We start from the raw sequence: 49,896 nt of genomic DNA on the forward strand, positions 1-49,896 counted from the left end.
AGATGGCGTTCGACATATCGAAAAGCGAGTGCATGTCATCTTCCCCACGAGAGGCGGACCGCATGAGCCGCGCCACCGACGACCTGCACGACCCGTCCCCGCCCCCCGCCCGCAGACTCCTGCTGAAGGGTGCCCTCGCCGCGGGCGCCCTGGCCGCCGCGACACCCGCCGTGGCCGACGCCGCCGCACGCCCGAAGGCAGCCCCGTACGTGAACCCGCTCGTCCCCCACCGCGCCGACCCGCACATCACCCGGCACACCGACGGCTCCTACTACTTCACCGCCACCGTCCCCGAGTACGACCGGATCGTCCTGCGCCGCTCCCGCACCCTGGGCGGACTCGGCCGGGCCGCCGAGTCCGTGATCTGGCGGGCGCACCCCACCGGGGACATGGGCGCCCACATCTGGGCGCCGGAGCTGCACCGCGTCGCAGGCAAGTGGTACGTCTACTTCGCCGCCGCGCCCGCCGAGGACGTGTGGGCGATCCGCATCTGGGTGCTGGAGAACGCCCACCGCGACCCCTTCAAGGGCACCTGGGTGGAGAAGGGGCAGATCAGGACCGCGTGGGAGACCTTCTCCCTGGACGCCACCACCTTCGCCCACCGCGGCACCCGCTACCTCGCCTGGGCCCAGCACGAACCCGGCATGGACAACAACACCGCCGTCTGGCTCTCCGAGATGGCGAACCCCTGGACCCTGACCGGCCCCCAAGTGCGGCTGACCACACCCGAGTACGACTGGGAGCGCGTCGGCTTCGCCGTCAACGAGGGACCGTACGTCCTGCACCGCAACGGCCGGCTGTTCATGACGTACTCGGCCAGCGCCACCGACCACCACTACTGCGTGGGCCTGCTGACCGCCGACGAGGACAGCGACCTCATGGACCCGGCGAGCTGGGCCAAGTCGCCCGTCCCCGTCTTCACCAGCGACGACACCACCCGGCAGTACGGGCCCGGCCACAACTGCTTCACCGTCGCCGAGGACGGCCGCACCGACGTCCTCGTCTACCACGCCCGCCAGTACAAGGAGATCACCGGCGACCCGCTCGACGACCCCAACCGGCACACCCGGATCCAGAAGCTCGGCTGGAAGCCGGACGGCATCCCCGACTTCGGCGTCCCCGTGGCCGACACCGTGATGGGTGAGGGGGCGTGAGATGAGACGCGCGTACGCCGTACTGCTCACCCTCTGTCTCGCGCTCGCCGGCGCCCTGGCCACCGCGGGACCCGCGCAGGCCGCCCCGCAGACGATCGCCAACGGCATCCAGTTCACCGACCGTTCGGGCAGCCCCGTGCACGCCCACGGCGGCGGCGTCCTCAAGGTCGGCGCCTACTACTACTGGTTCGGCGAGCACCGCAACGCCGACAACACCTTCCGCTCCGTGGACGCCTACCGCTCCACCGACCTGAAGAACTGGGAGTTCCGGAACCACGTCCTCACCGAGGACAGCCACCCCGAGCTCGCCACCGCCAACATCGAGCGGCCCAAGGTCATGTACAACGCGGCCACCGGCCGGTTCGTGATGTGGATGCACAAGGAGAACGGCACCGACTACGGCGAGGCCCGCGCCGCCGTCGCCGTCTCCGGCACCGTGGACGGCGACTACACCTGGCGGGGCAGCTTCCGGCCGCTGGGACAGCACATGTCCCGCGACATCACCGTCTTCACCGACACCGACGGCACCGGCTACATGGTCTCCGCCGCCCGCGAGAACTACGACCTGCACATCTACCGGCTCACCGCCGACCACACCGGCATCGCGAGCCTGGTCGCCAACCCCTGGCCCGGCGGCCACCGCGAGGCACCCGCCCTGTTCAAGCGGAACGGCGTCTACTTCATGCTGACCTCGGGCGCCACCGGCTGGAGTCCCAACCAGCAGCGGTACGCCACCGCCACCAGCCTCTCCGGCCCCTGGTCCGCGATGCGCGACGTCGGCGACTCGACCGCCTTCGGCTCCCAGACCGCGTACGTCCTGCCGGTGCAGGGCACCTCCGGCACCTCCTACCTCTACCTGGGCGACCGCTGGGGCAACTCCTTCGGCGGGACCGTCAACGACTCCCGGTACGTGTGGCTGCCGCTGACCTTCCCGTCGTCCACGTCGATGTCGATGTCCTGGTCGCCCGAGATCACCGTCGACACGGCCACCGGGACGGTCGCCGGCACCGACGCCACGTACCACACGCTGATCGCCCGGCACAGCGGCAGGTGCGCCGACGTGACCGGCCAGTCGCTCTGGCGGGGCGCCCAGGTCAAGCAGTACGGCTGCAACGGCGGCGGCAACCAGAAGTACTGGTTCAAGTCCGTCGGCGGCGGCTACCACCAGCTGGTGGTCCGCAACAGCGGCCTGTGCGTGCGGGAGAACGCGAGCACGGTCACGCAGGAGGACTGCGACGCCTCCGCCACCGGCCAGCAGTGGTCCGTCACCACCACCGGCTCCTACGTCACCCTCAGGTCCCGCGCCACCGGCGAGTGCCTGGACGTGAACGGCGCGTCCACCGCCGACTCGGCCGCGATCATCACGTACACCTGCAACGGAGGGACCAACCAGCAGTGGACACGCGGGACATGAGACGGGGCCGCACGCGCGCCCGGGCCGCCGTGGCGGCGGCCGTGGCACTGGGCATCGGCCTGCCGGCCGCACCGGCCCAGGCACAGACCCTGCGGCACCAGGGGCGTCCGCCCGCCCTCGGCATCGAGAACTGCACGGCCACCGCCTGCCACTTCGACCTGCCGCCCGGCACCTACGACGTACGGGTCACCCTCGGCGGCGACCTGGCGTCCCGCACCGCCATCGGCGGCGAGACCCGGCGCGCCCTGCTCCCGGAGACCGCCGCGGCGGCCGGGGAACGCGTCGTGCGGAGCTTCACCGTGAACGTCCGCACACCCGAGGGCGAACCCCTCGGCGCCGCGGGCACACCCGGACTCGACCTCACCGTCGGCGGAACCGCGCCCGCGCTCGCCGGCATCCGGGTCACCCCGGCCCGGCACGTCCGGCAGATCCTCCTGGTCGGCGACTCCACGGTCTGCGACCAGCCCGGCGACCCGTACTCCGGCTGGGGCCAGCGACTGCCCCAGTACCTGCGCGAGGGGCTGTCCGTGGCCAACTACGCGGACTCCGGGGAGAGCACGGTCAGCTACCTCGGGAACCCGCTCCTGTGGGACGCCGTCCGGCCACTGATCCGGCGCGGCGACCTCGTCCTGATCCAGCTCGCCCACAACGACAAGACCACCGACGGGGCGACCTACCGGGCCAACCTCGAATCCCTGGTGGCGGGCGTGCGGGAGCGGGGCGGCGAGCCGGTCCTCGTCACCCCGGTCGTACGGCGCTGGTTCAACGCCGACGGCACCCTGAACAACGGCACGGCCCTGCTGGTCAACGGGCTCGGCGTCGACCACCCGGCCGTCATCCGCTCCGTCGCCGCCGACCGGGACGTCCCGCTGATCGACCTCACGGCGCGGACCAAGGCACTGGTGGAGTCCCTCGGCGTGGAGGGCTCCAAGGCGCTGTACCTCTACGACGAGAAACGGGACAACACGCACACCTCCGTGCACGGCGCCACCGTGTACGCGGACCTGGTCCGCGAAGAACTGTCGCGCCTGCGTCTGGTGCCCAGGGGCACAATCAGGGTGGGATGAGACCCCTGGGGCGCTCCGACCGGAACCGGGGCGCCCCAGGCCCACCGCCCCCGCACGCCCGGACAGTTCGGCCGGCGCCGAAGCGTTCCGCTCCTAGCGTGGCCGCATGAACGAGAACACGCAGACCACCACCCCCTCCGCGGCCGTCACCGGCATGGTCGACCACGTCCTCGCACTGGCCGCCGGCTGGACCCGCTGGAACGGCGAACCCACCCACGTCGACGGACGCGACTACACCCCGCACAAGGCGATCCGCCGCGTCGCCGACCACCTCATCGACCACCTCGCGGAGCTGGAGGCCCGGCTCGCCGGCGAGGAGCCGCAGCCCGACCACTGGCACGCCTCCCTGATCACCACCGAGGCCGACCTCGCCCCCTTCACCCCGCAGGACCTCGACGAGGCCCGCAGCCGCCTCACCCGGCTGGCGAGGATCTGGGCCAACCGCCTCGACGCGCTCACCGACGAACAGCTCGACGACTCGCCCGGCGAGGGCTGGAGCTTCCGCGAACTCGCCCGCCACCTCACCGAGTCCGTCTACTACGCCGACGCCGTCGGAGACCTGTCGTGAACGCCTTCGCCGGCCACGGCGTCCGGCGTCGGGGCGGGCCTGGCACCGGAGGGCGCGGCACCGTCGTACGAGGAGATCCGGTCGCTGGGCCGCGGTGAGAGCGACGGCGCGGCTTTCCCGGGGTGACCCCGGCACGCACCCCGACGGTCAACCGGTCGCGTCCCGGGGCCAGTTGACCAGAGCGATGTGCAAGGCGTCGACCGCCCTGTCCCAGGACGCCCGGACGTCCCGGGGGTCGCCGAAGGCGCCGGCGGACTCCAGGGCGCAGTAGCCGTGGAAGGCGCTGCGCAGCAGGCGCACGGCGTCGGTGAGGTCGGGTTCGTCCAGGCCGTACGCCCGGAGCAGGCCGTGGACGACCTCGGAGGTGCGGCGCATCGCGGGGGAGCCGGAGGCCAGGGACGGGTCCAGGGGGAGCTGGGTGGCCGTGTAACGGCCGGGGTGGGCCAGGGCGTACTCCCGGTAGGCGTTCGCGAAGGCGGCCAGCGCCTCCTTGCCGGTCCGTCCGTCGACCGCCGCCGCGATCCGGTCGGTCATCTCCCCGCCCGCCAGCAGCGCCATCCGGACGCGCAGGTCCCGCAGTCCGCGCACGTGCGCGTAGAGGCTCGCGTCCTTCACGCCGAAACGCCGGGCCAGCGCGGACAGGGTGACGTTCTCGTAGCCGGCCTCGTCGGCGAGGTCGGCGGCGGCCGCGACGAGACGGCCGGTGGTGAGTCCGGCGCGGGGAATGGAGGCCTCCGAAGCAAACCCGACAGGAAGCGCCCAGCCTAGCGAGCAGATGTGAGCGAGCCGCCGTGTCCGGGGCATGCGGCGCTCATCTGCAAGTTGTTCAACGTTCATGCGCCTCCTTGATCCTCCACACGCGGCGTCGTCGCGCCGCGGTATCGAGGAGGCACTTCATGGGTCACGGGCACGCACACGGGCACCATCACCACCATCACGGACACGACCACCAGCACGAGACGACGGCCCCGCTGCCCGCCGCCTTCGACACCTCCGTGCCCGACGAGGCGCTGAACCCCGAGCAGAAGTCCCGCCGTACGCTGCTGCGCCGGGCCGGGCTGCTCGGCGCGGGCCTGGCGGCCGGCACCGTGCTGTCCGCCGGCGCCGGCGCGGCCACGCCCGCGTACGCGGCGGGTGACAGCGGCCGCGGCAAGAGCAGGAGCAAGGGCTTCCTGTGGCTGGCGGGCGACCACCACATCCACACCCAGTACAGCAGCGACGGCAAGTACCGGGTCACCGACCAGGTCCGCCAGGGCGCCCGGCACGGCATGGACTGGCTGGTCATCACCGACCACGGCGGCAGCACCCACGCCAGGATCGGCGTGGACAAGGTCAACCCGGACATCCTCGAGGCCCGCGACGCCTACGAGGACACCCTCGTCTTCCAGGGCCTGGAGTGGAACATCCCGGCCGCCGAGCACGGCACCGTCTTCGTCCACCCCGGCAAGAACGAGGTCTCCGTCCTCAAGCAGTTCGAGACCGACTACGACGGCGGCGTCAAGGGCGCCACCTCCTCCACCCCGGCCAACGAGGCGCTCGCCGTCGCCGGGCTGAACTTCCTCGCCGACCAGGTCAGACGGCGCAAGGTCAAGGACGCCCTGATGCTGGCCAACCACCCCGCGCGCAAGGGCATCGACTCCCCGCACGAGATCCGCGCCTGGCGCGACGCCACCGGCACCGGCGACCGGCGGATCGCCGTCGGCTTCGAGGGCGCCCCCGGCCACCAGGCGGGCGGTCTGCCCGCGCCCCTCGGCCCGGGCGGGGCCCGCGGCATCTACGACGGCGGCCCGAGCGCCAACTCCTTCGCCGGTTACCCGCTGGAGAGCTACCGCACCTGGGGCGGCTTCGACTGGATGACCGCCACCGTCGGCGGCCTGTGGGACAGCCTCCTCGCCGAGGGCCGCCCCTGGTGGATCACCGCCAACTCCGACTCCCACCAGGTGTACGGCGACACCGGCGCCCGCGGCGGCGGCGACTTCAACGCCAACGGCCGCTACGACGACCCGGTCTACGCCGGAGGGATCGACCTCACCGAGAACGACTTCTGGCCCGGCCAGTACAGCCGTACCCACGTCGGCGCCGACGGCTTCTCCTACGCCGCCGTCATGGACGGCATCCGCGCCGGCCGCATCTGGGTCGACCACGGCCAGCTCATCAGCGGCCTCGACGTCCGCGTCTCCGGCGGCGGCCGCTGGGCCACCCTCGGCGGCGCCCTGCACGTCCGCAAGGGCACCAAGGTCACGCTGACCGCCGACATCGCCCTCGCCGGCGGCAACAACTGGGCCGGGTTCACCCCGAAGCTCGCCCGTGTCGACGTCATCCAGGGCGACGTGACCGGCCCGGTCGCCGACAAGGACACCTTCACCGCGCCCACGGCGAAGGTCGCCCGGTCGTACGAGATCGACAAGTCGGCCGGCACCGTCCGCGTCACCTTCGACCTCGGCCGCGTCGACCGCCCGGTGTACGTCCGGCTGCGCGGCACCGACGGCAACCGGTCCGCCGTCGGCGCCATGGGCGCCAAGGTCGACCCGGCGGGCCCCGCCCTCGACGTCGTCGGCGACGCCGACCCGTGGCGCGACCTGTGGTTCTACTCCAACCCGGTGTGGGTCCTGCCGTCGTGACGCGGTACGCCCTCACCGTGGACGCGGGCATCGGGGAGCTGCTCGACGCCGACCGCCTGCTGCACCGGATGGCAGCCGAACTCGACCTCCCCGAGGACACGTTCGGCTGCACCCACCTGGTGCGCGACGACCGCCCGCGCGTCGCCGTGTCCCTGTCCCTGCCCTCGCGGCCGCTCCCGGACACCCTCCGGGAGCGGCTCGCGGGGTACGGCACCGTCCTTCCGGGCCTGCCCGACGAGGTGGGGCGCGCGGTGCTCTACCCGGGTGTCTCCGCCCTCACCGGCACGATGACGGTCGGGGAGCTCGTCGAACGCTCCGCGATCGCCCGCGTGACGGTCCTGGGCACGCCCGGGCCGCCCGGCCCGGACACGCGCGTCGTGACCCGCGACCACGTGCGGCCGCAGTGGCAGCGGGACGAACTCGTCCTCGCCGCCACCCCGGCCCTGGGCGGCACCCTCGTACCGTTCGAGGTCCCGAACCCCACGCCCTGCTGCGCGGACCACTGAGCCCCGTCAGTCGCGCGGCGGGGAGAACACGAAGGAGAACTCGGCGGGCTCGGGCCACAGGTGGTACCGGGGGAGCGGACCCGGACCGCAGGACTGGGAGCCGATGCCGTGCAGCCGGTGGTCGAGGTGGACCCAGACCGTGTCCCCGGGGACGAGGTCGGTGCGGTGCCGGGCGGCGTCCAGGTGTTCGGTGGTCCAGGGCCGGGCCGTGAACCAGAACTCCGGTTCGCCGTCGACCCGCAGACCGCCGATCTCCGCCCAGCGCACGTCGGCGCGGGCGCCGTTCTCCTGCGGGCGGACGTAGGGCGTCTGGAGCTCCCCGACGCTCGCGTCCCACAGCAGGTCCCTCGACGCCGCCCTGGTGTCCGGATACGACTCGTTCCCGCCGCCGAACCAGAAGACGGCGTCCTCGGGGGTGACCCCGGGGAGGCCGAAGCGGATGCCGAGCCGAGGCAGCGGCACCCGCCACTCGCCCTCCGGCACCACCGAGACGGTCAGCCGCACCCGCGTGCCGTCGGAGGTCCAGCGGTACGCCGCCCGCAGGCCCGCCTCCCGGCCGGCGGGCGCCACCCGGGTCCGTACGGTCAGCGCGTCACCGTCCGTCTCGACCGCGTCCAGCCGGTGCCGCATCCGGTGCAGGCCCAGCTCGCGCCAGAGCGGCCCGTACCGGGTGTCCGTCTGCCAGGCCGCCCCGTCGTCGTTGTCGGTCGTCGCCCGCCACACGTCCAGCCGCAGACCGCTCACCGGCACGCCGAGGAGGGTGCGGGGCGCGCCGGTGCGGGCGTCGAAGACCGCCGGTCCCAGGGTGATCCGGCCGCCGTCGACGGCGGGGCGCACGCCGGTCGCCGCCGGCGGCGGGGTACGACGGGTCACCGTCCCCTGCGCCCAGGCCACTTCGTGACCCCGGCCGGCCCACGGCGTGTCCTCGGCGAGGAGCGCCTGCACCGTCCACTGCACCTCCTCGCCCCCGCCGTCCGGCGCCCCGGGCAGCTCGACCTCCGCCGACTCCCCGGGGGCCAGCGGCGGCACGGTGAGCCGGTGCGCTCCCGTCGGCACGCCGTCCACCTGGTGGGAGAACACGAACTCCAGGTGGGCCAGGTCCGCGAAGTCGTACCGGTTGGTCACCCGTACGGTGCCCTCCGCGGCGCCCGCCTCGATCCGGACCGGCTCGATCACCTTCTTGTACTCGGCCAGGCCCGGCGACGGCGTGCGGTCCGGGAAGAGCAGCCCGTCGCAGACGAAGTTGGCGTCGTGCAGCTCCTCCCCGAAGTCACCGCCGTAGGCGTAACCCAGCTCCGGGTGCTCGACGCCGTGGTCGATCCACTCCCAGACGAAGCCGCCCTGGAGCCGGTCGTACCGCTCGAACAGCTCCTGGTACTCGGTGAGTCCGCCGGGGCCGTTGCCCATGGCGTGCGCGTACTCGCAGAGGATCAGCGGCAGTTCGCGCCCGCGGCGGGTGCCGCCGTCCAGGCCCCGCGCGATCCGCTCGACCTCCTCGTGCGACGGGTACATCCGCGAGTACACGTCCGTGTCCCGGCAGCCGGGGTCACCCTCGTAGTGCACCGGGCGGGACGGGTCCCGGCCGTGGATCCAGTCGGCCATCGCGGTGAGTCCGCGTCCGGTGCCGGCCTCGTTGCCGAGGGACCACATGACCACCGAGGGGTGGTTCTTGTCCCGCTCCACCATGCGCGCGGCCCGGTCCAGCAGGGCCGGGGTCCAGCGCTCGTCGTCGACGGGGTTGTCCCGCCAGTCCTGTTCGACGAAGCCGTGGGTCTCCAGGTCGCACTCGTCGATCACCCACAGCCCGTACACGTCACACAGGTCGAGGAAGGCCGGGTGCGGCGGGTAGTGGGAGGTGCGGACCGCGTTGACGTTGTGCCGCTTCATCAGCAGCACGTCCTCGCGCATGGTGTCGAGGTCCAGCGCGCGGCCCTCGCGGGGGTGCCACTCGTGCCGGTTGACGCCCTTGAACAGCAGGGGGGTTCCGTTCACCTTGATCAGGCCGTCCTCGACGGCGACCGTGCGGAAGCCGATGCGCAGCGGGACGCGCTCGCCCGCCGTGGCCAGCACCCCCTCGTACAGCCGGGGCGTCTCCGCCGTCCACGGCTCGACCGGGAGCGTCACCGGTTCGCCGGCCGCCACGTCGATTCCCAGTTCCTCGACGGTCACGCGCCCTTCGACGTCGGAGTCGACGCGCAGGGTGCCCGTACCGGTGACGTGGTCGTAGGAGGCGTGCACGAAGAAGTCGCCCACGCCGCCCGCCGGGCGGTGCAGCAGGGTCACGTCACGGAAGATGCCGGGCAGCCACCACTGGTCCTGGTCCTCCAGGTACGACCCCGCCGACCACTGGTGGACCCGGACCGCGAGGACGTTCCCGGACGGCTTCAACAGGTGCCCGACCGCGAACTCGTGCGGCAGCCGGGAGCCCTTGAACTCCCCGATGTCCGTGCCGTTCAGCCAGACCCGGGCACAGGACTCCACCCCGTCGAAGCGGAGCACGGCCCCGCCCTCGCCCGGCCAGTCCCCGGGGAGGTCGAAGACGCGCAGGTGGTCGCCGGTCGGATTCTCGGTGGGGACGTGCGGCGGGTCGACGGGGAAGGGGTAGAGGTGGTTGGTGTAGACCGGCGCGCCGTGGCCCTGGAGCACCCAGTGGCCGGGCACGGTCACCTCCGGCCAGCTCCCGGCGTCGTACCCGGGCGCGGCGAAGGAGTCGTCCTCGGCGTCGGCGGTCGCGGACACCCGCAGGCGCCAGCCGCCGTTCAGGGAGAGGGAGGCCGCGTCGGAGGACGCGTACCGGGCGCGCGGGGGCAGTGTCCCGCGGCCGGGGGAGACGTCCTCGACATAGCCGGTCGTGGGGGTGCGCGATGACATGGGTCTCCTGGATCGGTGTCTCGGGTGCGGCTGACGGCGGGAGGGTGTTCAGGGACTCGTGGTGCGCGGGGCGTCACCCTTCGGCGAAGGGCGGGACGAAGCCTGTCCGGAGCGTCGCGGCTCGTTCGTGAGGGCGAACGGGACGGGGGTCACCGGCGGTCGCCGGCGGTACGGTTCCCGGCGCGCCCGCCGGCCGACCGCAGCACCCCCTCCAGCGCGAACGTCGCCGCTCCCAGGCACACCGGATCGGTCGGGATCGGGGAGAGGACGATCCGGGCGGCGGCCAGCGGGCGGCGCAGCGCGTGCCGGGCGACGGCCGTACGCACCTCGTCGAGCAGCGGCTCGCCGAACGCGGCCGCGACCCAACTGCTGAGCACGATCACCTCCGGGTTGAGGAGGTTGACCAGACCGGCGATTCCGGCGCCGAGGTGGCGGGCGGTGTGCCCGAGCACCTCCACCGCCACCGGATCGCCCGCGCTCACCCCCCGGGCGAGCGCGTCGATGGTGGCCGTCTGGTCGTCGGCCCGCAGCAGCGGGCTGTCCGGGCTCAGCTCCCGCAGGCTGCGCATGATCCCGGGCGCGCCGGTGTACGTCTCCACACAGCCGCGGTTGCCGCAGTGGCAGGGGCGGCCGTCCAGGACGAGGGTGGTGTGCCCCCACTCACCGGCGCTGTCGCTCACCCCCCGGTGCACCCCGCCGCCCAGCACCAGCCCGGCCCCCACCCCGGTCCCGAGGTTCACCACCACCGCGTCCCCGCACCCGCGCGCCGCCCCGCACCACAGCTCGGCCACCGCGCAGGCCCGCAACGGGTTGTCCAGGTACAGGGGGTGGGCGATGTGCTCCGCGAGCAGGTCGAGCAGGGGCACGTCGTGCCAGTCCCAGTTCGGCGCGTACGCGGAGGTCCCGGTCTCCCGGTCCACCTGACCCGGCACGCTCACCCCGACCCCGAGCACCCGCGCGCCCTCCACCCCGGCCCGCGCCACCACCGACCTCACCGCCGCGGCCACCTGCCCCACGACCTGCTCGGGCCGGCTCTCGCCGGGGCGCATGTCCTCCTCGGCGCGGGCCAGCACGTTCAGCGCGAGGTCGAACAGCTCGACCCGGACGTAGGTCTCGGCGAGATCCACGCCGATCAGCGCGCCCCCCGGCGCGTCGACGGCCACCAGGCCCCGGGGACGGCCGCCGGCCGAGTCCTCGAAACCCACCTCGGTGATCATGCCGAGGCCGAGCAGTTCCCCGACCAGCGTGGCGACGGTGGCGAGGCTCAGGCCCGTGGCGGCCGCCAGCTCCTGCCGGGAGGTGGGTGACGCGGCGATGATCTGGCGCAGCACCTGGTAGCGGTTGGCCGTACGGATGTCCCGCGACGTGCGCTTCACCGTCAGCTGCCCCCATCCCTGCCGGGCCGGGCCGACCGGGCACCGGCGCGCGGCAAGGCTATGGCGCGGACGGACCTTTCGACAAGGGGTTCGGAAAGGGGTTCGACGAAGTCCCGGCCGGGGCCGGGATCAGGAGCCGAGCACGTCCCGCACGAAGGCGTTGGTGAACACGCGCCGCGGGTCGAGGTCGTCGACGACGCCGCGGAAGTCGTCCATCCGCGGGTAGCGGGCGCGCAGCCCCGCCGCCGGGGTGGTGAACACCTTCCCCCAGTGCGGGCGCGGGTCGAACGGCGCCAGCGCCTCCTCCAGCCGCCGCACCACCGGCAGCACCGTCCGGGTGTCCTCGATCCAGGTGAAGTGGAGGGCCACCGTGTCCCGGCCGTAGGAGGGGCTCAGCCACTGGTCGTCGGCGGCGACGGTCCGCACCTCGCACGTCTGGAGCACCGGGGCGACCGTCTCCCGGATCCCGTCCAGCGCGTGCAGCGCGGCGACCGCCGACTCCCGCGGCAGCAGGTACTCCGACTGGAGTTCCGCACCGCTGCTCGGCGTGAACTCCGCGCGGAAGTGCGGCAGCCGCTCGTGCCAGGGCCCGGCCACGCCGAACTGCTCGGTGCAGTTCACCGCCGGCATGCCCGGCACCGGGTGCATCTTCTCCGTCGCCGGAGCCGCCCAGGGGAAGTCCGGCAGCGGCTGGTCGGTGCGCCGCTTCAGCCACACCTGCCGGAAGCCCGGCGCCCGCCAGTCGGTGAACAGGCTCACGCTGTACGCCGCCGACATCACCTTCTCGAACGTGGCGGAGTCCAGCCCCTCCAGGGGCATCTCGGTGAACACGTGCTGCTCCACCTCGAAGGCCGGCTCCAGGTCCAGGGTGAGCGCGGTGACGACACCGAGCGCGCCCAGCGAGGTGACCGCACCGCCGAACCGCTCGTCGCCGCGCGCCACGGTCACCGTCGAGCCGTCCGCCGTGACCAGTTCCACCGCGCGCACGGACGAGGCCAGCGGCCCGTTGCCGACGCCGGAGCCGTGGGTGCCGGTGGCGACCGACCCGGCCACCGAGATGTGCGGCAGCGACGCCATGTTCGCCAGCGCCAGCCCGTGCCGGTGCACCTCGCGGGCCAGCTCGGCGTAGCGCACGCCGCCCCCGACCCGTACCGTCCGGGCCGCCCGGTCCACGTCGATCTCGGCGGGCAGCGCGTCCAGGGAGAGCAGGACGCCGTCCGCGCCGGGCTCGGCGATCTCGTTGAAGGAGTGCCCGCTGCCGAGGGTCCGTACCCGGGAGCTCTCCGCGACCAGCGCGCGCAGCGCCTCCAGGGTGCGCGGGCGGTGCAGCTCCTTGGCGGCGTACGTGATGTTGCCCGCCCAGTTGGTCACGCTCTCGGTCATTCCTCGTCCTTCCTGACGCCGGGGACCGAAAAGGTCCCCGCCGGAACCTACCTCGCGCGTGGACCGCGCCCTGTGGGGGGACCCGGCCCCCCGGATGTCCGAGCGGGGGCATACCGTGAGGAGTCGTACGTCCGCACCGGGAGGAGAACAACGGGATGGGCAGCCGTACCGCGCTGGTCGAGGATCTGATGGAGCGGTTCCCGCACGTGCCGCGCGAAGCCGTCTTCAAGGAGGACCTGCTGCGCGGCGGTGTGGCCTTCGACCCGTCCGCGCTCAGTGACAACGAGGGCGGTGAGGTCAAACCGAAGTCGTACTTCATCTTCTCCTTCGACCACGGCACCCTGCCCGAGCTGGGCGAGGCGGCGCTGCGCCGCCCGCCGGAGGAGATCATCCTCACCGGCGGCCCGTACGACCTGCGCCGCACGGTCGTCTCGGTCCGCGTGAACCCGGCCTCCCCCTACCGCGTCGCCGCCGACGAGCACGGCGTGCTCGGCCTCTACCTCGACGGCAGGCGGATCTCGGACGTCGGCGTGCCGCCCATGCCCGAGTACTACCGGCACAAGCTTTCCAACGGGAAGTCGGTCATGGAGGTCGCCCCCACCATCCAGTGGGGCTACCTGATCTACCTGACCGTCTTCCGGGTCTGCCAGTACTTCGGCGCCAAGGAGGAGTGCCAGTACTGCGACATCAATCACAACTGGCGCCAGCACAAGGCGGCCGGCCGGCCCTACACCGGGGTGAAGGACGTCGAGGAGGTCCTTGAGGCCCTCGAGATCATCGACCGGTACGACACGGCGAAGGCGTCCACCGCCTACACCCTCACCGGCGGCGCCATCACCAAGACCGTCTCCGGACGTGACGAGGCCGACTTCTACGGCCACTACGCCAAGGCCATCGAGGAGCGCTTCCCCGGCCGCTGGATCGGCAAGGTCGTCGCCCAGGCGCTGCCCAGGGACGACGTGCAGCGCTTCAAGGACTACGGCGTGCAGATCTACCACCCCAACTACGAGGTGTGGGACGAGTACCTGTTCAAGATGTACTGCCCCGGCAAGGAGCGCTACGTCGGCCGCGACGAGTGGCACAAGCGCATCCTCGACTCCGCGGAGATCTTCGGCGCGCGCAACGTGATCCCGAACTTCGTGGCCGGCGTGGAGATGGCCGAGCCCTTCGGCTTCAAGACGGTCGACGAGGCCATCGCCTCCACCACCGAGGGCCTGCGCTTCTTCATGTCGCACGGCATCACGCCCCGCTTCACCACATGGTGCCCGGAGCCCACCACCCCGCTCGGCAAGGCCAACCCGCAGGGTGCCCCGCTGGAGTACCACATCCGTCTCCTCCAGGCGTACCGGCAGACCATGGAGGACTTCGGCCTCTCCTCGCCCCCCGGCTACGGCCCGCCCGGACCCGGCAACGCGGTGTTCTCCGTCAGCTCCTTCATGGACAGCCTCCCGGCGCGGGAGTCCGCCGAGACGGTCTGAGACACCGCGCGCAGGAGATCGGGAAGGCCGGAACCGAGACGTTCCGGCCTTCCGTGCGTAGGGTCCCCGCGAGGGGTGGTCGCACCGCCACGCAAAGTGAGGGAAGCGCTTGTCAGTTGTGGCGGGAACGTGAAAAGCTCTGCCACTGCCGCGAGGTTTCCCCAACTCCACTGCCCCTATGGCGAGTTGACCTCGTTCGTGATGCGGGAGTCCCATGCCCGACCTGCCGAGCCCCCAGGACGCCGCCGAGGCGGCGCTGTTCTCCGAGTGCTGGGACGCGGCGCTCTCCTACGCCGACCTGTGCACGGCCGGGTCCGCCGCCGCGGCGGAACTGGCCCGCGAGGCCTTCGCACAGGGCATACGGGAGCTGCGCGCGACCGAGTCGGGCGGCGTCCGCGGCCGCCGACCCTCCCGGCTGCCCCGGATACCCCTGCTGCTGACGGCGGTCCGCGACACGGCGGCCGCCTGGGAAGAGGCGGGCCGGGGCCACAGGCTCGACCCCGACCTGCGGCTGTGGCTCCACTCCGGCCAGGCCGCCCGCTACACCGGCCCGCCACTGGAACGCCCGGTCGCCCTGCGCGGACTGCGCGATCTGCAGCCGGCGGACGCCGAACTGCTCTGGCTGGCCGAGGCGGAGTCCCTGCCGCTGCCCCTGGTGGCCCGCCGGCTCGGCCTCGACCCCGCCACCGCCGCCGATGAACTCGCCCAGGTCGGACGCCTGTTCCGGGACCGCTGCCACCGCAACCACCTCGACTCGCCCCTGGACGCCGAGTGCCGCAGCTACGCCAGGCTCCTCGACGCCGTCACCCGCTCGCCCGCCGCGGACACCCCCGACGACCTCTCCCGGCACCTCGCCACCTGTGTGCCGTGCGCCGAGGCAGCCGCCTGTCTGCGGCTGCACGGCGGGGGACTGCCCGGCGCGCTGACCGGCGGGGTGATCGGCTGGGGCGGCCTCGCCTACCTGGAACGCCGCCGCCGCGCCGCCGAGGCGCGGCTCGGGGCCGGACGCCCCGACCGGGCCGACACGGACGCCGACGGCCCGGCGGACGGCACGGGCAGGACGCGCGTCGCCCGGCACGGCCTGCTGGTCGCCGCCCTCCTGGTCTCCCTCCTCGCGCTCGCGGTCTCCCTGATGCCGTTCGGCGACACGGCCGACGAGGGCGCCGCACGCCCCGACACCGACCGGCAACCGGTGGCCGACCCCGAACCCTCCCCGACCTCCACGCCCACGGTCCCCCCGGACACCGCGTCCCCGAAGCCCTCCCCGGACCGGAAGGACCCCGACCCCGAACCGCAGGGCACCTCCTCCGCCACCGCCACCACCGCCACCGCCGACGGCGAACCGGCCGCCTGCCGGGCCGACTACGACCTGGTCAACGAGTGGCCCGACGGCTTCCAGGCCACCGTCACCGTCACCACCCGGGACCCCCTCGACTCCTGGCGCGTCGGCTTCACCCTCCCCGACGGCCAGCGGATCACCCAGATGTGGGACGCCTCGCTCGACCAGGACGGCCCTCACGTCACCGCCACCGCCACCGGCTACAACAGGTCGGTCGCCGCCGGCGGGGAACTCTCCTTCGGCTTCCTCGCCTCCCACGACGGCACGAACCACCCGCCGTCCGGATTCACGCTCGACGGCCACGCCTGCGCGACCGTGTGACGCGGGAGCCCGGAAAACAAATTGACGGGCCGGGGAGCCGACGGGCTACTGTGACCACGGAACACACGGTGGCCGTGCGCCGCCGTACCGGGACCGTTCGTGGAGTGAGGAGGTGTCGACCGATGGCTGTCATTGCGCTGGGCGCTGCCCGCATTCAGGAATCCATCACGTCCACCTCCGTGGCCACCGGCTGACCTCACCCTTTCCCGTCCGCGTACGGATGCGTACGCGCGGCCGCCGGGGCCACCCACCTGAAGGGTCACCCCCTTGAGTTCCAGTTCCACCTCCGTCTCCTCCGCGCTCGCCCCCTACGGCTGGGACGACGCCTGGGCGGACGCGTTCGCCCCCCACGCCGCGGAAGGGCTGCTGCCCGGCCGTGTGATCCGGGTCGACCGCGGCCAGTGCGACGTCGTCACCGCCGGCGGCACCCTGCGCGCCGACACCGCCTTCGTCACCCCGCACGACCCCCTGCGGGTCGTGTGCACGGGCGACTGGGTCGCCGTCGAACCCGGCGGGAACCCGCGCTACGTCCGCGCGTACCTGCCGCGCCGTACCGCCTTCGTGCGCTCCACCTCCTCCAAGCGGTCCGAGGGGCAGATCCTCGCCGCCAACGTCGACCACGCCGTCGTCGCCGTCTCGCTCGCCGTCGAACTCGACCTGGCCCGCATCGAACGCTTCCTCGCGCTCGCCTGGGAGTCCGGGGCGCAGCCGGTGGTCGTCCTCACCAAGGCCGACCTCGTGCCGGACGCGGTGACCCGCGCACACCTCGTCCAGGACGTGGAGACCAGCGCGCCGGGCGTGCCGGTGCTCACCGTCAGCGCGATGGACGGGGACGGACTCGACGTCCTCGCCGCGATCACCGCCGGCGGCACGTCGGTGCTGCTCGGACAGTCCGGCGCGGGCAAGTCCACCCTGGCCAACGCGCTCCTCGGCGAGGACGTCATGGACGTACAGGCCACCCGGGACGTCGACGGCAAGGGCCGGCACACCACGACCACCCGCAACCTGCTGGCGCTGCCCGGCGGGGGAGTCCTCATCGACACCCCGGGCCTCAGGGGCGTCGGCCTGTGGGACGCCGGAGCCGGCGTCGGCCAGGTGTTCACCGAGATCGAGGAGCTCGCCGAGGACTGCCGGTTCCAGGACTGCGCCCACGAGAGCGAACCGGGCTGCGCGGTCCTCGACGCCGTCGAGAGCGGCGACCTGCCGCAGCGCCGCCTGGAGAGCTACCGCAAGCTGCTCCGGGAGAACCAGTACATCGTCGCCAAGACCGACGCCAGGCTCCGCGCGGAGATCCGCAAGGACTGGAAGCGCAAGAGCGCCATCGGCAAGGCGGCGATGGAGGCCAAGCGGGGCCGCCTGCGCTAGCCCACCTCCATGTCCGATTTCCGCCAGCCGGGACCTCCCGGCCGGCGGAGACTGGACGGTGTGAAGGACGAGGACAGCAGGTACGAGGCGGTGCGCAGCCGGGACGCCCGGTTCGACGGGGTGTTCTTCTTCGCCGTCGAGACGACCGGGATCTACTGCCGGCCCAGCTGCCCCGCCGTCACCCCGAAACGGCCCAACGTGCGGTTCTTCACGACCGCCGCCGCCGCGCAGGGCTCCGGGTTCCGCGCCTGCCGGCGCTGCCGCCCGGACGCCGTGCCCGGCTCCGCCGAGTGGAACGTGCGGGCCGACGTCGTCGGCCGGGCCATGCGGCTGATCGCCGACGGCGTCGTCGACCGCGAGGGCGTCGCCGGACTCGCCGCACGGCTCGGCTACAGCGCCCGCCAGGTGCAGCGCCAGCTCACCGGCGAGCTCGGCGCCGGGCCCGTCGCGCTCGCCCGCGCCCAGCGGGCGCACGCCGCCCGCGTCCTCCTGCAGACCACAGGGCTTCCGGTCACCGAGATCGCCTTCGCCGCCGGATTCGCCAGCGTGCGGCAGTTCAACGCCACCGTACGGGCCGTGTACGCCACCACCCCCAGCGAACTGCGCGCCTCCGCGCCCCACCGGGGCCGGGCGCGCACCGCCACCCCGTCCGCCGGGATCCCCCTGCGGCTCGCCCACCGCGGCCCCTACCAGGCGGGACCCGTCTTCGACCTGCTGGAACGCGAGGCCGTCCCCGGCGTCGAGGACGTGAGCGGCACCCCGGGCACCCGCACCTACCGGCGCACCCTGCGCCTGCCCCACGGCACCGGCATCGCCGCCGTCGACGAACGCCCGCACACCGGGCGGGGCGCCCACCCCGGCGGCTGGCTCGACGCCCGCGTCCACCTCACCGACCCCCGCGACCTGACCACCGCCGTACAACGCCTGCGACGGCTGTTCGACCTGGACGCCGACCCGTACGCCGTCGACGAACGGCTCGGCGCCGACACCCGGCTCGCCCCGCTGGTCGCCGCCCGGCCCGGACTGCGCTCACCGGGAGCGGCCGACCCGGAGGAGCTGGCGGTGCGCGCGCTGGTGGGCCGGGACGAGGCCGCACGGCTGGTCCAGCGGTACGGCAAGCGGCTCGACGCCCCGTGCGGCACCCTCACCCACCTGTTCCCCGAAGCCGCCGTCCTCGCCGGGGCCGAGCCCGACGGCACCCCGGGCGCGCTCACCGCCGCCCTCGCCGACGGCACCCTACGCCTCGGACCCGGCGCCGACCGGGACGAGGCCGCGGCCGCCCTGGCCGCCGTCCCCGGCCTCGACGCCCGTACGATCGCCGGGATCCGCACCCGCGCGCTCGGCGACCCGGACGCGGCCCCGCCCGGACCCGGCGTTCCCGACAGCTGGCGCCCCTGGCGCTCGTACGCCCTGAACCACCTGCGCGTCGCAGGGGAGTTGGAGTATCCATGACAGTCACGAGCACGAGCACGAGCACGACCGCGACCACGTACTGGACGCGTGTGGACAGCCCCGTCGGGCCGCTGCTGCTCACCGCCGCCCCGACCGGCGAGCTGACCTCGCTGTCCGTGCCCGGACAGGAGGGCGGACGCACGCCGGCGGACGACTGGCGGCGGGACCCCGGACCGTTCCGCGAGGCCGAGCGGCAGCTCACCGCGTACTTCGCCGGCGACCTCAGGGAGTTCCGGCTGGCCGTGAGCGCCACCGGCACCCCGTTCCGGGAGAAGGTGTGGGCCGCCCTCGACGACGTCCCCTACGGGAAGACCGTGTCCTACGGCGAGATCGCGGCCCGGATCGGCGCGCCCCGCGCCGCCGTGCGGGCCGTCGGCGGCGCGATCGGCGCGAACCCGCTGCTCATCGTCCGCCCCTGCCACCGGGTGATCGGCGCCGACGGCTCGCTGACCGGATACGCCGGCGGGCTGGAGCGCAAGGTGCGGCTGCTCACCCACGAGGGCGTGCCGCTGCCGTGAACCGGGGGAGTCAGCCCCAGAACACCGCGCCCAGCCACGCCGCCGTGATCAGCTGACAGGCGAACAGCTCCGTCAGCACGCTCCAGCCACCTGAGCGCAGCGCCGTGCGCGCCGCCGTGACCGCCTCGCCGCGGCGGCCGAGGCGGAGCCGCTCGAAGAGGTAGACCCCGGTGAGGAAGCCCGGGACCGCGCCGATCACGGGCAGCAGGACGAAGCCGGCGAACGAGCCCCAGCCCGCGTACGCCAGCATCCGGCCGTCGTCGCCGCCCGCCCGCAGCCGGCGGGGCGGCAGCGCCCAGCGCACCACCTGGGACAGGAACAGCACCACGGTCGCCCCCACCAGCACCCACCACGCGACGGGCCGCGGATCCTTCAGCGCCCACCACAGGACCCCGGCCCACACCAGCCACGACCCGGGCACCCCCGGCAGTAGCACTCCCCACAGTCCGAGCAGGAGCACCAGTCCGGCGAGCAGGAGGTCCCACGCTCCCATTCCTCCAGGGTGCAGGAGCACAGGAAGCGGCGCAGGACGGAAACGGGCCGCGACGCCCTCTTCGCACAGCCGTCCCGCCGTTCACCCGACCGGCCGTCCGGGGCGCGACGCGGAGCGGGGATTTTCCCGATGCCCCGTTCCCAACCGGCCCGCGCGGTGGACAATCGGGGTCATGAGCCAGCAGGGGGGAAGGCCCACCGGTCCCGAGGACGACTGGTGGCGGCAGCTGTACGACGACGCCACCGACGACACGGGCCCCGCACCGGCGCCCGATTCCCTGGACGACCGCTTCGCCTCGGCGTCCGGCACGCTCGACGCGGGCGGGCCCGCCCCGGCCGGCCCACCGCCCGCCCCGGCCGGCCCACCGCCCGCCCCGGCCGGCCCACCCCCTGCCCCGACGGTCCCTGGCCCCCGCCCGGCCGACCCCGCCGCAGCGGCGGACCTCCCGCCGCGCCCCGTCGACCCCACCGCACCGGCGGATCTCCCACCACGCCCCGTCGACCCCCCGTCCCGCGCTCCCTGGGAACCCCCGACCGCCGCGGCCGCGGGCCCGGTGACCTTCCCCCCGAGGGACGTCCGCCCGCCCCGGCCGCAACCGTCACGGCCCCCGGCCGCCTCCACCTCCGGCACGGCCTTCGGCCCCTGGACCCCCGCCACCGAGCCCCCGCCCGCGGCCCCGCCGGCCCCGGAGCCCGCGGACGCGTCCGCCCCCCGCCCCTCCCGCCTCGAACCGCTCCCGGGCCCGCTCCCCTCCCGCGCCCACGTGGGATCCCGGCCGCCCACCTACGACCCCGAGCCCACCGCCCTCCCGCCGGCCGACCCCGACGAACTGGACGGCCTGGTCCCCGACACCGTGCTGGACGGGGCCCGCTACGGCGCCTGCACCCTGCGCGCCGCCTCCGTGCGCGGGGACTCCGCGCGCTACCGGGGCGAACCGCGCCGCGACGCGCTGCTGACCGCCCGGTTCGGAACGGGGGAGCGGGCCCTCGTCCTCGTGGCGCTGGCGACCGGCGCCCGCACCGCGCCCGGCGCCCACCGGGCCGCCGCCGAGGCCTGCCGGTGGATCGGCGAGGCGGTGGGCCGCAGCCACGCCCGCCTCGCCGACGACATCAGGGCCGCCCGGCGCGGCGACCTCAAGTCCGGCCTGCACCGCCTCACCGACCGCAGCCTCGGCAGGCTCCGCGCCGCCGCGGCCGACCGGGGCCTCGAACCCGACGCCTACGCGGCCACCCTGCGCTGCCTCCTCCTGTCCGCCGACCCCGAATGCCGCACCCGGGTCTTCTTCGGCGTCGGCCCCGGCGGACTGTTCCGGCTGCGGGACGGCGCGTGGCAGGACATCGAACCCGAGCCCACCGAGCTCAGGGGCGAACCCGTGGTCGGTTTCGGCTCGCCGCCCTCCGAGACCCCCGACGGCGACCACCTCACCATGGACCTGGGCATCCCCACACCCCCGAGCCCGTACGAGCCCGCCCCCGAACCGCCCCGCGAACCCTTCCGCTTCCGCACCTCCATCGCCCGCCCGGGTGACACCCTGCTGATGTGCGGCACCGGCCTCGCCGACCCCCTGCGCGGCGAACGGGAGCTCCGCGCGCACCTCGCCGACCGGTGGTCCCGCCCCGAACCACCCGGCCTCGCCGCATTCCTCGCCGACACCCAGGTACGCGTCAAGGGATACGCGGACGACCGTACGGCCGTCGCCGTCTGGGAGGCGTGAGCGCACATCGTGTGAATTCATGGAACCCGTCAGGCATCTTCGGCACCGGAGGGGCAGACGGGAAACCATGGCCAAACAGAACGTCGCGGAACAGTTCGTCGACATCCTCACCCGCGCGGGGGTCAAACGCCTCTACGGCGTCGTCGGTGACAGCCTCAACCCCGTCGTCGACGCCGTGCGCCGCAACCCCGCCATCGACTGGATCCACGTCCGGCACGAGGAGACCGCCGCCTTCGCCGCCGGCGCCGAGGCCCAGATCACCGGCAGACTGGGCGCCTGCGCCGGCTCCTGCGGGCCCGGCAACCTCCACCTCATCAACGGCCTCTACGACGCCCACCGTTCCATGGCCCCGGTCCTCGCCCTCGCCTCCCACATCCCGTCCGGCGAGATCGGCCTCGGCTACTTCCAGGAGACCCATCCCGACCAGCTCTTCCGCGAGTGCAGCCACTACAGCGAGATGATCTCCAGCCCGCGGCAGATGCCCCGGCTGCTGCAGACCGCCATCCAGCACGCCGTCGGCCGTTCCGGCGTCAGCGTCGTCACCCTCCCGGGCGACATCGCCGACCACGCCGCCCCCGAGAAGCCCCTGGAGACCGCCCTCGTCACCTCCCGGCCCACGGTCCGCCCCGGCGACGCCGAGATCGACCGCCTCGTCGACATGATCGACGAGGCGGAGAAGGTCACGCTGTTCTGCGGTGCCGGCACCAAGGGCGCGCACGCCGAGGTCATGGAGTTCGCGAGCAAGATCAAGTCCCCGGTCGGGCACGCCCTGCGCGGCAAGGAGTGGATCCAGTACGACAACCCGTACGACGTCGGCATGAGCGGACTGCTCGGCTACGGCGCCGCCTACGAGGCCACCCACGAGTGCGACCTGCTGATCCTGCTCGGCACCGACTTCCCGTACAACGCCTTCCTCCCCGACGACGTGAGGATCGTCCAGGTCGACGTGCGGCCCGAGAACCTCGGCCGGCGCTCCAAGCTCGACCTCGCCGTGTGGGGCGACGTGAAGGAGACCCTGCGCTGTCTGACACCGCGGGTCCGCGTCAAGGACGACCGGAAGTTCCTCGACCGGATGCTGAGGAAGCACGCGGACGCGCTGGAGGGGGTGGTGAAGGCGTACACGCGGAAGGTGGACAAGCACGTGCCGATCCACCCCGAGTACGTGGCGTCCGTCCTGGACGAGCTGGCCGACGACGACGCGGTGTTCACCGTCGACACCGGCATGTGCAACGTCTGGGCGGCCCGCTACCTCTCGCCCAACGGCCGCCGCCGGGTGATCGGTTCCTTCTCCCACGGCTCGATGGCGAACGCGCTGCCGATGGCGATCGGGGCACAGTTCACCGACCGCGGCCGGCAGGTGGTGTCGATGTCCGGCGACGGCGGGTTCACCATGCTGATGGGGGACTTCCTCACCCTGGTGCAGTACGACCTGCCGGTGAAGGTGGTCCTGTTCAACAACTCCTCGCTGAGCATGGTCGAGCTGGAGATGCTGGTCGCCGGACTGCCCTCGCACGGCACCGCCATGAAGAACCCCGACTTCGCCGCCGTCGCCCGCGCGTGCGGCGCCCACGGGGTGCGGGTGGAGAAGCCGAAGGAGCTCGCCGGGGCGCTGAAGTCGGCGTTCAAGCACAAGGGTCCGGCCCTCGTCGACGTCGTCACCGACCCCAACGCGCTGTCCATCCCGCCGAAGATCAGCAAGGAGATGGTGACCGGTTTCGCTCTGTCCGCCTCCAAGATCGTGCTGGACGGAGGCGTCGGCCGGATGCTCCAGATGGCCCGCTCCAACCTGCGCAACGTGCCCCGCCCGTAAGGGGGTTCACCGAGCCCGGGGCTTCCGGCCGGGTGCCGGGTGTCGTACTCGTGGCGGGGCGGGCCCCCGGTGCCGTCGGCGCGGACCGTGCCGGTACGGCCCCGCGAGGACCGGTCCGGCTCCGGGTACCGGCGGCGGTCGCCGTGCGCGGACGCCTGCGTGCCCCACCGCGGGGAGCCGCGGCGGTGGAGGTCCACGCGTTCCGCCCGCGACGCGACGCGCGGGGCGGCGAAGCGCTCCGCAGGGCCGGAGGACGGGCCCGCGCATGTGCGTGGCCATCGCACTTCGGCCAACTACCGTTCGTGACCGTCCGGCATGACTGGCGTGTGGGTGACCGGGCAAAGATTCCCGTGAAGGTGTTCGAGCACAGGGGGAATCGACATCGGCACGTGGGCGGGGGTCATGAGAAGTCAGGCTTCGGCGGACCGGCTGAGGCGCACACTGGGCCGGGCGGATCTGCGGGCGGTGCCCGAGTCCCGCAGGGCGTTACGGGAACTGCTCAGACACTGGGGGACACCGGAGCGCTCCGCGGTCGCGGAACTGCTCACCAGCGAACTCGTCACCAACGCGCTCGTCCACACCGACCACGAGGCGGTCCTGACGGCCACGGTGGGACCCCGCGTACTGCGCGTCGAGGTACGGGACTTCGTGGACCGGGAGCCCCGGCCGCGGGCACCGAGCACCGACGACGGCACGCACGGAAGGGGCCTGGTGCTGGTCGAGTCCCTCGCCGACGGATGGGGCGTCAGGAAGCACCGGGTGGGCAAGTCCGTCTGGTTCGAACTCGGCGCGGACGCGGCCTGAAGGGTACGGACCGCACCCCTCAGGCCGCGGCGGGGCCGTCAGCCGAACTGCTGTTCAAGGTCCTTGAGCTTGCGCTCCAGGGAGTCCAGGCGCGGCAGGGCCTGGGTGTCGTCCTCGGCGGTGAGGTCGACGGTCTTCGGGTCAGCGCCGGTGCGCACCGGCTGCAGGGAGGGACGCGCGGGGACGGGCAGGGACTCCGGCGCCGATATGGCAGGCTCCGCGGAGACCAGGTCGGAGTCGCGCTCCACCGTGGAGGCCTCCAGCTCGCGTCCACCGCCACGGCCCGCGAAACCGCGGTGACCGCGGCTGATCGCCTTCAGCCGGGCCCGCTCCACGCGCTGCTGGTCCCGCCGGCGCTGCTTCGCGTCGCTCTTGCGGGCCTTCTCCTCGCGTACCTCCTCGACCGCCTCGTCGAGGCTGCGCACGCCCTCCAGCAGCATCAGCGACCAGGCCCCGTAGGTCTCCCGGGGGGCGCGCAGCCAGCGGACGATACGGATCTGCGGCAACGGACGCGGCACCAGGCCCTGTTCGCGCAGGGCGGCCCGGCGGGTCTGCTTCAGCGCGCGGTCGAACAGGACCGCCGCCGACAGGGACATGCCCGCGAAGAAGTGCGGGGCGCCGTCGTGTCCGATGCCCCGGGGCGCGTGCACCCAGTTGAACCAGGCCGCGGCGAAGGCGAACGTCCACACGAGTATCCGCGAACCGAGGGCCGCGTCACCGTGGCTGGCCTCGCGCACGGCGAGCACCGAGCAGAACATCGCGGCGCCGTCCAGACCGAAGGGGACGAGGTACTGCCAGCCGCCGGACAGGCCGAGGTTCTGCTCGCCGAAGCCGACCAGGCCGTGGAAGGAGAGCGCGGCGGCCACCGCCGCACAGCAGAACAGGAGAACGTAGGAAACGGTGCCGTACAGGGCCTCCTTGCGCCTGCGGCGCTCCTCGCTGCGCTCCCACGAGTCGTCCGCGCTCGTGCTCTTGACCGAGGAGCGCTTCCCGCGCGCCAGCACCGCCACCGCCGTCAGCATGCCCAGGAGCAGCACGACGCCCGGAAGCAGCCAGTTCAGCGATATGTCGGTCAGTCTCATCTAAGGGGTCCCTTGCATTGGGATAGGGCGTGTAACGCCCGCCATAGTGGCCCAATCCCAGCGGCCCTCAGGGGGTTTCGGGGCAAGAGGCCGCCAAGGAGGTGCGAGGGGGATGCCCAGGGCGGCGTTCTGCTCGAACTACCGCGTGAGGGGCGGGAGTTGAGTTCGAATAAGATTACCCGTACGAGTGGTTCCGCGGAAAGTTCCCGCGACGGGTGGGGGAATCGTGAAGCTCCTGTGACCTCTGTGGCGTGCTCAACGGATGATCTTACGCGTCGGACGGGGGTGCTTCTGTCCGACGCGGTGTCAGCCGGCTTGCGTGACCGTCGCGGTGTCAGTCGTCTTGCGCGGCCGTCGCGATGTCAGCAGGCCTGCGCGACCGCCGCGGTGGCCCGCTCGGCCGTCCGCCCGGTGGCGCAGGCGCGCGGGCAGGTGGCGCAGATGTCCGCGGGGCGCAGTGTGTAGAACATGCAGCAGCTGACCCGGTCCCGGGTGGCGGGCGCGGGCTCCCCGTCGGGTCCGGCCGGCCGGTGGAAGACCGCCGCGCCGACGTACGGCTCGGTCGCGCCCGGCAGTAGCAGTTCCAGCTCCCGCAGCCCCCGCTCCTCCTCGCCGAGCAGCTGGGAGACGTAGCGCAGGCTCTCGACGATCTCGTCGGTCGCCATGCCCCACAGGGCCCGGCCGCGGCGCCGCATCCGGGGGCCGAAACCGGTCAGCACGGGTTCGAGGTGCTGGGCGACCGCCAGGCGCACCTCCGCCCGCAGCGCCTCCTCGTCGGGCACCACCCGGGCGCCGGGCAGCGTGGCGGCGGGGTCGCCGGGCAGGCAGGCGAAGCCGTCGGGCCGTACGGCCATGCGGCCCACGGCGAGGCCGGCGGCGGTACGGTCGAACGAGACGTGCGTCACGGGGTAGTACGGCACGCGGCGGTGCAGGAACCACGGCACGGTGACCAGCAGGCAGACGGGCCAGGCGTAGCGGTGCAGACCGAAACTGGCGATCACGTCCGGGCGGCCCCGCTGCCCGTAGTCCCGCAGCACCTGGGTGTCGTCCCAGGCGAGGAACCGCTCCAGCCCGGCCCCGCCCTCGGCGAGCTCCGACGCCGCGACCCAGCCGCCGCCCCGGGGTGCCGCCTCGTCGGGGCCGAGTTCGGTGATGCCCAGGGCGGGGAACGCCTCCGCCAGGCGGGCGTACGCGTCCGCGACGGCAGAACCGGGCACCGGCATGGGGCCACCCCTTCACGTCTCGAGGAGCAGGGCAATAAAGGTAAGCCTCACCTTATCGAACGGTATGACGATGTGAACCGGTGCCTCCGTGCGTTTATCGTGCTTGACGGACAGGTGACAACCCGCCGTAATGACCTCAAGTACCGAAACGTCCGCAGGAGGACCTTGTGAAGCAGGGCACGCAGGGCTCCGCAGCGACGGGGGACGCGGTGACCGGCCCGGCCGCCGCGGGCCGGTTCCGGGTCCCCGCGCAGCCGACGGGGCCGACGGGGGCGACGGGGGTGACGGGGGCGGACATCGACCGGGAGCGTGACCGGCGTGACCGGCCGAGCTGTGCCGACGGCGGTGGGGTGCGCGGTGAGCACACGCACAGCGAGCCCGCTCCTCCCCGGACCCGGCCCGTCGTCCAGCGGTCCTCCGTACGCGGGCAGGTCCTCGACGCCCTGCGGACCGCGCTGGTGACGGGTGACCTGCGGCCCGGTGAGGTGTACTCGGCGCCTGTGCTGGCGGAGCGGTTCGGGGTTTCCGCGACGCCCGTGCGGGAGGCGATGCAGCAGCTCACGCTGGAGGGCGCGGTGGAGGTCGTGCCCAACCGGGGGTTCCGGGTCGTCGAGCGGGGCGCGCGGGAACTGGCCGAGCTCGCCGAGGTCCGGGCGCTGATCGAGGTTCCGGTGGTGATGCGGCTGGCGCGGACGGTGCCCGCCGAGCGGTGGGCCGAGCTGCGGCCGCTCGCGGAGGCCACGGTCCGGGCGGCGTCGTCCGGGTGCCGGGTGACGTACGCGGAGGCGGATCGGGCCTTTCACCGGGCGGTGCTCGCGCTCGACGGCAACGAGCAGCTGGTCCGTGTCGCCGAGGACCTTCACCGGCGGGCGCAGTGGCCGCTGGTGGGGGGTGTCTCCGGCGGGCGCGGGCGGGCGGAGCTGGTGGCTGACGCCCATGAGCACACGGCTCTGCTGGACGCGTTGATCGCGGGGGACGTGGACGTGGTGCGGTCGCTGGTGGGGGAGCACTTCGACGGGGCGGTCTGATGGACGGGGCTGCCTGATCGACGGGGCGGTCCGAGGGGGCGGCCGGTGGGGCCGCTGCCGGGTTGTTTCGCCCCCGCCGCCCCTTCCCTTCCCGTCCCCGGGGGCTGCGCCCCCGGACCCCCGTCGGCCCTGCGGGCCTCGTCCTCAAACGCCGGACGGGCTGATGGTGCGGGCCTCGTTCTCGGGCTCGCCCGTCCGGGGGACCCCCGGACGGGCTGGGTGCGTTATGCCGTGGCCGTTCCGGGGGACGGCGGGGCCAGTTGGCGGGCCAGCCAGGTGGGGACGCCGCCCAGGAGGCGGAAGAGGCGGCGGGCCTCCTCGCGGAGGCGGGAGGCCTCCGGTTCGGTCTCCGTCTCGGCCAGGGAGACCAGGGCCGGGGCCGTGCCGACGAGGTAGCCCAACTCCTCCCGGATGCGCAGGGATTCGGCGAAGCCGTGCCGGGCCTCCGCCAACTCGCCGTCGCGCAGGGCGAGTCCGGCCAGGTGACGCCAGGTCGCCGAGAGCAGCAGCGGGTCGGCGTGCGCGGTGGCGCCCGCGTGGGCGCGCCGGTACGCGGCCCGCGCCGCCTGCGGCGACCGGGTGAGGTTCTCGGCGATCAGCCCGCGCCGGAAGTCCAGCAGGGCCCGCCCCGCCGCGCCCGGAGCGATCAGCGCCGCCGCCCGGCCGAGCGCGGCCCGCGCCTCGTCGGCACGGTCGCGGACCCGGAACAGCGTGGCGGCGTAGGCCAGGTACCCGCGTTCACAAGCGGCGGCCCCCCGCTCGTCGTCGCTGTGCGCCGACGCCTCGGCCGTGCGCAGTGCGTCCTCGGCCTCCTCCCACCCCGCCTCGGTGTACAGGCACCGCTCCACCAGCAGCGACGCCCGCTGCAACGCCGCGTCCGGGCCGGCCGGTTCGAGCAGGGCGGCGGCGTCGGCCCAGCAGGCGCGGGAGCGCAGCCGCCACACCGCCGTCTGGAGGGGGTCGTCATCGGCGGTCGTTCCGTCACCGGACATGGCGGTGTGCGCCACGTTGCCCTCCCCGAGCACGCCATCGAGCTGTTGAGTGGTGGCCGCATCTCAGCACGAACCACCGGGCCCGGCCAAGAGGGTGGGTGAAGGATTTCACAAAGTCCTGGGTCGCGGACGCCGATCGCGCGCCGGAACCGCGCGCCCGCGTCCGAACGGGTTCAGCTCGTCACGGGTTCAGCTCATCCGCAGCGCGAGGAAGAAGTCCAGCTTGTCCTCCAGCCGGGACAGGTCACGGCCCGTCAGCTGCTCGATGCGGCCGACGCGGTAGCGCAGCGTGTTGACGTGCAGGTGGAGACGGGACGCGCAGCGGGTCCAGGAACCGTCGCAGTCGAGGAACGCCTCCAGGGTGGGGATCAGCTCGGCGCGGTGCCGGCGGTCGTAGTCCCGCAGGGGATCCAGGAGGCGGGCGGTGAAGGCGCGCCGTACGTCGTCGGGGACGAAGGGCAGCAGCAGGACGTGCGAGGCCAGCTCCTGGTGGCCGGCCGCGCAGACCCGGCCCTGACGGGCCGCGGCCACGCGCCGGGCGTGCCGCGCCTCCTCCAGCGCCCCGCGCAGCCCCTCCGCCGAGTGCACGGCGGCGGAGACGCCGAGGGTGAGCCGGCCGTCGCCGTCGAGCCCGGCCGTGAGCGGGTCGCGCACGGACGCGAGGAGCGCGTCGGCGAGGATGCCGGTTCCGGGGCCGTCGTGCTCGCCGGTCACCGCGGGCAGCGGTACGAGGGCGACCGCCTCGTCGCCGGTGTGGGCCACCGCGATGCGGTCGGAGTGCTCGGGACCCGTGGCCCCCGGGTCGACCAGGATCTCCTCCAGCAGCGCCTGGGCCGCCGGCCCGCCGTCGGCCTCCCCGCCGTCCCAGTCGACGCGGGCCACCACGACCTGCCAGTGCGGCGCGGCCCCGAGCCCGGGCAGCAGCACCGGCGCGGCCACCCGCAGCCGTGCCGCGATCTCGGTGGGCGCGGCGCCCGTCTGCACCAGCTCCAGCACCTCCTGCGCGAGCCGGCGCCGCACCGTGCGCGCCGCGTCCCTGCGATCCCGTTCGACGGCGATCAGCTGGGTGACGCCGTGCAGCAGGTCCAGCCGCTCCTCGGCCCAGTCCCCGGCGTCCGCCTCGACCGCCAGCACCCAGTCCGACAGCACCGTCTCGCGCGCGTCGTGCGACGCCGGCGCGGAACGCCCGCTGCCGCGCACCGGGAAGAGGCTGTAGGTCGTCTGGCCCCGCGTGACCCGGTGCGGGCCGCGCCGGCCGGTGCGGGAGGCCGCCAGCTGCTCCGCGGCGAGCCGCGCGCACACGTCCGCGGGCAGCGACGGGCCCGCCGCCTTCGACCCCGCGATCAGCCGGCCCGTGGGCGAGAGCACCCACGCCCGCAGGTCCAGGTCCGAGCCCAGCAGGTCGAGCACGACCTCCGGGCCGCCGCCCGCCGGACCGGAGGTCATCATCCGCCGGTGCCGGTCCACCACGGCCGCCAGGTCCCCGGCGCGCTCGCCGGACACCTGCCGCACGACGTGCTCGGTGATGGTCGCGAAGGCCACCGACTCGTGCACCGCGAACAACGGCAGCCGGTGCCGCGCGCAGGCCGCCACCAGGTCGTCCGGCACGTCGCCCAGCTCCGCCGTACCGGCCGCGACGGCGGCCACCCCGGCCTGCGCCAGGATCCGTACGAACGGCTCGGAGTCCGCCGCGTCCCGGCGCCAGGCCAGACCCGTGAGCACCAGTTCCCCGCCGGAGAGGTAGCGGCTGGGGTCCCTCAGGTCGGTGGTCATCACCCCGCGCACCCCGCGCTCCAGTTCGTCCTCGCCGCCGAGCAGCTTCAGGCCCAGCGCGTCGGTGTCCAGCAGTGCGCGCAGCCGCATTCTCGTCTCCGCCGTTTCATGTCTCGATGGCTGTATGGCTGTGGTGGCCCGTGGAGGGATCTTCCGGAGAGGGCCCGTCGGGTGGCTGATCAGCGGTGCCGGCCGTGTCCTGGACCGTGTCCCCCCGTTTCCGGAGGAAGGTGGGGAGGCCACAGCGGACCTCCGTTCATACGAATCTACAAGATGCCTGCGCTGGCCAGCCAACTCCTTCATGGTTTCCGTGACTGACCCCCGTGGAGGGCACGGCGGTGTACTGGCCGCACTCCGGGTGAACCGCACGGCGACGAGCCGGGTCCGCCGCACACCGACTGGCTCGATCCGTACGCCCCACGAGACGAGGAGGAGAGCCGGTCATGGACTTCCTTCGCCCCGCCGACTGGGAGGAGGCGCTCGCCGCGAAGGCCGAGCACCCCACCGCCGTGCCGATCGCGGGGGGCACCGACGTGATGGTCGAGATCAACTTCGACCACCGCCGGCCCGAGTACCTCATGGACCTCAACCGCATCGGCGACCTGTACGAGTGGGAGGTCGGCGAGGACGGCGTACGGCTCGGCGCCTCCGTCCCGTACGCGCGGATCATGGAGCACCTGCGCGCCGAGCTGCCGGGCCTCGCCCTCGCCTCCCGCACGGTCGCCTCCCCGCAGATCCGCAACCGCGGCGGCGTCGGCGGCAACCTCGGCACCGCCTCCCCGGCCGGCGACGCCCACCCGGCGCTGCTCGCCGCCGGCGCCGAGGTCGAGGCCGAGTCGGTGCGCGGCTCGCGGCGCATCCCCATCGACGCGTTCTACACCGGCGTGAAGCGCAACGCGCTCGCGCCCGACGAGCTGATCCGCGCCGTCCACATCAAGAAGGCCGACGGACCGCAGCAGTACTCCAAGGTCGGCACCCGCAACGCCATGGTCATCGCCGTGTGCGCCTTCGGTCTCGCCCTGCACCCGCGGACCCGGACGGTGCGCACCGGCATCGGTTCGGCCGCCCCGACGCCCGTCCGGGCGCGGGCCGCCGAGGAGTTCCTGAACGCGGCGCTGGAGGAGGGCGGCCTCTGGGACAACGGGAAGGCCGTCACCCCGTCCGTCGCGAAGCGGTTCGCGGACCTGTGCGCCGCCTCCTGCGACCCGATCGACGACGTGCGCGGCACCGCGGGCTACCGCCGGCACGCGGTCGGTGTCATGGCCCGCCGCACCCTGACCTGGACCTGGGAGTCGTACCGCGGCTCCCGTCGCGGCACGGAAGGAGTCGCGTGATGCGCATCGGCTTCACCGTCAACGGACGCCCCCGGGAGGCCGACGACGTCTGGGAGGGCGAGTCCCTGCTGTACGTGCTGCGCGAGCGGCTCGGCCTGCCCGGTTCCAAGAACGCCTGCGAGCAGGGCGAGTGCGGCTCGTGCACCGTCCGCCTCGACGGCGTGCTCGTGTGCTCCTGCCTCGTCGCCGCCGGTCAGGTCCAGGGCCGCGAGGTCGTCACCGTGGAGGGCCTGGCGGACTTCGCCAGGCGGCGCTCGGGCGGCACCTCACCGGACGCGGCCGGGGGCACCGGCCCGGGGACCGGCGAGGGCGGCGAACTGGCGCCCGTCCAGCAGGCGTTCATCGACGCCGGCGCCGTCCAGTGCGGCTTCTGCACCCCGGGGCTGCTGGTCGCCGCCGACGAGATGCTGGAGCGCGACCCCGACCCGACCGACGCGGACATCCGCGAGGCCCTGTCGGGCAACCTGTGCCGCTGCACCGGCTACGAGAAGATCATGGACGCGGTCCGCCTGGCCGCCGCCCGGCAGTCCGAGGGGGTGTGAGCATGCCGACGAACGGGATTCCCACCAGGATCACGCAGGGTGCCGGGACCAGGGGCGGCATCGGCGAGTCCACCCTCCGCCCGGACGGCATCCTCAAGGTCACCGGCGAGTTCGCGTACTCCTCCGACATGTGGCACGAGGACATGGTGTGGGGCCACATCCTGCGCTCCACCGTCGCCCACGCCGAGATCGTGTCGATCGACACGAGCGAGGCCCTGGCGACGCCCGGCGTGTACGCCGTGATGACCTACGACGACCTGCCGGCCGACGTGAGGCACTACGGCCTGGAGATCCGGGACACCCCCGTCCTCGCCCACGGCAAGGTCCGCCACCACGGCGAACCGGTCGCGATCGTCGCCGCCGACCACCCGGAGACCGCCCGCCGCGCCGCCGCGAAGATCAGGGTCGACCACCGGGACCTCCCCGTCATCACCGACGAGGCCTCCGCCCTCGCCCCCGACGCGGTCCTCGTCCACGAGAACCGCGACGACCACCACATCGGCCACGTCCCGCACCCCAACATCGTCCACCGCCAGCCCGTCGTGCGCGGCCACGTCGAGGCGGCCCGGCGCCGCGCGGACGTGATCGTCGAGGGCGAGTACACCTTCGGCATGCAGGACCAGGCCTTCCTCGGCCCCGAGTCCGGCCTCGCCGTCCCCGAGGAGGACGGCGGCGTCCACCTCTACGTCGCCACCCAGTGGCTCCACTCCGACCTGCGCCAGATCGCCCCCGTCCTCGGCCTGCCCGAGGACAAGGTACGGATGACCCTGGCCGGTGTCGGCGGCGCCTTCGGCGGACGCGAGGACCTGTCGATGCAGATCCACGCCTGTCTGCTCGCCCTGCGCACCGGCAGACCCGTCAAGATCGTCTACAACCGCTTCGAGTCCTTCTTCGGCCACGTCCACCGCCACCCGGCCAAGCTGTCCTACGAGCACGGCGCCACGGCCGACGGCAGGCTGACCCACGTCAAGGCGCGCATCGTCCTCGACGGCGGCGCGTACGCCTCCGCCTCCCCGGCCGTCGTCGGCAACGCCTCCTCGCTCGGCGTCGGCCCCTACGCCGTCGACGACGTCGACATCGAGGCGATCGCCCTCTACACCAACAACCCGCCCTGCGGCGCCATGCGCGGCTTCGGCGCCGTCCAGGCGTGCTTCGCCTACGAGGCGCAGATGGACAAGCTGGCGGCACGGCTCGGCATGGACCCGGTGGAGCTGCGGCAGCGCAACGCCATGGAACAGGGCACCCTCATGCCCACCGGGCAGCGCGTCGACTCCCCGGCGCCGGTCGCCGAACTCCTGCGCCGCGTCAAGGCGATGCCCATGCCGCCGGAGCGCCCGTGGGAGTCCAGCGAGGGCGTCGACGTGCGCCAGTTGCCGGGCGGCCTGTCCAACACCACCCACGGCGAAGGCGTCGTCCGCGGGGTCGGCTACGCGGTCGGCATCAAGAACGTCGGCTTCTCCGAGGGCTTCGACGACTACTCCACCGCCCGCGTCCGCATCGAGGTGGCCGGCGGGGAGCCGGTCGTCACCGTGCACACCGCGATGGCGGAGGTCGGCCAGGGAGGCGTCACCGTCCACGCGCAGATCGCCCGCACCGAGCTGGGCGTCGGCCGGGTGACCATCCACCCGGCGGACACGCGGGTCGGCTCGGCGGGCTCGACCTCCGCCTCCCGGCAGACGTACGTCACCGGCGGCGCGGTCAGGAACGCCTGCGAACGCGTCCGGGAGAAGGTGCTGGAACTCGGCCGGCGCAGGTTCGGCTCGTACCACCCGGCCTGGGCGAATGCCGGACTCCTCCTGGAGGACGGCAAGGTCGTCACCGACGGCGGCGAGGTCCTCGCCGGCCTGGTGGACGTCCTCGGCGACGAGGCCGTCGAGGTCGAGCAGGAGTGGCGGCACCGGCCGACCGAGCCCTTCGACCCGCACACCGGCCAGGGCGACGGACACGTCCAGTACTCCTTCGCCGCGCACCGCGCCGTCGTCGAGGTCGATACCGAACTCGGCCTGGTGAAGGTCGTCGAGCTGGCCTGCGCGCAGGACGTCGGCAAGGCGCTCAACCCGCTGTCCGTGATCGGCCAGATCCAGGGCGGCACCGCCCAGGGCCTGGGCATCGCGGTCATGGAGGAGATCGTCGTCGACCCGAGGACCGCGAAGGTCCGCAACCCGTCCTTCACGGACTACCTCATCCCCACCATCCTCGACACCCCGGCCATCCCCGTCGACGTGCTCGAACTCGCCGACGACCACGCCCCGTACGGCCTGCGCGGCGTCGGCGAGGCCCCCACCCTGTCCTCGACCCCGGCGGTCCTGGCGGCCGTCCGCGACGCGACGGGCCTGGAGCTCGACAGGACCCCGGTCCGCCCGGAACACCTCACCGGGACCTCGTGACCACCTCGCCCTCGTCCCGGTCGGGAGCCGGCCGGATGTACGCCGGCCACCGTGCGCGGGCACCTGTCACCCGACCGCGGCCGAGGAGACCGAGACATGCTGGACATCGCCGAGGAGCTGAACCGGTGGGCCGGGCAGGGCCGTGACTTCGCGGTGGCCACCGTGGTGGCGGTCGGCGGCAGCGCGCCCCGCGGGCCCGGAGCCGCGCTCGCGGTGGACGCCGACGGCACGGCGGTCGGCTCGGTCTCCGGCGGTTGCGTGGAGGGCGCGGTGTACGCGCTGTGCGAGCAGGCGCTGAGGGACGGCGGCACCGTCCTGGAACGCTTCGGCCACAGCGACGAGGACGCCTTCGCCGCGGGGCTCACCTGCGGCGGGACCGTCGACGTCCTGGTCGCACCGGTACGGGCGGCGGACCCCGCCCGCCCGGTGCTCGCGTCCGCGCTCGCCGCCGCAGCGCGCGGGGAGGCGGTGGCGGTGGCGCGGATCGTCGGCGGCCCGGCGGAGCTGCTGGGCCGCGCGCTGACGGTCCGCCCGGACGGCTCGTACGAGGGCGGCCTCGGCGACCGCCCGGAGCTGGACCGCACGGTGGCCGCCGAGGCGGGTGCCCTCCTGGACGCCGGCCGCACCGGCACCCTGGAGACCGGAGCGGAGGGCTCGCGGTGCGGAGCACCGCTCACGGTGCTGGTCGAGTCCTCGGTCCCCCCGCCCAGGATGATCGTCTTCGGCGCGATCGACTTCGCGTCGGCGCTGGTCCGGGTGGGCAAGTTCCTCGGCCACCACGTCACGGTGTGCGACGCGCGGCCCGTCTTCGCCACGAGGGCCCGCTTCCCCGAGGCCGACGAGATCGTCGTCGAGTGGCCGCACGCGTACCTGGAGCGCACGCCGGTCGACGCCCGCACGGTGCTGTGCGTCCTGACCCACGACGCCAAGTTCGACGTACCGCTGCTGGAGCTGGCGCTGCGGCTGCCGGTGGCGTACGTCGGCGCCATGGGCTCCCGCCGCACCCACCTGGACCGTGCCGCGCGGCTGCGCGAGGCCGGCGTGACCGAACCGGAGCTGGCCCGCCTCAGGTCACCGATCGGCCTGGACCTGGGCGCCCGCACACCGGAGGAGACGGCGCTGTCCATCGCGGCGGAGATCGTCGCGAGCCGACGCGGCGGCAGCGGCGTGCCCCTCACCGGGGCCCGCACCCCGATCCACCACGACGGCGCGTCCGGGCCGGTGGACCGGACCGGGGCGGTGGCCTGAGCGCCCCGGAGCCCTCACGCCTGCCGCAGCAGGCGGTTCACCGCCCGTCCGAACACCCGGCGACCCGCCCCCGCCAGCACCGCGTCGCAGAAGGAGGGCAGGAAGCGGACCCGGACGTCCTCCCGCCAGAGCACCCGCGCCCGGCCGCCCGGCCCCGGCCGCACCTCGATCTCCGCCCAGCCGATGACGACCCGGCCGCGCTTCTCCAGGCGGCAGAACCCCGGGGAGCCGTCCGCCGGGGGCCGCCACACCGTCACGTCCATCGGGTCGTCGAAGGAGAGCGGGCCGAGACCCGTGCGGGCGACGACCCTCGTGCCCTCGCCGGTGGGCGGGGGAGTGGTCACCGTCATCCGGGTCAGCGGGACCGCCTCGCCGTGGCGGGACCACGTCGTGAGCCGGCGCCAGGCCTCGTCGAGGGGGAGGGGCACCGTGCGCTGGAGCTGGAAGGCGGCCACGGGGGAATCCTAGGAACCCCCCGGCCCGTCGGCACACCCGGGTACGGGTCACCCGCCCGGCCCGGCCCCCGGTGGTACCGGCTGCCCCCGGTACACCCTCCCCGGCACGATCGAGGCCGGCGGCCGACCGGCTGACCGCCCCGGACACCGGGCCCGGCGGCGGCGTGCGGTGACGACGCTCACCGCGTTCCGAGGTCGCGGGCGGTGCCGTCGGCGACGGCCTGGAGCTTGTCCGGGTTGGCCACGTTGTGGATGGCGGTGATACGGCCCTCGGCGTCGAAGTCGAAGGTGACGGTGGCGATCACGCGTTCCGGCCCGCTGAACACGATGCCCGGCCCACCGTTGATCCCGACGAGTTCGGCCTTCATGTCGGCGGGCTCGACGCCCTGGTAGGTGACGGTGCCGATGGCCGCGAACCAGGAGGCCACGGTGGCCGCGCCCACCACCGGGCGCAGGGCCTGGCGGACCTTGCCGCCGCCGTCGGTCCACAGGGTGACGTCCGGGGAGAGCAGTTCCATCAGGGCGTTGACGTCCCCGCCGGTCGCCGCGGCGAAGAACCGCTCGGTGACCTCGCGCTGCCGCGACCGGTCGGCGGCGAAGCGCGGCCGCCGGGCCCGCACGTGCTCGCGGGCCCGGTGCGCGGCCTGCCGCACCGCGGCCTCGGAACGCTCCACCGTCTCGGCGATCTCGACGTGGCTGAAGTCGAAGACCTCCTTCAGCACGAACACCGCGCGCTCCAGCGGGCTGAGCGTCTCCAGCACCACCAGCATGGCCATCGACACCGACTCGGCGTCCACGACGGCCTCGGAGGCGTCCCCTCCGGTGAGGACGGGCTCCGGCAGCCACGGTCCCACGTAGGTCTCCCGCTTGTGCCGGGTGGAGCGCAGCCGTTCCAGCGCCAGGTTCGAGACGATCCGCGTCAGGTAGGCCTTGGGATCGGCCACGTGCGAGCGGTCCGCGGCGGACCACTTGAACCAGGCGTCCTGGACCGCGTCCTCGGCGTCGGCGGCGCTGCCGAGGAGGCGGTAGGCCACGGAGAACAACAGCCGCCGGTGCTCGTGGAAGACCTGCTGGTCGGGGTGGGCGGGCAGGTCGGTCACTTGGTCCCCCGGGTCCGGGTGAAGCGGCCCCCGCGGGGCCAGAACGCGCCCGAGGCGGGCATCTTCTTCATGCGGCCGTACGTCGGCCAGGGCGAGGCGGTCACCGTCTCCTTGTACCGGACGGCCGCGCGGCCCGTCAGGCAGAACCGGCGCGGGCTGTCGTCGGGCCGGGTGAACTGCACCACGGCGTCACCGCGGCCCAGGCTCACCGGCGTGTGGTAGTAACCGAAGCGGAACGGCTTGGGCTGCCTGCCCCTGAGCACCCGGTCGATCGACAGCGCGGCGTGCACCCCGGTCGGCATGCCGCCCTGGCAGGTGCCGTGCATGACGCCGTACCCCTGGCGGATCGCGGCCGCGTCGCCGATCGCGTACACCTCGGGGTGGGACACCGACCGCAGCGCGTCGTCGGTGACGATGCGTCCACGCTCGTCGACGGCCAGCCCGGCGGCGGCCGCCAGCGGCGAGGTCCGCGTACCGCCCGTCCACAGGACCGCGTCGGCGGCGACGCTCTCCCCGCCCGCCAGTTCCACCGCGTCGGGCAGCACCTTCACCACCTCGACGCCGGCGCGCACCTTCACGCCCAACCGGTCGAGCGCGGCGTGCAGATGCGCCCTGGCCTTCGGGTTCATGGCCGCACCGGGCTCCTGCCCGCCCAGCAGCACCACGCTCAGCCGCGGGTACCGTTCGGCGATCTCCGCGGCCGACTCGACGCCGGTCAGTCCGCTGCCCACGACCACCACCGTGCCGCCGCCGAGCCGCGCCAGCCGGTCGGCCAGCAGCTCGGCGTCCTGGGCGCCGCTCAGGGTGTACGCGTGGTCCTCGGCCCCCGGCACCGCCGAGGTGTCGGCCACACCGCCCAGCCCGTACACCAGCGTGTCGTAGGGCAGCACCTGGTCGTCGTCGATCCGTACGGTCCTCGCGTCCGCGTCCACCGCCGTCACCCAGCCGCGCACGAACCGCGCGCCCGTGCCCTCCAGCAGCTCCGGGACGCTCAGCTCGGCGAGCGGCTGCCCGGTCGCCGTCATGTGCAGCCGCATGCGCTCGGTGAACCGCTCCTGTGCGTTCACCACGGTCACCCGCACCCCTCCGTGCCGCTTCACCCGGGCCGCGAGCTGAACGGCCGCGGCCATGCCCGCGTATCCCGCCCCCAGGATCACCACGCGGTGCGCGGTCGCCGTGCCGGTCTCCCGTCGTGCGTTCATGGTTCCGTCCTCCTCGGTTCGCTTGCCGACGCCCACCAGATGGGAGCAGGCGGCCCGGACGTGACATGAGCCGAATGTGATCCACGACACAGGCCGTACCGGCCGCATCGCCGGGCGCGGCCTGCCGTCACCGTCGTCCGGGCCGCACGGAACCACCCTGGGGCCCGACGGCGCTCCGCGGGCGGCCCTCGGGCGGGAGGAGTCGCGAGGGCGGAACCGTGGTCCCGGGACGTACGGGTCACCCGCCCGGCCCGGCCACCAGCGCCCCCGGTGCTCCTACCGGTACACCTCCCCCGGCTCCGCCTTCCCCGGCGCCAGCAGTTGGGGGACCGTCACGAACGCGTAGCCCCGCTTCCTCAGCTCGGCGATGATGCCGGGGACGGCCGGGACCGTGCCGTCGTAGAGGTCGTGGAGCAGGATGATGCCGTCGCGTGAGGCCCCGTCGAGGACGCGGCGGGTGATGAGGTCGGAGTCGGTGGTCGTGTAGTCCTTCGCGGTCACGCTCCACAGCACCTCCGACAGGCCCAGCTCGCGGCTGATGCCGTGCACGGTGTCGTCGGTGCGGCCCTGCGGCGGGCGCATGAGGGTGGGGCGGCGGCCGGTAAGACGTTCTATCTCCTCGTCGGTGCGTTCGAGCTCCTCGCGTATCTCGTCCGGTTCCAGCTCGGTCAGGCGGCGGTGGGTCCAGGTGTGGTTGGCCACCTCGTGCCCCTCGTCGGCCATCCGCCGGACCAGCTCCGGGTACCGCTCGACGTGCCGCCTGCCCAGCAGGAAGAAGGTCGCCGGGACCCGTTCCTCCTTCAGGATGTCCAGCAGTCGCGCGGAGTGCTCGCTCGGACCCGCGTCGAACGTGAGCGCGACGCACTTGGCCTTGCGGCAGTCGACGGTGCCGAAGCGGGCCTGGACGTCGGTGGCGCGGACGGTGCTGGGGGCGGTCGTCTCCAGTCGTGTGCAGCCGCTCAGGGCCAGCGTCACGACGGTGACCGCGGCCATGACGGCCGCCGCCCGGAACGAGGTCCCCGTTTTCTTCGTCTTCCTGGTCGGAGAAGGCATGGGCGGACTGTACACATCGTCTATACATGGGGTGTATAGTCCGTTTCGCGTGCCCGCGTCCGGGTGGTTCCCGCGGCGTGAGAGGTGTCACGCGCCGGGTGGGTGCCCCCTGGGCCAATGGAGAAAAGTGCCTAAAGCGCGCGTATGGGGCAAGCTGTCTCCAAGTGTTTGACACGACCGCGAATGCGGCACCCGCGTCCCGGTAGCAGCCCCACGCCTCAGAGGGACGGAGCACAGCCCCGATGCGCATCCTCGGTACCAGGGCCCGAACGAAGGCGTCCGGATGACGTCGTACGCCGTCGTGATCCCCACCCTGCTGCGGGACACCCTCGCCGACTGCCTCGCCGCGCTGGCCGCGGCGCGCGGGCCGCGCCCCGACGAGATCGTCCTCGTCGACGACCGGCCCGACCCCGATCCCGCGCCCGACGCGCCGGCCCACGCGCTCACCGTCCTCGGCGACCTGCGCGAACGCACCACCACCGTCGCCACCGGCGGCCGGGGGCCCGCCGCCGCACGCAACACCGGACTGCGCGCCGTCACCGCGCCCTGGGTCGCCTTCCTCGACGACGACGTCCAGGTGGGGCCGCACTGGTGCGCACAGCTCGTGCACGACCTGGCGGAGGCGTCCCCCGACACCGCCGGCGTCCAGGGCGTCATCACCGTGCCGCTGCCCGACGGGCGCCGCCCCACCGACTGGGAACGCGGCACCGCCGGACTCGCCCGGGCCCGCTGGATCACCGCCGACATGGCCTACCGCACCGAGGCACTCCGGCAGGTCGGCGGCTTCGACGAACGCTTCCCCCGCGCCTTCCGCGAGGACGCCGACCTCGCGCTGCGCCTGCTCGACGCCGGCTGGCGCATCCGCAAGGGCCGCCGCACCACGCTGCACCCGGTGCGCCCCGCCTCCCGCTGGGCGTCGGTGGCGCAGCAGCGCGGCAACGCCGACGACGCCCTGATGCGGCACCTGCACGGCCCCGACTGGTGGGACAAGGCGGTCGCGCCGCGGGGCCGGATCCGCCGGCACGCCGCGATCACCGCCGCCGGTGCCGCCGCCTGCGCCCTCGCCGCCGCCGGGCACCGCCGGGCGGCCACCGCCTGCGCGCTCGGCTGGGCCGCCGGAACCGCCGAGTTCGCCCGCGCCCGCATCGTGCCCGGACCGCGCACCCGCGACGAGGTGACGACCGTGCTGGCCACCAGCGTCGTCATCCCGCCCGCCGCCACCTGGCACCGGCTGGCCGGGGCCTGGCGCCACCGCAACGCCCCGGCCTGGCAGGAGGTGGCCCGATGAGCCCGGTGAAGGCGGTGCTGTTCGACCGCGACGGCACGCTGGTCCACGACGTCCCCTACAACGCCGACCCCGGCCTGGTACGGCCCGTCGACGGCGCCCGCGAGGCGCTCGACGCGCTCCGTGCCCGCGGCATCCGCACCGGCGTCGTCACCAACCAGTCCGGCATCGCCCGCGGACTGCTCACCGAGGCCGACGCCCGCCGCGTCAACCGGCGCGTCGACGAACTCCTCGGCCCCTTCGACGTCTGGGTCATGTGCCCGCACGGCCCCGACGACGGCTGCCCCTGCCGCAAACCCCGGCCGGGCATGATCCTCCGGGCCGCCGGCCGCATCCGCACGGACCCGGCCGACTGCGTCGTCGTCGGCGACATCGGCGCCGATGTGGAGGCCGCGCGACGCGCCGGCGCCCACGCCATCCTCGTCCCCACCCCGCAGACCCGCCCCGAGGAGACCTCCGCCGCCCCCCACGTGGCCCCGGACCTCACGACGGCGGTACACCTGCTCCTGAACACCCCACCGTGGGACGGGCCCACGGCCTCCCCACCGCCCGCCGCCCCGGCCGGGAAAACGCCGCCGGGGAGCACGGGCCCGGACGAGCCCCACATCCCGGCCGCCGCCGGGAGGGACGAGGCCGACACCCAGGCCGCCGCCGGGACGGACGTGGAAGGCCGCCCGGCTGGCCCCGCCTCCGGCGGGCGAGGGGTTCCGGCAGGCCCGGCGCCCGTCGGTGTCCGCTCTCCGGCCGGTCCCGCCCGTGACGTGCCGGCGCCCCCGGCCGGTCCCGGCGCGGAGCGCGTGCCGCGGGGGAGGACCGTGTGAAAGCCCTCGTCACCCGGCTCGACAGCTTCGGCGACGTGCTGCTCGCCGGACCCGCCGTACGGGCCGTCGCCGCCCGGGCCGACACCGTGACCCTGCTGTGCGGGCCGCACGGGGCACCCGCCGCACGGCTGCTGCCCGGGGTGGACGAGGTGCTCGTCTGGGACTCGCCGTGGACCGGGTTCCGGCCGCCCCGGGTCAGCCGGGAGGAGATCGACGCCGTCGTCGACGCCGTCCGCGCCACCGACGCCGACAGCGCGCTGATCCTCACCTCCTTCCACCAGTCCCCGCTGCCCACCGCCCTCCTCCTGCGCCTGGCCGGCGTCCGCTTCATCGCCGCCGACAGCGAGGACCACCCCGGCTCCCTCCTCGACGTACGCCACCACCGCGCCCCCCACGCCCACGAGGCCGAGGCCGCGCTCGACCTCGCCGAGGCCGCCGGTTTCCCCCGGACCGACGACGGACGGCTGCGGGTGCTCCCACCACCCGCGACCGGCGCGCTGACCGGACCCGGGGAGTACGTCGTCGTCCACCCGGGCGCCAGCGTGCCCGCCCGCGCCTGGAGCCCCGACCGCTGCGCACAGGCGGTGCGCGAACTCACCGCCGCCGGACGCCGGGTGGTCGTCACCGGCGGCGCGGGGGAGCGGGACCTGACCGCGTACGTCGCGGGCGGCCGGGCCGTCGACCTCGGCGGCCGCACCGGAGCCGCCGAACTCGCCGGCGTGCTCGCCGGGGCCGCCTGCGCGGTCACCGGCAACACCGGTCCCGCCCATCTCGCCGCCGCCGTCGGCACCCCGGTGGTGTCCCTGTTCGCGCCGGTCGTCCCCGCCGAGCGCTGGCGGCCGTACGGGGTGCCCTGCGTGCTGCTCGGCGACCAGGACGCGCCGTGCGCCGGGACCCGCGCCCGGCGCTGCCCCGTACCCGGCCATCCCTGCCTGGACACCGTGACCGCGCTCGACGTCGTCGCCGCCGTCGACAAGCTCGTGGAGGTGGCATGAGGATCCTGCTGTGGCACGTGCACGGGTCGTGGACCACGGCCTTCGTGCAGGGCCCGCACACCTACGTCGTCCCCGTCACCCCGGACCGCGGACCCGACGGACTCGGCCGCGCCCGCACCTTCGACTGGCCCGACTCGGTCGTCGAGGTGCCCCCGGAACGCCTGCGCGAGGAGCACGTCGACGTCGTCGTCCTGCAACGGCCGCACGAACTCGCCCTGGTCGACCGGTGGCTGGGCCGCCGCCCGCCGCTGGTCTACCTGGAGCACAACGCCCCGCACGGCGACGTGCCCGACACCCGCCACCCCGCCGCGGACATCCCCGGCACCACCCTCGTCCACGTCACCCACTTCAACCGCCTGATGTGGGACGCCGGGAGCACCGGGACCACCGTCATCGAGCACGGCGTCGTCGACCCCGGACCGCGGTGGACCGGTGAACTCCCGCACGCCGCCGTCGTCGTCAACGAGCCGGTGCGGCGCGGCCGCACCACCGGCACCGACCTGCTGCCGGCCTTCGCCGACGCCGCGCCCCTCGACGTCTTCGGCATGGGGACCGACGGGCTCGCCGGCCGGCTCGGCCTGCCCCCCGGCCGCTGCCGCTCGTACGAACTGACCCAGGCGGACCTGCACACGGCGCTGGCCCGCCGCCGGGTCTACGTCCACCCCGTGCGCTGGACCTCCCTCGGCCTGTCCCTGCTGGAGGCGATGCACCTGGGCATGCCCGTCGTCGCCCTCGCCACCACCGAGGTCACCGAGGCCGTACCGCCCGACGCCGGCGTGGTGTCCAACCGGATCGACGTACTGACCGACGCCGTACGGGACTTCGTCGCCGACCCGCGGTACGCCCGCCGCACCGGTGAGCGCGCCCGCGCGGCGGCGCTCGCCCGCTACGGGCTGTCCCGCTTCCTGGACGACTGGGAGCGGCTGCTGAAGGAGGTGACCCGATGAGGACCGCCACGGTGTCCGCACACACGAGCCCGCTCGGCGCCGCCGTCCTCGGCGGGCACACCCCCGGACACCTCCCGTCCGGCCCGCCGGCCCGCGCCACGGAGCCCCCGCGGTGAAGGGGACGCGCGCGCAGCGGCCACGGGTCCTGGTCCTGCGCGCCCTCGGACTCGGCGACCTGCTCGCCGGGGTCCCCGCGCTGCGGGCGCTGCGGCGGGGGTTCCCCGGACACGAACTCGTGCTGGCGGCACCCGCCGCGCTCGCACCGGCCGCCCGCGCCACGGGAGCGGTCGACCGGGTCCTGCCCGCCTCCGCGCCCGGACGGGCCGTGCCCCGCACCCTCGACTGGACCGGCCCGCCCCCGGACGTCGCCGTGGACCTGCACGGCAACGGGCCGCCCAGCCACCGCCTGCTGCAGGACCTGCGCCCCCTGCGGCTGCTCGCGTTCGCGCACCCCGGCACACCGGAGATCGAGGGCCCGCCCTGGTACGCGGACGAACACGAACGGGACCGCTGGTGCCGGCTGCTGCGCTCGTACGGCATCGACGCCGACCCCGCCGACCTGCTGCTGCCCCGCCCGCCCTCCGCGTCCCCCGCCCCCGGCGCCGTCGTCCTGCACCCCGGCGCGGGAGCACCCGCCCGCCGCTGGCCCGTGGAGCGGTACGCGACCGTCGCCGGGGCCCTGCGCGAACGCGGGCTGCGGGTGGTGGTCACCGGGGGAGCGGGCGAGGACGACCTGGTGGCGCGGCTCGCCGAGGAGGCCCGGCTGCCCGGCACCGACGTCTTCGCCGGCGGCCTGCCCTTCGACCGGCTCTCCGCGCTCGTCGCCGGCGCCCGCGCCGTCGTCAGCGGCGACACCGGCATCGCCCACCTGGCGGTCGCCCACGCCACCCCGACGGTCACCCTCTTCGGCCCCGTCCCGCCCGCCCGGTGGGGCCCGCCCGCGCACCCCCGCCACATCCCCCTGTGGCACGGCCCGGAGGGCGACCCCCACGGCCGGCACCCCGACCCGGCCCTCCTGCGGATCACCCCCGACGAGGTCCTGCACGCCCTCGGCCGGCTCCCCCTCGGACGCCTCCCGGAGAGGGTGATCACCCCGTGACCGCCGCCCCGCCCGCGGGCCACCGCCGACGACCCGGACGCGCACTGCCGGGACCCGTCCCGGCGACTGCGGGGCGGCCGGCCGGCGGAAGGGAGCACGCGTCATGACCCGGCGCCCGCGCCTCGGCGTCGTCATCGCCACCCGCGACCGCCGCGAGCGGCTCGCCGTCACCCTCCGGCAGCTGCGCTCCCTGCCCGAACGGCCCGAGATCCTCGTCGCCGACAACGCCTCCACCGACGGCACCCGCGCCATGATCACCCGGGACTTCCCCGGGGTGCGGGTGCTGGCACTGCCCGCCAACCACGGAGCGCTCGCCCGCAACCACGGGGCCCGCGCCCTCGACACCCCGTACGTGGCGTTCAGCGACGACGACTCCTGGTGGGCGCCCGGAGCCCTCGGCCGGGCGGCCGAGCTGTTCGACGCCCACCCCCGGCTCGGCCTGCTCGCCGCCCGCACCCTCGTCGGCCCGGACGCGGACCCCGACCCGCTCAACGACGTCCTCGCCGGCTCCCCCCTCGGCCCGGCCACCGACCTCCCCGGCACCCAGGTGCTCGGCTTCCTCGCCTGCGGTGCCGTCGTCCGCCGGTACGCCCACCTCGACGCGGGCGGCTTCCACCGGCTGCTGTTCTTCGGCGGCGAGGAGACCCTGCTCGCCTACGACCTGGCAGCGCGCGGCTGGGGCGTCACCCACTGCCCCGACGTCGTCGCCCACCACCACCCCGCCCCCGCGGCCCGCCCCGGACGCCCGGCGCTCCAGCGCCGCAACGCGGTCCTCACCGCCTGGCTGCGCCGCCCCGTCCCGTACGCCCTCGCCCGCACCGGGGCCCTCGCGGCCGAGGCACGCGGCGACGACCAGGCCCGGCGCGCCCTGCGCGAGACGCTCACCCGCCTCCCGGCGGCCCTGCGCGAGCGCAGGCCGCTGCCCCCGCACGTGGAACGGGCCGCCCGCCTGCTGGAGCCGGAGAGGACGACCGCATGACCGACCCCCGCACGACCGTCGTCGTCATCACCCACAACCGGCGCCCCGAACTGCTGCGCACCCTCGGCGAACTCGCCGCCCTCCCCGAGGAACCCCCGGTGATCGTCACCGACAACGGCTCCACCGACGGCACCGCGGAAGCCGTCGCCCGCCACCACCCGGACGTCCGCCTGCTGCGCCCCGGCCGCAACCTCGGCGCCGTCGGCCGCAACCTCGCCGTACGGGACGTCCGCACGCCGTACGTCGCCTTCTGCGACGACGACTCCTGGTGGTCGCCCGGCTCCCTCGCCGGCGCCGCCGACCTGCTCGACCGGCACCCCGCGCTCGGCTCGGTCACGGCGCGGATCGTCGTCGAACCGGACGGCACCGACGACCCGATCGTCCGCGAACTGCGCGCATCGCCCGTCCCCGGTCCGCCCTGGCTGCCCGGTCCCGCCCTCGGCTCCTTCCTGGCCGCCGCGACCGTCCTGCGCGCCGACGCCTTCCGCACCGCCGGCGGCTTCCACCCGCGCCTCTGGCTCGGCGGCGAGGAGGAGCTGCTGGCCGCCGACCTGGCGGCCGACGGCTGGTGGCTCACCTACGCCGATCACCTGACGGCCCACCACCAGGCGTCGGCCGTGCGGGACGCCACCCTGCGCCGGGTGCACGGCATCCGCAACACCCTGTGGTTCACCTGGCTGCGCCGCCCGGCCCGCCCCGCCCTGCGCCGCACCCTGTACCTGGCCCGCACCGTGCCCCGCGACACCGCCTCCCTGCGCGCCTTCGCCGAGGCCGCCGCGGCCCTGCCCTGGGTCCTGCGCGAACGCCGGGTCCTCCCCCACGAGGTCGAGTCCCGCCTGCGCCTGCTGGAACCCGCCCAGCGCACCTCCACGGCCCGCCGCTACACCGGCTGATCCGCCCCCGGACCCCCACCGCGCGCACCGGGGGACCGTCACTACGACGCACACCGGCGCCGAGAGGCACCACACACCGGGCGGCACACGCACCACCGACACCGCCCCGCACCCACCGGGCCCGCCCACGCCGCACCGGCGTCGTGCCGGGCCGCGCGTACGAGGTCCGCGCACCGTCGGCGCCGGGCCGCGCCGCGCGCCGGGCCCGCCCACGCGGTACTGGCTCGGGCCGCGCCGCACCCGTCATGGCCCGCCCGCCACCGAAGGCGGGCGGGCCGTGACAGGCGCGGGCTCAGTCCGTGTTCCCCGGGCGTTCGCCCTTGGGTCCGCGTCCGCGTTCCGTGCGCGGGCCGCGACTGCGCAGGCCTTCGCCCTCCTGCAGTTCCTCGTTGGCGGCCGTGTTGGCGTCCTGGTCGGAGACCCCGGAGTCCTCGGCGTCCTTGCGGAGCCGGGCCCGGCGGGTGTCGTACTTCTTGCTTCCGGGTTCGGGCACGGCGATCACCTCCTGTCGCGCCGGGTCCCCGCCGCCCCCGCGGGGCAAACGCTCAGCCGCCGGACCACCGGCACAGCAGCCGGAACGCCGCGAAGAGCGTGGGCGGCCACACCGCCGCGAACACCCAGATCGCCCACGGCGCCGAGGTGACGACGCCAATCACCATCAGCGCGACGGACACCGCGAGCAGGACCGCCACGGTCCGTCCGCGCGGACGGCAGGACGCGATCCGCGCCGGCGGACGCGTCACGTCGGGTCCCCGGCGGACCCGCAGCGTGCGCAGTCGCCGGGCCGGACGGCGGTCGCGGCTGAGCGCCCGCTCGATCTCGTCGAGGACGCGCTGTTCATGATCAGGGAGCCGACCGATGGACACCGTCTCTCCTCCAGCGACCGCGGGGGCAAGGACGTCCGGGTGCCCGGGAGCCGCCCCGCCTAACCGGTGTCGGCGCGCGGCGCCAGCACCTCCAGCAGCCGGTCCGCCCCGTCCGGCACCCGCCCCTCGCGGAACGCGTCGCGCGTCTGCCGGGCGGCCACCCGGCCCGAGGTCAGGCACCAGTCCCACCACCGCTCCAGCCGCCGCGCGTCCACCTGCTCGGCGGCGAGCAGCGCGGGCCAGCCGCAGGCCCTGGCCTGCGCGGTCACCTTGGCGCCGCCCGCCACCGGGTCCACCGCCAGCACCGGCGTGCCGACCCGCAGCGCCAGCACCAGCCCGTGCAGCCGGTCGGTGACGACGAGGTCGAGCCGGGCCAGCACCGACTGCACCTGCGCGGGCGTCGCGCTCAGGTGCCAGTCACGGGTGTCCAGCCGGGTCTCCAGCTCCAGCCGGGCACAGTCCTTCCCGGCCAGCCAGCGCGTCACCCGCTCCGCGACCTGCCCGTGCCGCCGCCGCTCCCCGTACTCCCGCTGCCCGTGGGTGAGGACCACCCCGACCACGGGCCGCGCGGGCACCACCGGGGCGCGCGCCGCCAGGTCCTCGGACGGCTCGCCGCCCGGGGCGTCCCGCGCCAGCACGCGATGGAAGCCGGTCACGGCCGCGTCGCCCGGGTCGATCACCGACGTCCCCACGGCGATCCGCACACAGTGCGCGAAGCGCCGGTGCAGCTCCTCGACCTGCGGCCCGTGCAGCGGCCCGCACACGAACACCAGGTGCGAGTAGTCGCCGGGCCGTACGTCGTCGAAGTGCGGCGCCTCCGGCCGGAAACCGGGGCTCCACACGACGTCGTACGCCATCCCGGCGCCCCGCAGCACCTCCTCCACGCGGCGCAGCGCCAGCACGTCCCCGGCGGTCGCCTCCCCGTCGCGGAAGCTGAACCACCCGGTCAGCAGGACCCTGCGCGGTCCCGGACGCTCTCGTCCGTACACAGCGCGCACCGAGTGCCCCGCCCCGGCGGAAGGCAATCAGCACCGCACGCCGACGGCCATCGAGGACAGGATCCGACCTAGACGGCCGCTAGCGTGCGGACATGACGACGACGAAGCGGACGCTCGGCACCCGGGCGCTGAACCGGGCCACCCTCGCACGGCAACTGCTGCTGCGCCGCTCACCGATGTCCGCCGAGGACGCGGTCGGCCACCTCGTCGGTCTCCAGGCGCAGAACGTCAAACCGCCCTACTACGCGCTCGCCGCCCGCCTCGACGGCTTCACGCCCGAGGCGCTGTCCCGGCCGATGGCCGGCCGCGCGGTCGCCCGCATCGTCACCCTGCGCTCGACCATCCACACCCACACCGCCCGCGACTGCCTCACCCTGCGGCCCCTGGTGCAGCCCGCCCGCGACCGCGAGCTGAACCAGTTCCGCAAGGGGCTCACGGGCGTCGACCTGGGCCGGCTCGCCGCCCTCGCCCGGGAACTCGTCGAAGCGGAACCGCGCACCATGAAACAGTTGCGCGAGGCCCTGCTGAAGGAGTGGTCCGACGCCGACCCGCAGTCCCTCTCCGTCGCCGCCCGCTGCACGCTCCCCCTCGTGCAGATCACCCCGCGCGGACTGTGGGGCCGTAGCGGCCAGGTCACGCTCACCACCGCCGAGCACTGGCTGGGCGAGCCCGCCGAGCCGATGCCGACGCCGGACGCCACCGTGCTGCGCTACCTCGCCGCCTTCGGGCCGGCCTCCGTGAAGGACATGCAGGCCTGGGCCGGACTGACCCGGCTGCGCGAGGCCTTCGAACGCCTCCGCCCGGACCTCGTCACCTTCCGCGACGAAACCGGCACTGAACTCTTCGACCTCCCGGACGCGCCCCGCCCCGGCCCGGACACCCCCGCCCCGCCCCGCTTCCTGCCCGAGTTCGACAACCTGCTCCTCTCCCACGCCGACCGCACCCGCGTCGTACCGCCCGAGTACCGGGGCCGCCACTGGCAGGGCAACACCGCCCACCGCACCCTCCTCGTCGACGGTTTCCTGGCGGGTCTGTGGCGACTGGACGAACACGCCCTCGTCGTCGAGCCGTTCGGCCGGCTCGACGGGCGGCGGTGGGAGGAGGTCGTCGCGGAGGGGGAGCGGATGCTTGGCGTGATGCACCCGGGGACGTCGTACGACATCCGCCTCGGGACCGTGCGGAGGTGAACGCGGGCATGGAGAGGGGGGGGGGGGGGGGGGGGGGGGGGGGGCGGCCCCCCCCCCCCCCCCCGCGGCCCGGCCCCCCCGGCGACGAGGAACAGGACAAGGTGGCCTGCGCTGCTAGGAAACAACCAAACCGAAGAAACAAACAACAAGCAG

Annotated in this window: 43 protein-coding genes; 27 read left to right on the plus strand and 16 right to left on the minus strand. The window is 74.4% G+C overall.

The genetic code is table 11. The features are described from left to right. Positions 1–62 precede the first annotated feature (62 nt). The 4 genes from ACH5AO_RS35480 (at position 63) to ACH5AO_RS35495 (ending at position 4,203) form a co-directional block, all read left to right on the plus strand. Positions 63–1,154: a family 43 glycosylhydrolase gene (locus tag ACH5AO_RS35480; RefSeq protein WP_398932022.1), complete on the plus strand. Its 1,092-nt coding sequence runs from the start codon at positions 63–65 to the stop codon at positions 1,152–1,154. A gap of 1 nt (position 1,155) precedes the next feature. Beyond that, positions 1,156–2,568 carry an RICIN domain-containing protein gene (locus tag ACH5AO_RS35485; protein WP_398932024.1) on the plus strand — a complete coding sequence of 471 codons (1,413 nt, stop codon included), beginning with the start codon at positions 1,156–1,158 and terminating at the stop codon, positions 2,566–2,568. Beyond that, a complete protein-coding gene (locus ACH5AO_RS35490) occupies positions 2,565–3,635 on the plus strand; it encodes a rhamnogalacturonan acetylesterase (protein ID WP_398932026.1) in 1,071 nt (356 codons plus the stop codon). Before ACH5AO_RS35485 ends, ACH5AO_RS35490 begins: the two co-directional genes overlap by 4 nt. 106 nt (positions 3,636–3,741) lie before the next feature. Next, the gene (locus tag ACH5AO_RS35495) at positions 3,742–4,203 is read left to right on the plus strand and encodes a hypothetical protein (protein ID WP_398932028.1); all 462 of its coding nucleotides are present in this window, start codon (positions 3,742–3,744) and stop codon (positions 4,201–4,203) included. A 147-nt stretch (positions 4,204–4,350) separates the two neighbouring features. On the opposite strand, the gene ACH5AO_RS35500 is transcribed toward ACH5AO_RS35495, so the two are convergent. Then, a complete protein-coding gene (locus ACH5AO_RS35500) occupies positions 4,351–4,929 on the minus strand; it encodes a TetR-like C-terminal domain-containing protein (RefSeq protein ID WP_398932098.1) in 579 nt (192 codons plus the stop codon). 170 nt (positions 4,930–5,099) lie between these two features. On the opposite strand from ACH5AO_RS35500, the gene ACH5AO_RS35505 reads away from it, so the two are divergent. Both ACH5AO_RS35505 and ACH5AO_RS35510 read left to right on the plus strand, forming a co-directional pair. Then, positions 5,100–6,824 carry a PHP domain-containing protein gene (locus ACH5AO_RS35505; protein ID WP_398932030.1) on the plus strand — a complete coding sequence of 575 codons (1,725 nt, stop codon included), beginning with the start codon at positions 5,100–5,102 and terminating at the stop codon, positions 6,822–6,824. Further along, a complete protein-coding gene (locus ACH5AO_RS35510) occupies positions 6,821–7,330 on the plus strand; it encodes a hypothetical protein (protein WP_398932032.1) in 510 nt (169 codons plus the stop codon). The genes ACH5AO_RS35505 and ACH5AO_RS35510 overlap by 4 nt, the downstream gene beginning before the upstream one ends. A gap of 6 nt (positions 7,331–7,336) precedes the next feature. On the opposite strand, the gene ACH5AO_RS35515 is transcribed toward ACH5AO_RS35510, so the two are convergent. From ACH5AO_RS35515 to ACH5AO_RS35525, 3 genes are all read right to left on the minus strand, one after another. Then, the gene (locus tag ACH5AO_RS35515; RefSeq protein WP_398932034.1) at positions 7,337–10,201 is read right to left on the minus strand and encodes a glycoside hydrolase family 2 TIM barrel-domain containing protein; all 2,865 of its coding nucleotides are present in this window, start codon (positions 10,199–10,201) and stop codon (positions 7,337–7,339) included. 149 nt (positions 10,202–10,350) lie between these two features. Then, entirely contained in the window at positions 10,351–11,577 is a 1,227-nt protein-coding gene (locus ACH5AO_RS35520; protein ID WP_398932035.1) for an ROK family protein, read from the minus strand. 129 nt (positions 11,578–11,706) lie between these two features. Beyond that, on the minus strand, positions 11,707–12,960 hold the full coding sequence (locus tag ACH5AO_RS35525; protein ID WP_398932036.1) for an FAD-binding protein: 1,254 nt from the start codon (positions 12,958–12,960) through the stop codon (positions 11,707–11,709). 155 nt (positions 12,961–13,115) lie between these two features. Here ACH5AO_RS35525 and ACH5AO_RS35530 point away from each other — a divergent pair, with 155 nt between their 5' ends. From ACH5AO_RS35530 to ACH5AO_RS35550, 5 genes are all read left to right on the plus strand, one after another. Then, the gene (locus ACH5AO_RS35530; protein ID WP_398932037.1) at positions 13,116–14,438 is read left to right on the plus strand and encodes a radical SAM protein; all 1,323 of its coding nucleotides are present in this window, start codon (positions 13,116–13,118) and stop codon (positions 14,436–14,438) included. A 214-nt stretch (positions 14,439–14,652) separates the two neighbouring features. Next, positions 14,653–16,098, plus strand: a complete 1,446-nt coding sequence (locus tag ACH5AO_RS35535; RefSeq protein WP_398932038.1) for a cellulose binding domain-containing protein — start codon at positions 14,653–14,655, stop codon at positions 16,096–16,098. 267 nt (positions 16,099–16,365) lie between these two features. Continuing rightward, complete coding sequence (gene rsgA / locus ACH5AO_RS35540) at positions 16,366–17,463, plus strand: ribosome small subunit-dependent GTPase A (protein ID WP_398932040.1); 1,098 nt, start codon at positions 16,366–16,368, stop codon at positions 17,461–17,463. Between the two features lie 9 nt (positions 17,464–17,472). Next, positions 17,473–18,915 carry a bifunctional transcriptional activator/DNA repair enzyme AdaA gene (locus ACH5AO_RS35545; protein ID WP_398932042.1) on the plus strand — a complete coding sequence of 481 codons (1,443 nt, stop codon included), beginning with the start codon at positions 17,473–17,475 and terminating at the stop codon, positions 18,913–18,915. After that, on the plus strand, positions 18,912–19,433 hold the full coding sequence (locus ACH5AO_RS35550) for a methylated-DNA--[protein]-cysteine S-methyltransferase (protein WP_398932044.1): 522 nt from the start codon (positions 18,912–18,914) through the stop codon (positions 19,431–19,433). Before ACH5AO_RS35545 ends, ACH5AO_RS35550 begins: the two co-directional genes overlap by 4 nt. Positions 19,434–19,443: 10 nt before the next feature. On the opposite strand, the gene ACH5AO_RS35555 is transcribed toward ACH5AO_RS35550, so the two are convergent. After that, positions 19,444–19,926 (minus strand): DUF456 domain-containing protein, encoded by a 483-nt coding sequence (locus ACH5AO_RS35555; protein ID WP_398932046.1) that lies wholly within the window; start codon positions 19,924–19,926, stop codon positions 19,444–19,446. Between the two features lie 172 nt (positions 19,927–20,098). Between ACH5AO_RS35555 and ACH5AO_RS35560 the strand changes: the two genes are divergently transcribed. The 3 genes from ACH5AO_RS35560 to ACH5AO_RS35570 all read left to right on the plus strand — a co-directional run bounded on the left by ACH5AO_RS35560 (position 20,099) and on the right by ACH5AO_RS35570 (position 24,254). Next, on the plus strand, positions 20,099–21,640 hold the full coding sequence (locus ACH5AO_RS35560; RefSeq protein ID WP_398932048.1) for a protein phosphatase 2C domain-containing protein: 1,542 nt from the start codon (positions 20,099–20,101) through the stop codon (positions 21,638–21,640). Between the two features lie 67 nt (positions 21,641–21,707). Further along, positions 21,708–23,450, plus strand: coding sequence for a pyruvate dehydrogenase (locus tag ACH5AO_RS35565; protein WP_398932050.1), 1,743 nt, complete (start codon positions 21,708–21,710; stop codon positions 23,448–23,450). 402 nt (positions 23,451–23,852) lie between these two features. Next, positions 23,853–24,254 (plus strand): ATP-binding protein, encoded by a 402-nt coding sequence (locus ACH5AO_RS35570; protein ID WP_398932052.1) that lies wholly within the window; start codon positions 23,853–23,855, stop codon positions 24,252–24,254. A 38-nt stretch (positions 24,255–24,292) separates the two neighbouring features. Here the strand turns inward: ACH5AO_RS35570 and ACH5AO_RS35575 are convergent, their stop codons facing one another. Both ACH5AO_RS35575 and ACH5AO_RS35580 read right to left on the minus strand, forming a co-directional pair. Then, a complete protein-coding gene (locus tag ACH5AO_RS35575; protein ID WP_398932054.1) occupies positions 24,293–25,336 on the minus strand; it encodes a DUF2637 domain-containing protein in 1,044 nt (347 codons plus the stop codon). Positions 25,337–25,698: 362 nt separating this feature from the next. Further along, a complete protein-coding gene (locus ACH5AO_RS35580; RefSeq protein ID WP_398932056.1) occupies positions 25,699–26,559 on the minus strand; it encodes a (2Fe-2S)-binding protein in 861 nt (286 codons plus the stop codon). Between the two features lie 167 nt (positions 26,560–26,726). Between ACH5AO_RS35580 and ACH5AO_RS35585 the strand changes: the two genes are divergently transcribed. Then, a complete protein-coding gene (locus ACH5AO_RS35585) occupies positions 26,727–27,587 on the plus strand; it encodes a GntR family transcriptional regulator (RefSeq protein WP_398932058.1) in 861 nt (286 codons plus the stop codon). A gap of 224 nt (positions 27,588–27,811) precedes the next feature. Here ACH5AO_RS35585 and ACH5AO_RS35590 read toward each other — a convergent pair whose 3' ends face one another. Together ACH5AO_RS35590 and ACH5AO_RS35595 are read right to left on the minus strand one after the other, a co-directional pair. After that, on the minus strand, positions 27,812–28,579 hold the full coding sequence (locus tag ACH5AO_RS35590) for a hypothetical protein (protein WP_398932100.1): 768 nt from the start codon (positions 28,577–28,579) through the stop codon (positions 27,812–27,814). Between the two features lie 189 nt (positions 28,580–28,768). Then, complete coding sequence (locus tag ACH5AO_RS35595) at positions 28,769–30,442, minus strand: PucR family transcriptional regulator (RefSeq protein WP_398932060.1); 1,674 nt, start codon at positions 30,440–30,442, stop codon at positions 28,769–28,771. A 353-nt stretch (positions 30,443–30,795) separates the two neighbouring features. On the opposite strand from ACH5AO_RS35595, the gene ACH5AO_RS35600 reads away from it, so the two are divergent. The 4 genes from ACH5AO_RS35600 to ACH5AO_RS35615 all read left to right on the plus strand — a co-directional run bounded on the left by ACH5AO_RS35600 (position 30,796) and on the right by ACH5AO_RS35615 (position 35,863). Further along, the gene (locus ACH5AO_RS35600) at positions 30,796–31,686 is read left to right on the plus strand and encodes an FAD binding domain-containing protein (RefSeq protein WP_398932062.1); all 891 of its coding nucleotides are present in this window, start codon (positions 30,796–30,798) and stop codon (positions 31,684–31,686) included. Then, positions 31,686–32,228, plus strand: coding sequence for a (2Fe-2S)-binding protein (locus ACH5AO_RS35605; RefSeq protein ID WP_398932064.1), 543 nt, complete (start codon positions 31,686–31,688; stop codon positions 32,226–32,228). The genes ACH5AO_RS35600 and ACH5AO_RS35605 overlap by 1 nt, the downstream gene beginning before the upstream one ends. 2 nt (positions 32,229–32,230) lie before the next feature. Further along, positions 32,231–34,615 (plus strand): xanthine dehydrogenase subunit D, encoded by a 2,385-nt coding sequence (gene pucD / locus ACH5AO_RS35610; protein ID WP_398932065.1) that lies wholly within the window; start codon positions 32,231–32,233, stop codon positions 34,613–34,615. Between the two features lie 96 nt (positions 34,616–34,711). Further along, complete coding sequence (locus tag ACH5AO_RS35615; protein WP_398932067.1) at positions 34,712–35,863, plus strand: XdhC family protein; 1,152 nt, start codon at positions 34,712–34,714, stop codon at positions 35,861–35,863. 14 nt (positions 35,864–35,877) lie between these two features. Here the strand turns inward: ACH5AO_RS35615 and ACH5AO_RS35620 are convergent, their stop codons facing one another. From ACH5AO_RS35620 to ACH5AO_RS35635, 4 genes are all read right to left on the minus strand, one after another. Continuing rightward, on the minus strand, positions 35,878–36,318 hold the full coding sequence (locus tag ACH5AO_RS35620; RefSeq protein WP_398932069.1) for an SRPBCC family protein: 441 nt from the start codon (positions 36,316–36,318) through the stop codon (positions 35,878–35,880). A 179-nt stretch (positions 36,319–36,497) separates the two neighbouring features. Continuing rightward, the gene (locus ACH5AO_RS35625; protein ID WP_398932071.1) at positions 36,498–37,418 is read right to left on the minus strand and encodes an RNA polymerase sigma-70 factor; all 921 of its coding nucleotides are present in this window, start codon (positions 37,416–37,418) and stop codon (positions 36,498–36,500) included. Continuing rightward, entirely contained in the window at positions 37,415–38,620 is a 1,206-nt protein-coding gene (locus ACH5AO_RS35630) for an NAD(P)/FAD-dependent oxidoreductase (RefSeq protein WP_398932073.1), read from the minus strand. The genes ACH5AO_RS35625 and ACH5AO_RS35630 overlap by 4 nt, the downstream gene beginning before the upstream one ends. Before the next feature lie 276 nt (positions 38,621–38,896). Continuing rightward, a complete protein-coding gene (locus ACH5AO_RS35635; protein ID WP_398932075.1) occupies positions 38,897–39,673 on the minus strand; it encodes a polysaccharide deacetylase family protein in 777 nt (258 codons plus the stop codon). A 283-nt stretch (positions 39,674–39,956) separates the two neighbouring features. Between ACH5AO_RS35635 and ACH5AO_RS35640 the strand changes: the two genes are divergently transcribed. From ACH5AO_RS35640 to ACH5AO_RS35670, 7 genes are all read left to right on the plus strand, one after another. Beyond that, positions 39,957–40,961 carry a glycosyltransferase gene (locus ACH5AO_RS35640; protein WP_398932077.1) on the plus strand — a complete coding sequence of 335 codons (1,005 nt, stop codon included), beginning with the start codon at positions 39,957–39,959 and terminating at the stop codon, positions 40,959–40,961. Beyond that, complete coding sequence (locus ACH5AO_RS35645) at positions 40,958–41,779, plus strand: D-glycero-alpha-D-manno-heptose-1,7-bisphosphate 7-phosphatase (RefSeq protein WP_398932078.1); 822 nt, start codon at positions 40,958–40,960, stop codon at positions 41,777–41,779. Before ACH5AO_RS35640 ends, ACH5AO_RS35645 begins: the two co-directional genes overlap by 4 nt. Beyond that, positions 41,776–42,774 carry a glycosyltransferase family 9 protein gene (locus ACH5AO_RS35650; protein WP_398932080.1) on the plus strand — a complete coding sequence of 333 codons (999 nt, stop codon included), beginning with the start codon at positions 41,776–41,778 and terminating at the stop codon, positions 42,772–42,774. The genes ACH5AO_RS35645 and ACH5AO_RS35650 overlap by 4 nt, the downstream gene beginning before the upstream one ends. Continuing rightward, complete coding sequence (locus ACH5AO_RS35655; RefSeq protein ID WP_398932082.1) at positions 42,771–43,721, plus strand: glycosyltransferase; 951 nt, start codon at positions 42,771–42,773, stop codon at positions 43,719–43,721. Before ACH5AO_RS35650 ends, ACH5AO_RS35655 begins: the two co-directional genes overlap by 4 nt. A gap of 112 nt (positions 43,722–43,833) precedes the next feature. Next, entirely contained in the window at positions 43,834–44,820 is a 987-nt protein-coding gene (locus ACH5AO_RS35660) for a glycosyltransferase family 9 protein (protein WP_398932084.1), read from the plus strand. Between the two features lie 103 nt (positions 44,821–44,923). Beyond that, entirely contained in the window at positions 44,924–45,799 is an 876-nt protein-coding gene (locus tag ACH5AO_RS35665; protein ID WP_398932086.1) for a glycosyltransferase family 2 protein, read from the plus strand. Further along, positions 45,796–46,692 carry a glycosyltransferase family 2 protein gene (locus tag ACH5AO_RS35670; RefSeq protein ID WP_398932088.1) on the plus strand — a complete coding sequence of 299 codons (897 nt, stop codon included), beginning with the start codon at positions 45,796–45,798 and terminating at the stop codon, positions 46,690–46,692. Before ACH5AO_RS35665 ends, ACH5AO_RS35670 begins: the two co-directional genes overlap by 4 nt. Positions 46,693–46,984: 292 nt before the next feature. Here the strand turns inward: ACH5AO_RS35670 and ACH5AO_RS35675 are convergent, their stop codons facing one another. Genes ACH5AO_RS35675 through ACH5AO_RS35685 form a run of 3 tightly spaced genes read right to left on the minus strand, consistent with a single transcriptional unit; the run spans position 46,985 to position 48,547 of the window. Next, positions 46,985–47,185, minus strand: a complete 201-nt coding sequence (locus tag ACH5AO_RS35675) for a hypothetical protein (RefSeq protein ID WP_398932090.1) — start codon at positions 47,183–47,185, stop codon at positions 46,985–46,987. Positions 47,186–47,237: 52 nt separating this feature from the next. Continuing rightward, entirely contained in the window at positions 47,238–47,558 is a 321-nt protein-coding gene (locus ACH5AO_RS35680) for a DUF3040 domain-containing protein (protein WP_398932092.1), read from the minus strand. Between the two features lie 59 nt (positions 47,559–47,617). Further along, positions 47,618–48,547 (minus strand): polysaccharide pyruvyl transferase family protein, encoded by a 930-nt coding sequence (locus ACH5AO_RS35685; protein WP_398932094.1) that lies wholly within the window; start codon positions 48,545–48,547, stop codon positions 47,618–47,620. Between the two features lie 101 nt (positions 48,548–48,648). Between ACH5AO_RS35685 and ACH5AO_RS35690 the strand changes: the two genes are divergently transcribed. Next, positions 48,649–49,743: a winged helix DNA-binding domain-containing protein gene (locus ACH5AO_RS35690; RefSeq protein WP_398932096.1), complete on the plus strand. Its 1,095-nt coding sequence runs from the start codon at positions 48,649–48,651 to the stop codon at positions 49,741–49,743. The last annotated feature ends 153 nt before the right edge of the window (positions 49,744–49,896 follow it).

Source organism: Streptomyces sp. NPDC018964 (genome assembly GCF_044390325.1).
GTDB lineage: Bacteria > Actinomycetota > Actinomycetes > Streptomycetales > Streptomycetaceae > Streptomyces.

Bases quoted from the DNA above. Each gene is read 5' to 3' on its own strand.
- ACH5AO_RS35480 (WP_398932022.1), top strand. From the start codon at position 63: ATGAGCCGCGCCACCGACGACCTGCACGACCCGTCCCCGCCCCCCGCC.
- ACH5AO_RS35485 (WP_398932024.1), top strand. From the start codon at position 1,156: ATGAGACGCGCGTACGCCGTACTGCTCACCCTCTGTCTCGCGCTCGCC.
- ACH5AO_RS35490 (WP_398932026.1), top strand. From the start codon at position 2,565: ATGAGACGGGGCCGCACGCGCGCCCGGGCCGCCGTGGCGGCGGCCGTG.
- ACH5AO_RS35495 (WP_398932028.1), top strand. From the start codon at position 3,742: ATGAACGAGAACACGCAGACCACCACCCCCTCCGCGGCCGTCACCGGC.
- ACH5AO_RS35505 (WP_398932030.1), top strand. From the start codon at position 5,100: ATGGGTCACGGGCACGCACACGGGCACCATCACCACCATCACGGACAC.
- ACH5AO_RS35515 (WP_398932034.1), bottom strand. From the start codon at position 10,201: ATGTCATCGCGCACCCCCACGACCGGCTATGTCGAGGACGTCTCCCCC.
- ACH5AO_RS35525 (WP_398932036.1), bottom strand. From the start codon at position 12,960: ATGACCGAGAGCGTGACCAACTGGGCGGGCAACATCACGTACGCCGCC.
- ACH5AO_RS35530 (WP_398932037.1), top strand. From the start codon at position 13,116: ATGGGCAGCCGTACCGCGCTGGTCGAGGATCTGATGGAGCGGTTCCCG.
- ACH5AO_RS35535 (WP_398932038.1), top strand. From the start codon at position 14,653: ATGCCCGACCTGCCGAGCCCCCAGGACGCCGCCGAGGCGGCGCTGTTC.
- ACH5AO_RS35545 (WP_398932042.1), top strand. From the start codon at position 17,473: ATGTCCGATTTCCGCCAGCCGGGACCTCCCGGCCGGCGGAGACTGGAC.
- ACH5AO_RS35550 (WP_398932044.1), top strand. From the start codon at position 18,912: ATGACAGTCACGAGCACGAGCACGAGCACGACCGCGACCACGTACTGG.
- ACH5AO_RS35555 (WP_398932046.1), bottom strand. From the start codon at position 19,926: ATGGGAGCGTGGGACCTCCTGCTCGCCGGACTGGTGCTCCTGCTCGGA.
- ACH5AO_RS35560 (WP_398932048.1), top strand. From the start codon at position 20,099: ATGAGCCAGCAGGGGGGAAGGCCCACCGGTCCCGAGGACGACTGGTGG.
- ACH5AO_RS35565 (WP_398932050.1), top strand. From the start codon at position 21,708: ATGGCCAAACAGAACGTCGCGGAACAGTTCGTCGACATCCTCACCCGC.
- ACH5AO_RS35570 (WP_398932052.1), top strand. From the start codon at position 23,853: ATGAGAAGTCAGGCTTCGGCGGACCGGCTGAGGCGCACACTGGGCCGG.
- ACH5AO_RS35575 (WP_398932054.1), bottom strand. From the start codon at position 25,336: ATGAGACTGACCGACATATCGCTGAACTGGCTGCTTCCGGGCGTCGTG.
- ACH5AO_RS35580 (WP_398932056.1), bottom strand. From the start codon at position 26,559: ATGCCGGTGCCCGGTTCTGCCGTCGCGGACGCGTACGCCCGCCTGGCG.
- ACH5AO_RS35590 (WP_398932100.1), bottom strand. From the start codon at position 28,579: ATGTCCGGTGACGGAACGACCGCCGATGACGACCCCCTCCAGACGGCG.
- ACH5AO_RS35595 (WP_398932060.1), bottom strand. From the start codon at position 30,442: ATGCGGCTGCGCGCACTGCTGGACACCGACGCGCTGGGCCTGAAGCTG.
- ACH5AO_RS35600 (WP_398932062.1), top strand. From the start codon at position 30,796: ATGGACTTCCTTCGCCCCGCCGACTGGGAGGAGGCGCTCGCCGCGAAG.
- ACH5AO_RS35605 (WP_398932064.1), top strand. From the start codon at position 31,686: ATGCGCATCGGCTTCACCGTCAACGGACGCCCCCGGGAGGCCGACGAC.
- pucD (WP_398932065.1), top strand. From the start codon at position 32,231: ATGCCGACGAACGGGATTCCCACCAGGATCACGCAGGGTGCCGGGACC.
- ACH5AO_RS35615 (WP_398932067.1), top strand. From the start codon at position 34,712: ATGCTGGACATCGCCGAGGAGCTGAACCGGTGGGCCGGGCAGGGCCGT.
- ACH5AO_RS35630 (WP_398932073.1), bottom strand. From the start codon at position 38,620: ATGAACGCACGACGGGAGACCGGCACGGCGACCGCGCACCGCGTGGTG.
- ACH5AO_RS35635 (WP_398932075.1), bottom strand. From the start codon at position 39,673: ATGCCTTCTCCGACCAGGAAGACGAAGAAAACGGGGACCTCGTTCCGG.
- ACH5AO_RS35640 (WP_398932077.1), top strand. From the start codon at position 39,957: ATGACGTCGTACGCCGTCGTGATCCCCACCCTGCTGCGGGACACCCTC.
- ACH5AO_RS35645 (WP_398932078.1), top strand. From the start codon at position 40,958: ATGAGCCCGGTGAAGGCGGTGCTGTTCGACCGCGACGGCACGCTGGTC.
- ACH5AO_RS35655 (WP_398932082.1), top strand. From the start codon at position 42,771: ATGAGGATCCTGCTGTGGCACGTGCACGGGTCGTGGACCACGGCCTTC.
- ACH5AO_RS35665 (WP_398932086.1), top strand. From the start codon at position 44,924: ATGACCCGGCGCCCGCGCCTCGGCGTCGTCATCGCCACCCGCGACCGC.
- ACH5AO_RS35670 (WP_398932088.1), top strand. From the start codon at position 45,796: ATGACCGACCCCCGCACGACCGTCGTCGTCATCACCCACAACCGGCGC.
- ACH5AO_RS35690 (WP_398932096.1), top strand. From the start codon at position 48,649: ATGACGACGACGAAGCGGACGCTCGGCACCCGGGCGCTGAACCGGGCC.